Consider the following 47,841-nt stretch of genomic DNA (forward strand, 5'->3'; position numbering starts at 1 on the left):
TCAATTCCATTGAAGCATTACCATTCGCAGTGATAGCGGCTGTTAACGGTTTTGCGTTAGGCGGCGGATGTGAACTGGCTTTGGCCTGTGACATCATTCTGGCCAGTGAAAAAGCAAAATTTGGATTACCGGAAGTAACTCTTGGATTATTACCCTGCTTTGGAGGAACACAGCGTTTACCGAGAGCCATTGGATTGTACAAAGCAAGAGAAATGGTATTCTCCGGTGAATTTTACTCAGCAGAAGCCTGTAAGGAATTTGGGTTTGTCAACCGAGTGATTGCCCCTGAAGAATTATTGAATGAAACCTTGAAATTAGCTCAAACAATAGCTTCAAGAGGTCCTGTAGCCGTAGCAAAAGCAAAGCAGTCGCTGACCACAGGTGTTGAACTACATATTACCGATGGCTTACAACAGGAAGCTGTTTTATTCGGGGAATTATTTGATACGAAAGATCACAACGAAGGTATCGGCGCCTTTATAGAAAAAAGAAACCCTGATTTTAAAGGAGAATAAAAGAACAAATAGTTCCTAAAGATATATTTGATTTTTAGGAGGCTGGCATATTCTTATGACCGGTCTCCTTTTTTACTTCCATAAAATATTTGCTGTACAATCAAATTGTCCTAATTTTGTTCTTCCTATTCAAATTCAATGAAAAATTTTAATCTTATTATCGCAAGCTGTTTTCTTGTTTCGGTTTTATCGTGTACAACAGCAGCTCCGGCTGCAAAGACTTCCACGCAAGAAACTCCTTATCAAAACCTTGGACGTGACGGAAAAATATACGCCGCATTTTATCAGCAAAGGGCCGCAGAATATGAAGCATTGTGTCTTCAGGCATACAATATTGCCACGCTTCGTCTGGATGAAGCTTTATCGCAGAAATCTGACAAACCTTTAGCCATCGTTTCTGATATTGATGAAACGTTTTTAGATAATTCCTATTACGCTGTAGAACGCTCTAAGATGGGAAAAAATTACGATCAAAAAACATGGGAAGAATGGACTGCAAAGGGGATTGCAACTCCACTTACAGGTTCTCAAAAGTTCTATCAGTATGCCGCAAGCAAAGGGATTCAGGTGTTCTATGTGACCAACCGTGTTGAGCAGGAACGTGAAGGAACTATGAAAAATTTAAAGAAATACAATTTCCCTGTTCAAAGTGATGCCAACCTTATTTTAAGATCAAAGGAAAGCAGTAAAGAAACCCGCAGAAAAGATATTGCTAAAAATTATAATATCGTTTTACTGTTGGGTGATAATCTTGCCGACTTCTCAGATCTGTTTGATAAAAATCAGAGACAGAGCGTTCTTCAGCTGTGAAAAATTCCGCAGATGATTTTGGAAAGAAATTCATTATCATTCCGAATGTAGGTTATGGAGACTGGGAATCTTCATTTTATAACTACAAATACGATTACACGGATCAGCAGAAAAACTCAATGATGTATGATGCGGTGAAATCTAATCCTTAAACAAAATCTAAACTGTAGATATAAGCTCAGAAAACCTCACAATATTGTTGTGAGGTTTTTTGATATGTTTTCATAAAATAGAAATACAAAAAATGATGAAAGTTGTTTGGAGACTAATCAATTGATTCTTTTCTCCAAAATTCCGTCAAAATATTTATGCGACTCCTTTTATTTTTGTTCCGTTCTTAGCCGCTTCTATTTTCTTATTATTTCTAAGCTCACGTTTCATTTTACGGTAATCCCAAGGAGCCATAGCATTACTATCCTGCCATAAACCAACTTTTTTACTTTTGGCATTTTCCTGAATTTTACCCAAAGAAGCATCTTTTGAATAAGAAAAATACCACCATCCCATTCCAGCTTTGATAACCTCTTTGGAAAGGTATTTTCCATCATCATAATACACTTTCGCAATAGATCTTCCATAGCGGTCTGTAGTGGTTTCAACAAAACTAACTGTTTTCCCAAATACCTGAGCAGAAGTGAATTGTTTTGCATTTTTCCCAAATGCCTGCCCACTCTCCGGGCAGTCAACTTCGGCCAGTCTGATCTTTTTTTGTTGATTACCTCTTAACAGTAAAGTAATGGTGTCTCCGTCTGAAATTTTAATCACTTTTCCGGTAGTCTGAGAGAATAGAAATACGGGGAAAAGTACGTACAGCAGCATTAATCGTTTCATGGGGCAAATATAGGGATTAGTGGGACTTGTTTAATTAAAAAACCTCGCGTTTTGCGAGGTTTTTTTTATGTCAAATTGAGCTATTTGCTTTTTTTCACCTCAAAGTTGGGAGACTTTGTGGAGTGGGCATTTCAATCCTACCAGTGAAATGGTATAGGTACAAATGTATTTTCAAAAATATCTAGTGGTAAAGTTTTATCTACATTTAACTGTGTATGACCTTTCTTACAAATACAAAGCTTTATTAGTTCCCCATTATGATTATATCCGTTTAAAATTAATGTCTGGACAGCATCTGTATCTAAGATTCTAACAAATTCTTTAAATTTTTCAACTCTATCTGAAAGTTTCAGAAAGCTTAGATTGATATCAACAAATGATGTATGTATTTCAGTTACTATTTGAAAAAAATGTTGCCCAATGTTATAAGTTGTAAAATCTTTAAATTGCTCATCGGATATTATAAAGTCTGTTTCCAAGCAATCCAAATAAACTATCCTGTCAGCTGATAAATAGTTTTGGGTGTATAATTTGGCATCTAGCGAGATATTTATATTATTTCTTCTAAAAGCTCTTTTCCATTCATCTATTTTTACTAGAATATTTTCATCTGAATATTCCCATAAAAAAGAATAAACCTTCTGATTGGGGAAAAAGTCAGCCATTTGAATACCCTCTCTTTGACTGTAAAATAACCAAAAACTATCGTAATTAAGTAATTCATAATTAAAAAATTTCGACAGATAATAATTATTGGAATCTATATAGGATGTCATAAAAATTAATGTTGTTTTCCTGTTTTATTTGTAGAGCGAGGCATTTGTCCTTTAAAAGTATAATGGGCTCCTTTCTTATTATGATAATGAGGAGGTTCGTATACTGGTTTAGGTTTTTTGTCCATAAAAAGATGTCCATCCTTATATAAAGAAACTTCACCTACCTCTTTATTATTTCTAAATATTTTTTCTTTATATAACTGAAATTGCTTTGAATTTTGCTCTTCTTTAGACAATTTTTCTACTGCAGTCTGATATGTTTGCGAGTACGTACACCAACATCAATCGTTTCATAGAGCAAATATAGGAATTAGTGGGGTCTTGTTTAATTAAAAAACCTCGCATTTTGCGAGGTTTTTTAATATTGAATTAAGTTATTTGATTTTTTTTGCCTCAAAGTTGGTAGACTTTGCGGAGTGGGACTATCTAGATTAATATAAATTTGAAATATCAAAAGGAAACTCTATACTTATGATATCTGAACTCCCTGCTTTACTAAAAACAATATCTAATCCAACAAATAATGAATCAATATTCAATAAAAAAACATTATTGTTTTTATTGTTCTTTTTAAAGATCATATTTATAACATTCCAATCAATTTTAGTAAGACTTTTTTTCTCTATTATATTTCCAATTTGTTTAAAAGATTCGTCATCTATTTTTACACAATAATATGTTTTCAATCCATCAATAAAATTTTTATGAATACAATTGAATATATATATATTATTTTCAAATGAAACAATTGATGTTATAATGTCATCATACCAATCAATTACTTGCAATTTAGTAATTATCATTTTTATTTTGTTTAAAAATTTGTTCCAATGGAACAGGTTTAAATATTTCATTAATTTGTTCTGTTACTTTAGAAGTGACAGGCTTTGGTAATACCACTGTATGATGTTTAGGATTTTTTCCTGTTTGAACAACCTTAAAAAATGATTCAACAGTCGATTTAGGTGCACTTTTATGTTGTAAATCAGAGCCCTTAATTTTATCCTTCAACATTGTTGAAATTCCATGAGGAAAACCAGCTTCCTCAGCAGCTTTTGCTTGTTTAGCTAGTGATTCCGTAGTTTCTGCTTCCTGGCCAAATCTCACCAAACTTTTACCTGTAGAAGCTGAGCTCCCTGCTGTTTCTTGAGCAAGACCTCCTTTTACTCCAAATTTAGATGCAGCAAGACCTATTGTAACATCTAACAGGTCTCCAGCTATTGATTTAGATTGAGCTTTTGGTATTTCATAATATCCAAAAAAACCATCCCCTTGATACCTTTGATCTTTCCCAGCTATACGACTTGCTAAATTTAAAACTCCTGCTCTTGCATCTCCAATAAAACTCCAAGTATAGCTCTGGATAGCAAACCCCATTTCCAATTCATCCAATCCATTTTGTTGATAGCCTGTCGTTTGCTTACCATCTGGATCAATATATTTAATAGGATTTTGATAAGTATAAATATATGGATTTAAATTTCCCCAGAAATAGGCTCCTCCATTATGTTGTCCATCGCCGTAAAACTGAGTTTCTGTTACAGGATTGTAAACAGCCAACGGATCCACCCCATACCAAATACTCGCTCTCGGATTATAATATCTCGCTCCATAATAATACAGCCCTGTTTCTCTGTCAAGTTCTTTTGCATTGAACTTATATGGGTTATCATATACTCCTGTTCGTTGCTCCAGCATCGTCTCCCCGAATGGTAAATTTAAGAAAAACTGAGTGCTCTGAGCACTGGAATTGGTAACAAATGTTGCTGTTCCTAAGTGATCATTATGTAAATAATATAATCCTAACTGGCTGGTTGGCCCATTTAAAGCATTCAATTCTGCTGAGGAAATATCTCCTACGCCTGCTTTTTCAAGGTATGTTTTGAAGTCAACAGAAGGGTCAGGTTCTCTCATTGTTGTTCCCTGATCCGATGTTCTGAGATTTAATGGAACAAAAATATTGCTTCCATCCATCACCCTGCTTGCAAAACGGGTTGATCCTTCAAAATAATGTTTGGTATACTGCCCGTTTAAGGATACCGTTACATATGGGTTAGGATACAAGGTATAATCAGTTAAGCTTAAGCTTCCCGGATCTACTAATTCTCCGTTCTGATACAGCTGAGAACTTCCATGAAGATTGTACTTTATTGTTCTTTCTCCTTTATCATCATACGCATAATACTGATATACACCAGAGTCGTCACTATAAAATGCTTTCAAACGATCCTGCTCATCCCAGAACATCTGCTTGGCACCAAATTCATCGATATGTTTAATGGTGTTCCCATTATAATCATACTCGAAGAATTGTTGGTTTCCACTTACATTACCATCAATGATTGCCTCTACTTTATGTGTTTCCGGAATATACTTATAATTATTAGAGTAGGTATTCAATGGTTCAGGCTGCTGATCAATATGATGAACCTGCTCTTTCAATACAATTCCCCCACTTTCGTTATATTTTACTCTCTTAAGATCGAAATGAGAATTACTTTGTGCATACGGAGAAGTATTGGGTGTTGTAGGAGTTCCTCCTTTATCATTAAGCCCCATATCACTTTCTGTACCAATCAATCTATTTAAGGTATCATATCCATATTTGAAAGCATAGGTACCTCCCATTTGATTCGGAGTCACCCCTACATCATTGGCAAGACGGACAATATTTCCTCTCTTATCATACTCATAACTGTTGGATAAGAATTGAGCAGTAGGATTTAATAAACCAAAATGACTTAACCTTCTGTTGGTATCAATATATGAATAGTTGGTTTTAGTTCCGTTTCCATAATCTACATTTGTTCTCTGTTCATAATAGTCATATTTGATATTCTGAATATAATTATAACTACCATTGGTTATTTTCTTCAAATTTCCACCAAGATCATAGCTGTAAGTAAGCTGCTCTCCATCAGGATATGTCAGTTTTTTAAGACGATTCCAGCTGTCATAGACATAATCCGTTTTGAACTCCATGGTTGGAATATTGTACCCGAATATTCTGCGAGTTTCTGATATTACCTCTCCTAATTTACCATAGTTATAAGTAGTATATCCTGTACCATCTGTTTTCGTGATGATTCTTCCGGAATTATTTCCTGAATTAGCAGGCATATAATCGTAATGAACATTATTAGGATTTACTGAACCACTCGGAAGGTTAGGAAGTTCAATATCAGTAAGTCTGTTCTTATCATATTTATAATGGATCTGATGCGTCTGTATAGAAGGATCATTCATAAGGTTCGGAGTTCCAAACCAAGTCAGATGTCCTGCAGGATCATATACATAGGTGGTAAGTCCTTTATCAGGATGCAACATTTCTGTTCTTCTTCCGGCAAGATTATATTTATAAGTAGTATTAATACCTTGTGGATCAATCACTTTAACAAGCTCACCCACCTTACTATATTCAAACTTTGTAGACAGAGGATCATTATCCAGATAATTTATTTTCTCAACAATCTGTCCCTCCGCATTGGTGAAAGTCTCTATTTTGGTATGATCCAGTTCTTCAATACTTTTAAACAGATTTCCTTCTATTTCATAGCGAATTGATTTTTCAACATTATCTTCATATTTAACATTTGTAATTCTGTCAGAATGGTCATAGGTATTAGCCAGCATATATTGGCTGAGATTCAGATTCAAATTATTATCCTGAAGATCACCTTCCTGAGGCTGGTATTGATATACCTGCCTTCCCAATACATCAAATACGGGTCTTCCTGAAATAGATCTTCGTTCTATTCCATTAATATCAACATCCTTTTTCACCTGGATTAGTCTTCCCATGAAATCTGAATAGGAATCTGTGTTAATCAGGTTACCTGGATGATCTGCATCATAATGGGATGTCTTTGCACGAAATATTTTAATACTCTGATTGGAATTTGGAATCCCATAATGATCAAAATAATAGGTGTGAACTATCGTTGAATTTCCGATAAGACTGTAAGGATCATTTGCAGCAAGCATTCTTCCATAATCATCATATGCGTAATCAATTGAATTCCCTGTAATATCCGTACTTTTTATTAAAACATCTAAATAAGGATTATACAGTCCGAAGGAAATATATCCGAAGGCATCAGTAGTTCTCGCAACATACTTCCCTGTTTCCCCATCATATTCATAGGATATTGAATATCTGTTTGAGGTTTCATCAGGTGGATATGTAACCGTTTTTACATTTCCTGATGCTTCATAGGTATAATCTGTTTCAATATTCTGGGAACCATCAAATACAATATACTTTCCTATATCTCCGGTATTTGCATTAATATTTTGTGTACTTCTCTGTCTTAAAAGTGTAGAACCTGTTCCGTCATATACACTAATTTGCTTTGGTACCCCTATAATATTGTTATTTAGCTGTCCCCAATACTGTATGACTGATTTATACGAATTAGTAGGGCTGGTATAGGTATAATTTGAAACCAATCCGGTATTATAATCATACTCCATTTTTTCCGTAGTCTCTATTTGCCCGCCATTTTCAAATCTCGTATTGATCTTTTTATCCAGCAGAACCGTAGCCATTCTTCTTCCTTCTGTTCCTCCGGTATCAAAACTTTCCGTTAAGTAATTAGGATCTATTTTGGTTACATTATCTTTAAATCTATACAAACGATAGTTATAAATTACTTTAGAAATTAGCTCATCATTCCCCGTAAGTATATTACTTTCCTTAATTAATCCATTTAAGAAATAGCTTGTATTATAATACGTATCCACTTTTTTACGGTACGTACTTCCGGCAGCACTCAATTGCTCGCTGGTTACTTTTTCAAATCCAAAATTGTCTCTTTCTCTTCTGTCGTATTTAGATTTTTCAAATGTATATTTCGTTACAATATCTTTTGTTGCATCTGACTGCGTATAGTTGGTACTGAATACATCAGGGTTCAAAATTCTTACTTCATCTACCACTAGTTTAGCATGAGGATCCTGATAATTCGGCTGTGTAAATTTATAATTTACTGCATACTGTCCTTTTGTTACAGCATGAGTAACTGTTTTAAGTTTATTTGTTTTCCCAATTAATGAATAGTTAACAATGAAACCATCGTTTGTATCTACTACCAGATCCGGGAAACCATCTCCGTTCATATCTCTGAAAGTCTTCTTGGTTTCAGAAACATTGATTCCTAAATTTGCTGTCGCTCCAGCACCGGCTTTTATAAAAATAACCAGAATTGCAGGCGGAATAATTGGAATAGGTCCAAAATTCAGCATCAGATTTCCACCAAAAGATACATAACCATTGTAAGAACCTGTTTCTTCAGTAAAATCAACCTTTCCTGTTGACTTAAGCAATGGAACTGCAGTATCAAATTTGTTCCCCAGATTGTAACGCACTTTGGCAGACTGATTACTATTATCTACATCAATGATATCAACCAATCCGTCACCATTAATATCCTCATATACTATCTCTGCTGTTCCTTTAGATCCTGATCCTCCGGCACTGGCACTTATACCAAATCCAAAGCTGCTTAAAGCACTCAAATTAGCAAAAGATCCAAGACCTCCTCCTATTGAAAAGTTAATACCTCCTATTGGACGGGAACGATAAGAAGCCATATTCTGATAGAACATTGGTTCTGATAAGCTCTTTCCAAGATTTAACATTACCGTATTAAAATCAATAATTCTATCCGGTAATCCATCTCCATTAACATCCGTCCAAAATGCTCTTCCGGTATCATATGAATTAAAATATTCACTAGCTCCCGCTCCGGCTGTTACTCCAACTGACCAAGGCATTGAATTATTAGCATGAGAATCATTTCCATTTGAACCATTTACTTTAATTCTTCCGCTGGCAGAAAAGACATTAAATGAAAATCCTAAAGAATTTACTTTTAAATAGCTGTAAGAATTGGTTGGGAAATCACCAGTCGCCACCAGCTTGATGTCGTCTAAGCTTCCTACAGAGTTTGTATACTGGATAGATTCCGGATATACCATATCAGGATAGCCGTCTCCGTTCAGATCTGCAAACGTCTGTGTTTCAATACTACCATTTTTAAGAGGTAGGGTTTCTGAATTCCCGGCACTTACTGTCCCAACACTTAGACCGCTGGTTGTATTATTCGATCGGCTGCTCTGTTTCTTACTGATTGCCTTCATTGTAGAATCCAATGAAAGAGTTCCGTTCACAAGCGTAGTCGGTAAAATTGACGGTGGGTTCGGAATAGGATTCGAAAAATAATTTATTTCTTCATGATCCCTGAAAGAAGTAGCCGTTGAAAATTGTTGTCTACCTCCTGTGCCTATCCACTTATCAATTCTAACCATTGGCTGAGGGCGAGGTTTAATAATCCATTCTGAAAACGGTTTCATAGGATAGACATACTGAGATACCATATTATTTCCGGCATTAGGATTACCATTTAATGCCACACAATCTGTTAAAGCCTGCCCCGTTAGCCCTTGGCAAGTTGAATTACCGCTTGTTGCCACACAATCTGTAAGCGCTTGACCGGTCAATCCCTGACAAGCAGAGTACGTATTCTGCAAAGCAACATCCCCCGTAAATGTTTCAGCTTCAATAGGCGTTCCATAGCTATAATCTACGAAATTGTTTGGTTTATATAAAAATTGACCCCAGTTATTATAAATGGCTGATTTCATATTGTACATTGCTGTATTTACTGAAGTTGGCCACACGGTCGTCAACAAACTGGTGGTATCATAATAAACATTAAAAGGTTTTCCTTGAAAATACTCTGAGTATTTATTAAATAAGGCATATTCAGCACCTGTCTGACAATAAACCTGTACCCTAAATCCTAAATCAAAGGTAGGCTGCGTTAAGCTCCCTGTATAAATTGTTACTGGATCTATTCCCGGAACAGCCTGTCCTGTAAACATGTTCTCTTCCACCAAGGTTGGAGTAGCACCCTGTGTCGCTGTAATGGTAACTTTTCTCTTGGCAAGAACATGATTTTCCTTTTTGATTACATAATAAAAACTTCCTGTTCCCAAGGTAGTAGCATTCGCTATATCCTTATTAATCTGAACCCCAAATTCATGAATTCCGGTAACCGGAGGATTTGTTGGCGTTAATCTAATGTCAAGCTTTTCCTTAAGTTTAGTAACTGCAAATGAAGGATATTGAGCTTCAGGCTTAAAACTCATACTGATATTTCCATTTGTAGATGTAGTTGCATTATACCCTACAGAAATGGAATTCTTCCAGTTGTTAGTAAGGAAATTTGTATATGAATCTGATTCTACAATAAACTTCAAATAAACCGGTTCGTTTGCACTTACAGATATTGATCCAATATATTCCTGTGTACTGAATGGTGTGTCGCTTTGAATATAATTCTCGGAATGCAAAACAGTTACGGCACCGGTAATTGTATTTTCCTTGATCACCTTAAAGGTAAAATCATCCGTAGAAGAAGGAAAATCAATACTGGAAACAACAATGTTTGCCATTCCATCAGCATCCAAATATATCGGTGCTATTAGATTATTCAGGAAAAAGTTGTTTCCATAATTTCCATTATTCAATCGAAACTGATCCTGCTCCATGTTTCTTCCTCTCAATGCCAGCCCGGTAGCAGGATCAATATAAGTAACCGTTGGATTAGAGTCTATTTGCAGATTGTCTTCCGAATTCTTGTGAAGCCTTATATATACCTTATCTCCACTTTTCACAAATAATCTATTTGCATTATTAATGGCACCATGTACATTATATTGGGTATTTCCTGCAGGTACATTAATAATCTGAGAATAATAATCATTATATCTGGAAATCGTGAAAGACTGTGACAGATTATTAGGATTAAGCTGCGTTAAAAAGACCCTTGCATGATAGAAATTATTAGGCTGGGTACCTCCAACTACATAATCAGGGTTTGCTATCTCTACAGAATAGTATGCCTTATCCGTTGGTTTTAACACAGTGACAGGGTTTAAAGGATCTATACCACTTATACTCACATTATCATTAATAGTAATGTATCCGTCCTGAGAAGCAATCCATACTTTTACCACATCAGCAATAGGAGTTGGAGGGTATTCAGGCTCCACAATAGGTGGAACTTTAGGTCCCGGAGGAGGAATAAGAGGAGGAGCTATAGGCTTGACCTTAACCACCATATTTTCTGTATACTCTGAATGCTGGGTCATCTCAGGGCTTCCTCCTTGATTATATTTATTAAACCAAACCTTTCCATCATTTACGATATCTACTAACCCATCAGAATTTGCATCAATCAGAAAGGTGGAAGTAGTTCCTTTTGAAGTGGATGTGATGGAAGACTTGCTATATACAATTGCTCCCATATCCCACCCTGAACTATTGGTTTTTGTCTCTGTAAAAGAAAAATTACTGTTATAATTCAGAATCGGTTTAGCCGGTAAGAATGATAATTTACCATATATATCTAATTTTCCTTCGCTGTACGTAAGACCAGAAGATGTTCTATAGATCATATCCTGTATGCCATCTCCATTAAAGTCTATGAGCTGCTGTACATTCTTAGCCTCAGCTGTTGAATATCCAAAAGGAAAACCGAACATAAGGTGGCCATATGCATCATTAGAAGAATAGAAAAAATTTAATCCTGCTGCAGCTCTGAAATTAAGACCGCTTTCAGTAGAAACATTCCCATTAATTTTTGAAGGCTTCAGCATATCTCCAATAATGCTGCCATAAGGGCTGCTCACTCCATTGCTAACCTGAATCGTATTATCAGGACCAAAAATCTGATTGTTTTCTACTTCATTGTAATATTCAAAACTATAATCATCAACTATTGGAAGAGGATCAGGATATTTAATATTATATCCTTGAATATATAATCTTCTTAATCTTGTTTTTGAGAACTGTCCCTCTTCATATTCAGATTTGTAACTACGGATTTTTTGGGTCTTATAACTGACATCAATACTATTCAAAAGATAAGGTTCTACCCTTTTTACTCCTTGCTTGGCATTAATATTAATATCCTTCCTGCTTACACTATTTTCAGTAACAAAATTGACACTATAATCCTGATTTTTACCATAAGTTATTTTTTGAATATGAAAATAAGTTCCTCCATTAGCATTATTACCTGACCCGATATTAACATTCGTATTATTCTGATACGTAAAAAGCATTCTATTGCCATGGGCATCCTCTATCATTCTCAACCCCCAATGAACAATCTGGCCTTCACTATTTTTTATCACAGAATTATCACTTCCACCATAATAGCTTTTAGTACCATTGGTAGAGGTAACCGTCCATGAATAAGTACCCATACTATTTCCCTCCCTTTCTATAAGGGTAAAATCATGATTCTTTCTAAGATAAAACTGCTTTTTTCCTGTTGCATTTCTCGGTTGTCTTGCAGTTGTAATATCCGTAGAGGTTTCACTTACATTATTATGTCTGTGAGGCAGGTAGCCGCCAGGATAAACAAGCATTTCGCCATCCAAGGTGTAAAGTTCAGTTTCTTCTCCTCCAAACATAGGGGTTCCCCATCTGGTATCTACTGTAATTGCAGATAATCCCTGAAGATCCCATCCTTCACCCATCCATCCATTACCAGCGCCACTGTTGTAGCCTATCGCTAAAGAAGGCTGCAATCCTCCCAAACCAGCAGGAACCTTGATAGGATAATTCATATTAGCATCTCCTTTTTGGCTTGCTGTAGGAGCATTCATCAGCTGCATTGCAGCCATCGGATCTGCAGATTTCAGTCCACTGATACTTGTTGGTGAGAAAGCTGTCGTTTGCGGAGATTCCGGAGCGGAAATAATTCCATTGATGTAATCATGATCTCCATCTCCTTCTACCGTTACTGTTTTACTCTTCTCATCAATAACTGATTTATCTGCAACCCATTGTTTTTTAGCATAATCAAAATGGAAAATCTTAATATCTTTAGGAGAAAACAGCCCCAACCTTTTAACATCATAAGGAATGGTAATTTTTGCTTTTTTCTCCAGCTTTCCTGATACAACGGAAAATCTGTAAGCAGCATTATTCAGAGTCACATTTTTAAGTCCCTGAGATACCGCAGGAATATCTTTCTCTCTTAATTTTAAAACTTCTATATACGCTGATTCTGATGTCCCTTTTTCCATAGAAACATTCATATTTTCATAGCTTATACTGAATTCTTTATCTTTTGAGATTTCAATTCCTTTCGGTTTTGCATAATAATGGTCAACTACCTTAAAAGATTTTGTAGAAACCGGAATTTTATAGGTATTGGTTATTCCTCCTGTAATAACAGAAAATAACCCATTTGCTTTATCTTTTTCGGAAAGCTTGATTACTTTTTCAAATTCCCCTTTTTTTACAGTAACTACTTCGTTGTTAACAATAATATCAGACAATGAGCTGAAATTTCCTTTTACATACAACTGATCTCCTGAAAGTAAAGAACTTACAAGCAGATTATTCTCTGATTTTTTATTTTTGTCAAAAACGACCCGCAGGTTTTTCACTTTATATTTTACCCCCGAAGCCGGTGAAGTAAATAATATAGAATTGGAACCTGTCTTAATAAGTCCCGAATTAATAGCCTCTTTCTGATGACTCCATTTTGCACTAGGAACAATAATTCCTCCTCCTATTGCAATGTTATGATTGATAGACCTGGATACAGATTCATGAGAGGCTAAACCAAACAAATCATATTCCAGATAAGCCACTGTATTTTCTTCCACTATAGGAATATCCACTGTGAAAAAATTATCAGAAACTACATCTTCTTCCTGGTCTGTGAAAGTACCAATTGTTCCTTCTTTTTCTTTTGATGGATAAAAATTACTGATGCCATTCACAACATCATTATTAAATTCAGAAGAATCTTCCCTTCCCTTTTCTGTATTGACTAATACAGAAGGATATTCTCCTAAAAGAGTTTTTGTGGACGATTTTTCTGAGGATGTAATTAGATTAGAAGAATCTTCTTTTACACTCTGACCTGGTAAATCAACTCTTTCAGCAGTCCATTTACTCATCAGTTCTTTCTTAAATTTCCGTACCTTCTGCCTGTCTTCTTTGGTAAAGCTTGCACAAACAAACATACACGCAAAGAAACATATAAGCAGAAATGATTTCTTGGTAACAGGAAATTGATCCGCACGTATTTTCATGATATAGTTTTAATCAACGATTAATTTGAAAGTTTTTATTATTTTTTTATTTTGAGTAAGATTAATGATATACGCACTCTGAACATCCAGAGTATTCATATAGTGATTAGACTTACGATCAATATTCTCCATTTTCAAAAGCCTTCCGGTTCCATCATAAATAGAGATCACCAAATCCTCCATCGGTGGGAATGTAACCGTAAAAGTTTGTCCTTTTTTAACCGGATTTGGATAAAGATTAATTTTTGTCAGATTTAATGATAGTTCATTATTATTTGCTAATAATTCTGTCCCTGAGTTTTGGTTTTGGCCTACTCCTCCTATTTTCCTATCTTTTAAAGGACTTATGGCAAATGTAAAATGAGCGGTATCACCATTATCAAACTCATTCAGAAAATCGACTTTATTAAAAATGATATATTTCTCAACTTCGGCTCCTTGAATTTTTTGAGTACTTCCATCTGGCTTTTTCAAAAACATCCAATAGGCAATTGGTAAAGAGCCTGGATTCATCGTTTCTTTCAAAACCCTTAGGGTGTAATCGGTTTTTGAAACTTTATTCCCAATAAAATTGATTTCCCAGTTTTTTTGCAAAACATCGAATTGACCGTCATTTTTCAATGCTAATTCTTTATTATCATCAGACCAGATAACAAACTGGTTGTTATCAAAAATTGCCTGATTTTCTACATTTGTTCTTTCAATAGTGTTTTTCCCAATTGTTAAAAACAGATCAGCCTGATTAGAAGACTGTTTCTGATATAACTCATTCCCGTCATCTCTGCCCAATCCTGTTGGCTTATGCTTAAATTCTTTATGTTTTTCCGGATCCCAGATTATTTTTCCATCACTATTGTAGTACTTCCCTTTTTCCAATGAAATTCCGTACTTAATTGAAAGATAGGAATGAATTTTATTAAGATCTAAAGATTTTGCCTTTCTGGGTAGAAATACCATCTCATAAAGGTTTTGATCTTCAAATTTGATTTTTAAACTATCAGATTTTCCTTGAGTTGGATCTACTGTTGCAAGAAATGAAAAAATACTAGGTCCTTTTCTTATTTCTACATTTTTTCAGTCGTAGCCTTATAGTTATTACTTCCCAAGGATATTTTTTTTCAACATTTTCCCAAATCAATTCATCTTCTTTAGATCGATGAACAACTGTAAGAGTATGACTTTTATTTTTACTGTATTTGATATACTTTTTAAAAATTTTATCCTTAATTCCGCAATGAAAATTGAGCAGTTTTTCATCTTTACACTTTGCTGCTTCACGGAAAGTAGGAGTCGCTTTTTCCCATAGCTGGGCATCAGATCCCACCAATTGAGAATAAGCAGAGACTGAACACGATAAACAAATTATCATGAATGCTCTAGAATACAAAATTTTATGCATGATAGATAGTTTTACTAAATAGCCAGTTAGCACAGCTAACTAAAGTTTATTTTAAATAAAATGAACCGAATAATAAGAATCTATTAGAATTTAAGAATGCTATAATAAGAATAGATAGTAGTGATTGATTTTTTCATGGTATTATCAGGTAATAGTTTTTTGCAAATTTAAAAAACAAATAGAAACGACAAGCTTTTATTTAACAATTTTTCACAAAAAAGGCCGAAAGACTATCAGTATTTTCATTTCGAACAAAAAAGTAATCCAATCATATCTTTATTACCCTTTATCAGTGATAGAAATTGAATGGGTAAGCTATTAATCTCAAATCCTAAAAAAGATAAAAAAAAATGATTTTTTTAATCACGTTAAGTCCATGGTTATTAATTAGGTAAAGGCAATAAAAAAAATTTCACGAAAAATTAATTAAAAATTATCCTTCATTTTATTTTTTTATTTGAAAAAGTATTGTACCTTTGCAACCGCAAAAACGAAGTAAATATCGTTACTGATGACACCCTCGGGGCGTAGCGTAGTCCGGTCATCGCGCCTGGTTTGGGACCAGGAGGTCGCAGGTTCGAATCCTGCCGCCCCGACTGTTTTAATAGTTTTCTCAAAACTATTTAATGGGTGCGTAGCTCAGCTGGATAGAGCATCTGCCTTCTAAGCAGACGGTCAAAGGTTCGAATCCTTTCGCGCTCACTTATTATAATCAAGTCTTTACAGCAATGTAGAGACTTTTTTGTTTTTACTTAGGTCAGTATTTTAGTAAATAGGAAGTAAAAAAGGCTGCCTTTTTAAGACAGCCTTACTAAATAATAAAGCAATGTATTATCTCTTAATAAACTTATAGCTTTTTTTATCTATCATTAATAAATAACTACCACTAACTAAAGAGGAAACATTAATTTTACTTTCTTTAAGCTGTCCTTGCAACATTACTTTTCCCGCAATATCATAGATTATGTAAGCCTCATTATCTTTTGAATTTGTTACATTGATTTCCTTATCTGCCGGGTTAGGATAAAGACCAATACCAGTACCTTTTGTATCTCTATCTGCAATTACAGAAGAAATTTTGGATACGTTTGCATTAATATTTAAAGTATAGCAAGTAGAGCTATTAGCTCCATTATATCCGATAACCCTAGCATAGTATGTACCTGCTGATACGTTTGTTAAAGATACACTTTCAACTGCTGTAACTCCTTCAGATTTGCCAAGGAGACCTCCATTGGCATTATAAACATAAAGATCATAATCTACACCAATCGGGCCATTTAATTTTGCAACCAGATTTCCATTACCAACAGTAAACTTATAAAAATCTTTATCTGTTCCAGATCCTATGGCTGCAGAAATTGTTTCATTAGCATTGATAGCTGCAGCGGTAGATAACGTTTCATTAGCCTCATATGCTTTAACACATGATGGAGTCTCAGGAGTAACTACCCCAGAATCTGCCTTTCCTGTTACAATCAATGTATAATTTTGTGAGCCCCCTACTAAAGCTCCTTTATGGCTTATCTCTATAACATATTCTCCAGCTGGTACAACACCCAGATCTACTCTTTCAAAATTATCGTTATTATTTTCCGCTTTGGCATTCGTAGACCGAGAGGTAAGTACCCATGGTCTGTAAATGGTATTATCGCTTTTACGAGTCACTTTAAGATCCAAATTATTCACCAGTCTTTTTACAGCATTATTATTGAGTTGGTTTGATGTCTGAATCGCCCCGGCTCTATCATACCATGATATGGAAACAGTTAAAGGATTAATACCGTCAGACTGTACTGTAAGCGACTCTGTTGCATTATTATTCAATGTTTTGTTATCAATAATAGAATTCTTACCTTTTCCATTAATGACCTCCACCATTTTCTTTGCATTTAATAATCCCCATCCAAACATTGCATCAGGCCCTACTACTCCCGCATCGTCAGCTGTATGCAATGCTAATCCTTTGAGCTCAGCTCCCAACATATATCTTTCCTGAACATTATTATGATGTTGCTGTACTAAAGACAAAGTACCAGTCACATTAGGTGATGCCATTGATGTACCTGTCATAATTCCATAGGTATTATTACTAGCAACATTTCCATTAAACGCAACCGGAGATGTTAATTCAGTTCCATTACCTGTAATATCTGGCTTAATCCTTAAATCATCTGTAGGTCCCTGACTGCTTGAACTGTTAATAGCTACGTTTATTAAATTGCCATTTACATCAATATTAGCATCTTCCGCATTAGCAACGACTAAAACATTTTTAGATGTGGCTGATGCTGTTAATTTATCATAAAGGTCTGTTGCTCCTCCCATAGGGCTTTCATTGAGAACTCTCAAAACTCCAGCAGCATCTCTATATCTATTAAGTCCATCATTCCCTGATGCCTTTACAGCTAGGTAAGAAGGGGCATTAAACAAAATAGTATCCCAGTCACTTGACTCATTTATATAGGCTCCAAAATACCAATCTGATACTAATTCAGATCTCAATCCATAAGAGTGATTCGACAATAAAAGTCCTCCGGTAGCTGCATCTGTCATTTCAGCTGCATCAGAATTCCAATCATAAGATTCAATCTGAGATGAAGAAGCCATTCCTTTAGCAGCTGCTCTTACTCCAGCTGCACCAATAGTTCCCGCAACATGGGTTGCATGATTACTATTAAGAACCGCATTAAATGTTCCATTATCTTTTCTTGTAACTCTATTTCCAAATTCAACATGAGTATTGCGCACTGCTCCTCCATCCCAAACTCCAACTATCATATTTTCACCATTAAGATTTAATCCTAAAGAACCTCCTGTGTTAAGGTGGTTTGCTCTTGTAGATTTTGCTGCATCAACATTTTTAGTTGAATAATAAATAGGTGTACCATTCTCATCAACTCTTATTAGCTCTGAAATAGAGCCATCTTTTTCTTCAATGGCAAGAGGAATGTTATTTTTTCTTGCATATGCAACTGCCTCTACCTTATTCTGTTTAGATTTTTCAAAAAAATTGTTAGATAAGTTTTGTAATGTTTTTTGATCGTACTTTTTTGTTATTTCTCTTCTTTCAGTTTCTGTTTGTGCAAAGAAACAAGCTGAAGCAGAAAAAGTAAATAATGCACTAAAAAGGATTCTTTTTTTCATTTTTAAAATTTTAATGATTAATTATATATAAATACAGCGCTGTTCAAAATTTTTTTCATTTATATTTCTTCCATAAGAACTCATATTCAATATTTTAAAATTCTTAAAAAAATAATATCTTAATCAACAAATCCATACACCAAATATTATTGTACTTGCCGATTCAATACGGTTTAAAGAGAAAATCTTCGTCTAAACATATAACTACATTCTTATAACTATCTCTTATGATTTCTCCATTTATAAATTAAATTCACAAATAAAAAAAATAAAATAACAAATCATTATAAACCATAAAGACGGTAATAATTTTATCAAATTATCACTATAACAGCAAAATAAAAACAAATAAAAATGAATACATAACAAAATAATAACTATTTAATAAAAATCACATTTTAAGATATAATTAATCAAATTATATTAATTTTTAAACCAATAAATCACAAAAAAGAGAATTTAATACTATATAGTACCTCTTAAAAAAACAAAAAACTGGTTAAGAATTTTAAATATATTCCCCATTTGGTTTTTTTTTATAACGTTTCTCTACATTCTACTGAAATATTATTAAAAAAACTTACTAGTCTTTAAAAATGAATACATAATTACAAAACCTTATAAAACAAAAAAGAGGCTGTTTCAAAAGTGAAACAGCCTCTTAATATATTCGGAATATATTATTTCAATTTGTAAGAACTTCCGTTCCAAAGATAGGTTTTGGAAGAGTTTTTTTTCTTTTCTCTGTCTTTTTCATCTACTTCCATATCTTCCACTTTCAGGATAAATGTGTTGGGAATTCCTCCTTTATCATTTGGAAAAACGTATTCTTCACTGTGATAGTATGCACCGGCATCTCCTACGTTTGTTAACTGTGGAAGTGTAACCAGTTTTTTATCTTTAAAAAGAATATACTGATCATAGCTTGCAATTCCACAAGCTTCTCCGGAAACCATTGCTTTTAAAGTAAACTCAACATTTTGAAGTTTGTGACCACTTTCAATATTGAAAGATGCGGAGTTCAACTCTTCTCCTCTTCCTGTGTCGAAATACACCTCATCAATAAGCGTATTTCCTTCCATTACTTTTATTCCCGCAATGTTTTGTTTTTCGATCTCATTGAATTCCTTATTCTTTCTGTCAATGGTTTTGGAAAGTCCAAAAAGGAAATCATACCCATTTTTGTTTCTGTAGCCTACACAAAGATTGCCTCCCCAGATATACCCTTCCTGTGTATTTTCTCCCTTCTGATAAGAGATTTTATACCAGTTGGCATTTCTTTCTCCCAATTTCAGGACTATATTTTCTTTTTTAAGAATCATAACCTGCTGATTGGTCTGCAGCGAATCTACAATCTGAGCATTCACTCCGGGATCCAGTCTCACACGAGTCCAGTCTGTAAAAATCTTCTGGGTTTTATTTTCCTCAAAACCAAAGACACCATCTGCATATACTTCATTTTCCTGCGCTGTAAAAAACTGCAGCATTAGTAAAAATAAAGCTGTCCATAAAGTTTTCATAGTTATATTTTGTTTTTTGTGTGTTATTTTTCAAGCAGAAGACTTACCCATTCTTCACGCTGTAACTGTTTTTTCAGTTCAAGCCTACTTTCTTTACATACTTCCAGAATATCATCCACGTCAAAGAAACATAGTCCTGAAAGCAATAGTTTTCCTCCTTCATTCAATACTGAAACATAAGTCGGGATATCTGAAATCAAAATATTCCTATTGATATTGGCCAAAATAATATCAAAATTTTCTTTTCCTAAGTTTTCAGCAGTTCCCTGTTCAATATCCAGCTCTACACTGTTTCTTACGGCATTTTCTTTTGAATTTTCTACTGACCATTCGTCAATATCGATGGCTTTTGTATCTCCTGCTCCCTGCTGTTTTGCATAAATAGCCAGTACGGAAGTTCCGCATCCCATATCCAATACTTTTTTACCATTGAAATCAATATCCATCATTTGCTGAATCATCAGATGGGTAGTGGGGTGATGCCCTGTTCCGAAAGACATTTTAGGCTGAATAATAATTTCGTGCATTCCCGGTACAGATTCATGGAATTCTGCTCTGATCAATACTTTATCATCAATATTGATGGGAGAGAAATTCTTTTCCCATTCTTCATTCCAGTTGATGTTCGGCATTTCTTCGAAAGAGTATTCTATTTTTACATTTTCGTTTTCAAAGATTGGAAGTGCTTTCAACTGATCTTCGTGAAACAAATCTGTCTGTATATATCCTAAAATCCCGTCAATTTCTTCTGTAAAGCTGTCAAAACCTATTTCTATAAGCTCTGCCATTAATATCTCGTTCCAAGGTTGCAATGGAGAAATCTTGAAATTGAATTCTAAATAATTTTGCATGTGAATAATTTGCTGCAAAAATACTAATGTTATTACGGTTAAAAAATGATGGGGGAATTTTTGGCTGAAACCGGGGAGTTTTTTGTGTTTTTTTGAATGGATGCTATGGAAAAGTTTATTTGTGATTTTTTCCCACATATTGCACGGATATCACAGATGATTGCGTATATTATATTCAATAGGGATGGGCTTTAGCCAAAACTTATTATAAAAGACCTGGAAATAAATTCTCAAATTATTTTTATTATGTAGATTTTTTTGAAATGCAAAAGATTGTAAATTTTGGCTAAAGCCCAAATGGAAGCGTAAAAATAAAGCGGGCTTCCTTCGTCTACGCTCTGGATTACTGCCCGCTCCTACTGAATTTCATTCTCCAAGGAAGTTCAACGTTTCTTTGCTGAAAGCTTTAAACTTTAAACCGAGAACCTTAAACTCTAAACCTTGAACTTTAAATTTTAAACCCCTATTATGGATTCGTAGAGAAAATAGAACCGTTTGCAATTAATGCTCTTCTGTTCATTTTCAGGATATCTCTTACCCATTCTGCGAAGTCTTCCGGCTGTAATACTTTGTCAGGGTTTCCGTCTGTAAGTCCTCCCTGGATGCTCATATCGGAAGCAATAGTACTAGGTGTTAAAGTGATGACACGGATATTTTGTTTTCTCCATTCAGCCATCATAGATTGAGAAAGAGATACTACAGCTGCTTTTGAAGCGGCATATGCGGACATATTCGGGCCACCTTTAAGACCTGCAGTGGATGCTACGTTGACGATATCTCCTTCCCCTTTAGCTTTCATGAATGGATGAGCTGCTTTTGCAGCATAATATACTCCGAATAAATTGGTTTTAATCACCTGCTCCCAAGTTTCAGAAGGCATTTCTTCGATGCTTCCAAAGTCTCCGATTCCTGCATTGTTGATCAGAATATCAATTCCTCCCAATTGTTCTGCTAAAGATTCAATTCCAGCTTTTACCTGAATTTCATTGTCTACAGAAAAAACTGCGTAAGCTGAGTTTACTCCTAATTTTTTGATTTCTTCAACCGTCATTTTAAGGTTTTCCTCGTTTCTTCCTGTAATGGCAACGTTTACTCCTTCATTGGCTAAAGCTAATGCTACGGCTTTCCCTAATCCTCTTCCACCACCTGTTACGATGGCATTTTTTCCGTTTATATTCATAGTAATGATACTTTTCTTACTACAAAGTTACGAAAGAACATTTTTATGAGCGGGTGAAAACACAGATTTAACTTATATTTTATACAACCACAAAAGTCACAAAAGATGATTACTATTGAGAATATTTAAAAATTGTAATCATGCTGCATAAAAGTTTCACATAAGTTAAAAACGAAGATTTTTATAAAACTTAAATGCGCTTCTTACACCCAAAGTTATAGCGTAAAAAACTTTTGTGACTTTTATGGTTAATCCAAACCTCAACAAAAAATTAAAACCGGCTCATAAGAACCGGTTTCAAAATCTAAAAAAGGTATAGTAAAAAAATAAAATGCTTAAGGAATCTGAATGGCATTCTGAACTTCAAATTCTTCTGAAGCTGAGAATTCATTGCCATACATGTCAACAGCTTTCACCTCAACTTTATGTTTTCCTAATGCTAATTTTTTCGGAAAATCTGCTTCCCAGATATGTTTTGACATTTCAGGGTTGGAAGGTCTTCTTCCCGGAAGAATTTTCTCAGTGGAGTCCCATTTGAAAACGGAAAGGGCAAAATTCGGGTCTATGGTTTCGTCGTATTCCATTTCTTCCCATTTTCCACCGTCTATTCTGTATTCTACTTTGTCTTTTTTGCTTCCCATGAAGAAATTTGCCAGTACTTTTGCTGAGGTTCTTGAGGAGGGAATTACTTTCGGTACATATAATTTGATCTGATACTCTTCAGGTTTTCCAGCTGTTCTGTATTTCACTTTATACTGATTGTCTGTAAAGCTTATGAAAGAATAACCTTTTGCCGTTCCATCTCTCATGGTTGAGGTAGGAAGTCCTGCATTATCAGGAGTACCGGAATACCAGTCACCGCAAGTTGTTCCTACGTTATATTCGTGTAATTCTTTAACTCCGTTCCACCCTGCTTTTTTGCCGTAGAAAATCTGCTGCTGAATATGGGTATGAGCTGATAAAAGCAATACATTCTGGAAAGGATTTAAGAAATCAAATAATTTCTGACGGTCTGCATTTCTGAAATTGTCTTCATTTTTATGTTCTAATGGGATATGGAACGATATTACGATCAGTTTATTTTTATCCACCAGTTTCAAATCATTTTCTATGAACTGAAGCTGGTCTTCGCGGAAACCTCCCCAATATCCTTTCCCATCTCTCGGGTCGGGATAAAGAATATCGTCCAGAATGATGAAGTGTACATTTCCATAATTGAAAGAGTAATTGGCCGGACCAAAATTGGATTCAAATGTTTCATCGGAAAGCCTGTCTTCTTTTGCATCATAGTTCATGTCATGATTTCCCATTACGTTGTACCAAGGCAATCCAACTTCTTTCATAACATCTGCATAAGGTTTCTGAAGACTTAAATTATCTCCTACCAAATCTCCCAAGCTAATTCCCAACACTGCGTTTTTCTTGGTGTTTTTCACTTCGTTTACTATTCCTCTCTTGAAGTAATCCAGTTCTTTTTCTGTGTAAGGCTGCGGATCTCCGAAAACAAGGATATCAAAGTTTTTATCTTCTTTTTGTGGGTAAAGCGGGAAGTTCAGTTCTTTGGGAAGATCACCTGTGGGAGCTACTCCTTTGTATTTAAAATCTGCCGGAGAACCTTTTGGCTTGTGATGGTAGTAGAATTGTGGAAGATTGTTTGCGTTTAAAGCCGTTTGATAACCTGACGGTTTGATGATAAAAATCGTCTGATCTTCCTGAACCGGCAGGCTGTACCTTCCGTTTTTATCAGTAAGAACTACCTGAACACCGTTGGAAACAGCTACTCCTTCTACTGCTTTTTCACGGTTTTCTTTCTTTTGATTTTTGTTGCTGTCTTCATAAACATATCCTGAAACAGAGGTTTGTGAGAATGCCATTGCTGAAACGAACATACAAGGCATTAAAAGTTTTATATTGATACTCATCATTTTTAAATTTTTAAATTATTTTAATCTTTAAATTCCAAATTATTTATTCCACCACATTTTTACGTTGATGTTATCTCCACCCATAGATTGTACGGCTGCGTTATAATTATCAGCATTCATCACTTTTGTTGTGGTAGGATACATAAATCTCACAGGCATCTGTCCTCCGTTCTGAAGTCCTCCGTTATTAGGCAGTACCGGCAGTTTTGTACGTCTGAATTCATACCACTGCTGATGATCTACAAAAAACAGAGAAATGTATTTTTGAAGCATAATTTTTTCAAGAGAACCGTCATAAGCCACTTTCGTATTGCTGAAATAATTGGCCGGAACCGTTGCTCCCCATTGTTCAATGATAGATTTCACCCCTGTTTCGTAATAAACCTGTTGATTTCCTGGTATGATTCCTCTGTTGACCAATTCTGCCAGAATAAACTGAACTTCAGAATAGGTCATGATTAATATCTTTAAAGGTGCTTTAGCAAGGTTCTGATTAAAGTTGGAAGGCTGATAGTTGAAAGCCGTTCCCAAAGCATATCCTGAAGGAGCTCCTTTATATCCCAAATCTTCTCCTGTGGTGGCTTTCGCTTTCGTAAAAAACATACTCATCCTTGGATCGTTATTGTCTTTCATGGCATTGACAAAGAATTCTCCTGCGGCTCTGTACGCTGTAAAATCCTGTGGACGGGCAATTGGCGGCAAGTATGGAGATACTCCCGAAAGTGGTAATACGGCACTGTCTGCATTATTCTGAAAAATGGGATATTGAGCCGGATTGTTGACAATCTCCTGAATTCTTTCATATACATTTACTTCTCCGTTTCTGCTTAGAATTCTGGTCAGTAATCTTAGTGAAAGTGAATTACAGAATTTTTTCCATCCTAAAATTCCTGTCTGACTATTGGTATTGGCATTGTAAAACAAATCTGTTTCCGTTAATGCCTGATTGGTGTTGAATAGTGAATTGGCGGTTTTCAGGTCATTTAAAAGCTGAATGTAAATATCTTTCTGCTTATCATATTTCGGTTTCAAAATATTGTCTTCAATCTTCACTGCTTCAGATAAAGGAACGTCTCCAAATGCATCAGTAAGGTTGGAGGCAATCCATGCATTTAAGACTAATGATATGGCCAGATAGTTATTATTCTGTTCTTTTGTGGCATATTTTCTAAGGTCACTTACCTGTTTAAGCCATTTATAGGAAGTATTCCAGTAGCCGTTACCGCTTTTTTCGTCCATATAATATCTGCTGTAGGTATTTCCTTCACTCGGAAAGTCTAAAGCGATCTGCATAATATCGAAAGTAAAGTCATCTGATCTGTTGTATCCGTAACTTCCCATTTCATATTGTATGGGGGCAAGAAGGCTTCCTACCGACGGATCTTTGATCTTGCTGGTATCTGTATTGATTTCCTCGAAAGTTCTGTCGCAGGACTGAAGCATAAACACCGAAGCAGTCAATGTAAGATGTATGATTATTTTTTCATTTTTAAAGATTTTAGAATTTAAGATTTAACTGAAAACCGACTGTTCTTGCTGTAGGCAGCTGTCCCATTTCCACTCCAGGAGTGATGGTGGCATTATCCAGCGTGGCTACTTCAGGATCAAACATTGGGAACTTCGTCCACATCCACAGATTCTTCCCGAAAATGGCAATCGTAAGATCATCAAGCCCTAAAGATTGTATGGTTTCTTTCGGGAAAGAATAGGCAATTCTGGCATCTCTCAGCTTAATAAAGTCTGTACTGAAACTGTTTGTTTCTACGTTGGCTCTTCTGTAATAATCTCCATAATAGGATGAAGCGGTTACTCCTTTTGTATTCGGGCTGTAAGATCCGTCAGGGTTTTGAATAACGCCATCTCCTACAATCATTCCGCCAGGATTATCTCTTCCCGGAAGGGTAGATTTCAGCTTGCCTTGTTCAGACATTTTGTGATGCGACTGCGAGTAAGCAATACCACCGTATTGACCATCAAAAGAGAAGCTTATTGTAAAGTTTTTAATTCTGAAATCATTCTGAAGACCTGCTCTCCATTTCGGGAAGGCATTTCCTACTTTTTCAATATCTGCCGGTCTGGCAGGAAGTCCGTTGTCTCCGTAAATTACTTTTCCGTCTGGTGCTCTTAATAATTTAAATCCATACATATCTCCCAGCGAACCTCCTACTTCCATTTTATAAAAGACAACATCTCCTACGTTGGAAACAATTCCGTCAAATCCTTAAGGTAATGTCATCACTCTGTTTTCGTTAGTAGACCAGTTTCCACCTACTTTCCAGGAGAAGTTTTTACCTTTTACTGCCAGGATATCAGCTGAAAGTTCAAAACCTCTGTTTCGTATTTTTCCTGCATTGATTATCCTTTTGAATATCCACTTTCGGTAGGTAACGATACAGGGATAATCTGGTTTTCACTGACATTCTGATAAGCGGTAAGATTAAGATTCAATCTGTTTTTGAAAAGACTGAAATCCATTCCGGCTTCAATATTGGTATTTTTTTCAGGTTTAAGGGAAGGATTATTAAAAGTGGTAGGTGCTATTACGCTTCCTGTAATATTGCTTCCAGTATAATAGTTATCCAGAAGATAAGGATCGCTGTCTATTCCTACTTTTGCCCATGAACCTCTCAATTTCCATAAATTCAGATTATTACTTTTGAGATTAAATAGATCTGAAAGAATGAAACTGGTACTCACCGAAGGATAAAAGAAAGATCTATTCTGTTTTGGAAGTGTAGAGCTCCAGTCGTTTCTTCCGGTAATATCTACAAATACCTTATTGTCATATCCAAGGGTAAGTAATCCGTAAACGCTGTCTACATGCTTATCTCTTGGTGCCGGATATTTCACCGGAATGTTAAGAGCGTTGGTAAGACTGTATTCACCAGCGGTTTTTAATCCTATTGCCTGAAAATCGATCATCAGATATTCATTGTAACGGATACTTCCTCCTGCTGATGCGGAAATACTGAGTTTATTCCAATCTGCTTTGTAAGAGAATAAAAGGTCATTGTTGTACTCCTGATTTTTGATGAATTGCTCTCTATAGAATCCTTTCAGATAGTTAGCAGAACTCCACGGTCTTTTGGTGGTTCTTTTTTCGTTAAGAATTTCAATTCCTGACCTCAGCATTAAGCTGAAATTTTTATTAAACTGATAATCTGCCGTGATATTTCCTGTGATGGTTTTCTTTCTTACTCCATTCAGCATTTCGTAAGCGATCAGATAAGGGTTATCGATATAGGAACTGAACGGATGGATCTGATCAACTTGTTCCTGTCCGGGTTTCCAAATAGGTCTATACCATTCAAGATCAACATTTGGATTTTGAAAAATCATGAAATAAGAGATCGACTGGTTGTTGTATCCCGTCGCAGGAAGATTGTCACTGGTAGTAGTGTTATAAGCAAATTTGGTTGAGATTTTTAATTTTTTAGTCAGCTGGTGGGCAAATGACAAGGCAAAATTGAACCTGTCAAAGCCTGTATTGGGCATCATCCACTCATTATTAAGATAAGTAAGTGAAGATCTGAAGCTGGTTTTCTCGTTGGAACTTTCTACGGAAATACTGTTGGAATAGGTAGAACCTGTTCTCCAGAAACCTTTGATATTATCTTCGTAAGGTCTCCACAACTGTCTGTCTTTACTTTGTCCTTGTACATTAGGATCATATTGGAAGTAATGCTGTCCGGCAAATTTAGGTCCGAAAGCACTACTTGTACCACCCGTACTCGGTCCGTCTGCGGAAAGACCGTAAGAGTAATAAAAATCTCCGGCAGTATTTTTTGCCTGTGTTCCCTGTCCGTATTCATATTGCCAGTCCGGCCATTTCAATACAGAATCAAAACTGGAGGAAGAATTAAAAGTAACTCTCAGTTTCCCGTTCTTTGTTTTACCTGATTTTGTGGTGATCATTAAAGCACCATTGGCGGCACGAGAACCATATAATGCGGCTGCAGAAGCTCCTTTTAAAACGGTTACAGATTCAATGTCATCCGGATTGATGCTGTTCAGTCCGTTTCCTAGATCAATAGGAACATCCCCTCCGGAACCTGCTCCGTAAGCTGCTGTACCGGAACCTGTGGTAGAATTTCCTAATGGAACGCCGTCTACAACAATCAGGGCATAGTTGTGATCCATCATGATGGATTTTTCTCCTCTCAAAGTAATTCTGGAAGTTCCAAGCGGTCCTGCTCCGGCAGTCTGAATTTTAAGACCTGCCACTTTCCCTTCCATGGATTGTGCCCAGTTGTTATTTTGGGTTTCCTCAAATGTTTTGGCATCTACTTTTTCTGCTACATACCCCAAAGCCCTGTCGTGCCTCTTGATTCCCAAAGCAGTAACTACTACTTCATCAATTCCTTTAATGGTGTCTTTTTTAACTTTTTGCTGAGCTGCCAGATTGACGCTGACGAATCCTAACATCGACAAAACCAACAGTTTCTGTGTCTCTTTACGCATTTCCTTTTTGTTTGCGCAAAATTAGACTGACATTACAAGGATCACCTTAACACAGTTTTAACGTTTCTTAAAAATTTATTAAACGGTATATTAATCTACCCTTAATAACATTATGTAAATAATTGATTAATAAAAACTTGAGTAATTAAGTATTATTAATACCCTTTCACAGTCGTATTTATGTATCTTATTGTCTTGTCCTGAGATAATACCACACAAAACACATATTCAATTGATTAACAGCAATATAATTAATTTCAAAATTCAAATATTTTTTGATATCTGAGATAATTATTGACTAAACTCTTTAAAAAATGAAAAGTCTGCCTCTTTTTAAGGGGCAGACTTTGTAAATTGTTTATTATTGGAAGGTGTTGTAAACCACCCCGTCAAAAATTCTTTGAATTTTTGCCACCCCTCCGGAAGAGGGGAATATTTCGTCCTTCGGTTGTACTCGTTGTGAAGGATATTCAATTGTTATTTATTCTTTAACTGATCAGGAATATTGGTGGTTACGAAACCGATTCCCTGCTTTTTTAATTCGTCGTATACGGCAACGTCATTTACTGTCCAGGCATTGGTGATTAATCCTAGTGCTTTTGCTTCAGCAATCCAGGTAGGATTTTTCTGGAAAACGCTGTAATGGTAGTCCATTCCGTCTAATCCTTCTTTTTTGATCTGTTCAGGAGAAAGTTCACCGTTCAGATACTGCACTTTAAAGGCAGGTGCTAGTTTTTTGATTTCTTTACAGATATTAAGGCTGAAAGAAATAAATTCACTTTGAGATTCCAGCTTCATATCCTTGATCATTTTGATCGTTTTTTGAGTGATCTCATTTTCAATTTCCGGAGTTTTGGCAGGTTTTATTTCAACGATCAGTTTCAGAGATTTGTCTTTTTTTCCTTGTTTCAAATAGTCTTTTAAAGTAGGAAAGTTTTCTCCGTTGGATAATTTCAGTGCTTCCAGTTCTTTGAAGGTAGCTTCAGAAATTTCCATTTTACCGTGATGCTCATCATGGTTGATCACCAATACACCATCTTTTGTCATTCTCACATCAAATTCGGATCCGTAAACTTTTAATTTCTGCGCATTCTCCAATGACTGAAGTGAATTCTCCGTTGTAGCAGGCTGAGCCTGGAAATATCCTCTATGGGCAATAATCTGGGTTTGTGCTTTCATCATAACTGTACTTAAAACTGCTAACCCTAAGATAAAATTTTTCATAATATAATTTAGATAATTAAAAAAGAAGTATGAAACTTCTGATAAAGGTAGTTATTAAAAAGGGGAAACCGCAAAGACATAAAAGATTTTTAGGCTAAAACTAAGGTTTCAATAAACATCAGCCGTTTCAATTTCTTTTATGTCTTCCGTGGTTTTAAAACAAATATTTAGAAGGAATACTTAGCTCCGATCTGGATCTGATATGGATTTCCGGATAGAGGAACCAAACCACCTCCACTTACGTTTTTGGTGTATTCGTACTGCATCGTATCCTTGTTAAACTTGGTTACTTTATACAGAGAAGTATTTCCGTATGATTTATTTACACCCCATTCTTTGTTAAGAAGGTTGGCTACGTTGAAGATATCTACAGAAAGTTCAAAAGCTCCTACTTTGTCAAATTTTATTTTCTTCGCTACACGAACATCCCAAACTCCGTAGAAACCATTTTTACCTCCGTTACGTTCTGCAATTTTGCCATTGTATTCGTTGATATAGTCTTTCAGAGCCTGTCCTACTTGAGGATCATCCAAAATGGCTTTGGTAAGATTAGGGAAGATAAACGCAAGGTCGTTGGAGTCTACGAAATCTCCATTGATATTTCCTCCGGTTGTAGCAGAGAAACGGGTTCCTCCAATTCCTGAATATCTGATTCCTAGGGTAAATCCTGCAATGGTAGGTGAGTTCCCATAGATCACCACTTTATTACGGAACTGGTTGTCTGAATAAGTCATTCTTAAATCTCTCGGATCGCTTTGAATCATAGTAGACAATGTTGCTGAGTTGGCTACGTTTCCGTTATAAGAAGTATTGTCTTTGATATCAGACCATGTGTAACTTGCTGTGATTTCTCCATCTTTCCAGTAACGGTAACTTGTATCTATTACGAATGAAAACTGGTTTACTTTACCATCGCTTACCAATTCAAGTACTCTACCAAAGTTTTTATTGATTCTTCCAGCTTTCCAGTCGAAACTTACACTATTATTCGCGTTATTGGTAATGGCAGTTGTAGGAATGAATACGCCTCTTCCCCCTTCATTAGCTAAGGTGAAGAAAGGGTTTGCCACCATGTTTCTATCGTAGTAATAGTAATTATTTCTACCTAGAGCCATATATCCTGCAATTCCTGCTCTGAACCTTTCATTGAAGAAATGGGTATAAGAGATATTCGCTTTATAAACGATTGGGATTTTTGCATCTTTCCCTGTATAGTTAATGGTTGGAATCTGAAACTGAGAAAGCGACGGAACAGAGCTATAATCATTTCTATAACTATTGAAATCCGGGAACGGAACATCTTTAGCAGTTACATCCACTGTAGCAAGGTGTTTTCCATCGAATACAAGATTGTTGATGATCATATAGTTGTTGATATCGGAAGAGAAAATTCCGGCACCGAACTTAAGGAAGTCTTTATTTCCTTCATTGATGTTCCAATCAAACTGGAATCTTGGCTGGATTACAAATGATTTTATTTTATTATCCGTTCTGATTCCCATTTCATCAAACAGTTTCTGGTTGAATTCTGCTTTCGGGTAACCACCATAGTCTAATCTTAAACCAGCCATTAAATCAAGACCTTTTGCGATTTTCGTCTGAAACTGTCCGTACACCCCGATATTCCAGATATTGGATCTTACAGACGGATCTTCCATCAAAGGAACTTCTCTGTAAAACCTGTAAGGAGTCATCGCATCAAAGTTGCTCATTCCCTGGAAATGGAATCTTCCGTTCACTTCGCTTCCATATACCGATTTTGCTGTTGTATACATTAAATCTGCTCCGAAAGTATATTTTACCTTATCTGTATTGTAGTATAAGTTATCTACCACCTGAAATACATTATTTCTGAAGCTTTCCTGAGCAAAACGATGTCCCCCGATCTGAATATTGGTAGATCCGGCACTTGAAGCTACTCCTTCCACAATAGCTCTAGGAACAGGTTTTCCTAATTGATTGTTCTGATAACTATCCTGGAAAGTATAAAGATACTGAGCCTTTAATTCATTCGTTAAATTAGGTCTCAGGTTGGATCTTAAAGTCAATAATAAACTGTTGTCAAGGTTTTTGTCGTTTCCGTAAGACTCGAAGAAGTTGATATTGGTATTATCGCCCAATCCATTTTTATTAAGATCATAGGTGAAGTTATTTCTTAGCGTTAATAAGTTTTTTTCGTTGATCTGCCAGTCTAAACGTAAGAACGCAGCGTCTGAGTTTCTTACTTTATCAAACGTTCCGAATTGCGGGCTGCTTCCAACCCCATATTTTGCTCTTGCAATATCCAGAAACTGATTAAGCGTCTGCGTGGTAGTACTGAATCTCTTCTCATCATCCGGAGATTTGATATCAGCAATAGCCAATGGTCTTGAATCCAGCTGATGATCCCATGCTACGAAGAAGTGTAATTTATTTTTAATAATCGGTCCTCCCAATGAAAATCCGAACTGGGATGTAGAGAAATCATTATCTCTTTTGTTTCCTCTGATGTCATATGGGCTGGAAAGCCAGTTGGTTCTTAAATATTCCCAGGCACTTCCGGAAAATTTATTGGTTCCCGATTTGGTAACAGCACTTACGGTTCCACCACCACTTCTTCCCAACGTCACATCATATTGGTTGGTGGTAATTTTAAATTCACGTACAGCTTCAATAGAAATGGAGAATGGGGCACCGCTTCGGCTTGTAGTAGCTCCTGCAGAAGTTGGATTTTTGGCGGTCATCCCGTCAATCGTAAAATTGGTAGAAGATCCTAACTGTCCGGAAAGATTTCCTCCTTTTCCGCTTAAGGGTGATAATTCTGCAAGATTCGCAAAGTTTCGTCCGTTTACCGGAAGCATGCTGATATTTTTAGCAGAAATGGCCGTAGCTGCTCCCAGGTTTCCGATCTTGTTTTTAAGATTTCCGGTAATCTTCACTTCTTCAATAAGTTTCTCATTACCGAGATCCATATTTACAGTTACCTGATCACCAAAATTGACATTGTAACCTTCTTTTTTATCATCGTTCACAATGACTGTGTAAGGCCCTCCAAGAGGAATTTCTTTAAAAATATACTCTCCTTTTGAGTTGGTTTCCGTTTCCGTTCTGAATCCTGTAGACTCATTCACGATCGTTACTTTCACTTTTTCCTGAGCCGTACTTCCCGGTCCGGTAACTTTTCCTACAATAGAAGCCTGCGTGGTCTGTGCATACGCCATAGTTCCAAGCCCTAAAAACAATAATCCCAGTACAATCTTTACTTTTTTCATTTCTTCCGAAGATCTTTATGATTAATTTTTTGATGTTCGTCCATAAACCTTTTTGATTTTCATAATGATAGATCATGATGAGGTTTATTTCAATTAGATGTGCAAAGGTATTTTGACTTTAATGGCAGGGTGTTTAAGAAAGTTTTAACATTTTTTTAATTAAATCAGAACGATATGTTAAATTATTTTAAACACGTGTTTTATTTCCTGTAAAATCAGTTGATTAAGGCATATTACGTATTCTTAATTTTCCTGTACTATTTTATTCTGTTATTTTTTAAATGCAATTACTTTAGTTATTTTTGCTCAAAAGATATAAACCCAATGTCTGAAAACATTCAACAAAAGATAGAACAGCTCCGCAAAGAGCTTCACCAGCATAACGAAAATTATTACTTACTGGATACTCCCACTATTTCGGATTTTGAATTCGATATGCTTCTGGAAGAACTACAGAATCTGGAAGCCCAATATCCCGAATTCTATGATGAAAATTCTCCTACCGTTCGTGTAGGTGGTGGCGTTACCAAGGTTTTCCCTACGATTCAGCATAAATTCAGAATGTATTCATTGGACAATTCCTATGATTTTGACGATCTGGAAGACTGGGAAAAAAGAATCATCAAAACGATTCAAGATCCTGTAGAATTTGTTGCTGAACTGAAGTATGATGGTGCTTCTATTTCTATTCTTTATGAAAACGGAAAACTGTCGCAGGCTGTGACCCGTGGTGATGGTTTTCAGGGAGATGAAATTACCCCGAATGTACGAACCATTTCAGATATTCCTTTGACTTTAAAGGGTGATTTCCCGACTCATTTTTTCATGCGTGGAGAGATTTATCTGACCCGAAAGAACTTTGACAAAATCAATAAGCTGCGTGAGGAAGAAGGCCTAGATCCGTTCATGAATCCGAGAAATACTGCCAGCGGAAGTCTGAAAATGCAGGACAGTGCTGAGGTAAGAAAGCGTGGACTTTCTTCTGTACTGTATCAGTTTATCTCCGAGGATATTCCAGCAGAAACACATTGGGAATTGCTTCAGAAAGCTCAGGGCTGGGGATTCAAAACATCACAGCAGGCCAAATTATGTAAAACGATGGCTGAAGTACAGGAATTTATCACGTTTTGGGATACAGAACGTCATAATCTGCCTTTTGAAATTGATGGAATCGTTTTAAAGGTGAACTCACTACAACAGCAGAGACAGCTTGGATATACAGCTAAGTCCCCACGTTGGGCAATGGCTTATAAATTTAAAGCGGAAAAAGTAGAGACAGAACTTCAAAGTGTGTCTTATCAGGTAGGAAGAACAGGTGCAATCACTCCTGTTGCCAACCTTAAACCCGTTTTACTGGCCGGAACAATCGTAAAAAGAGCTTCTCTCCATAATGAGGATATCATCAAGAAACTGGATCTTCATGAAAATGATTTTGTATACGTAGAAAAAGGAGGTGAAATTATTCCGAAAATTGTAGGGGTAAACACGGATAAAAGAACGGAAGAGAGCAAAGAAATAGAATACATCAAACATTGCCCTGAATGTGGTACCGAACTGGTAAAAATTGAAGATCAGGCGATTCATTTCTGTCCGAACGAACTTCACTGTCCTCCACAGGTAGTAGGAAGAATGATTCACTATGTTTCCAGAAAAGCGTTGAATATCGATAATCTTGGAAGTGAAACCATAGAACAGCTCTACAGAGAAAAACTGATTGAAAATCCTGCTGATTTCTATGTTTTAACGAAAGAACAGCTTCTTCCACTGGAAAGAATGGCTGAAAAATCTGCTCAGAATATCATAACAGGAATTGAAAAGTCTAAAGAAATTCCTTTTGAAAAAGTCTTATATGGAATCGGGATCAAACATGTAGGAGAAACGGTTGCTAAGAAACTGGTAAAAAACTTTCCAACGATTGAAGAATTGAAAGCGGCTACTGCAGAAGAACTTTGCCAGGTAGAAGATATCGGGGCTAAAATTGCGGTAAGTATCGTGGAATTCTTCCAGAATTCTGAAAATCTATTGATGATTGAGCGTTTAAAATCTTATGGTGTACAGCTTGAAAAAGGAGAAAGCACGAATGAAGTTTTATCTAACGTTCTAGAAGGGAAAACATTCCTTTTCACCGGAAAATTATCTTTATTTACGAGAGAAGCTGCTGAGGAAATGGTAGAAAAGCATGGCGGGAAAAATATTTCTGCGGTTTCAAAAAACCTCAACTATCTTGTGGTAGGTGAAAAAGCAGGAAGCAAGCTGAAAAAAGCTCAGGATATCGGAACAATTGAAATCCTGGATGAGCAACAGTTTTTGGATTTGATTGATAAACAATAAAAAATCATTTAATCATTAAACAAAAAAGACTGTGAAATTTATCACAGTCTTTTATTTTAGCCATTCTTCAATATCCTGGTGGCCTGATCTTCTGTAAGGTATGCTTTATTCTTATATTCTTCCCTTCCTTCAGCAACTCTTTCTTTTTGCTCAGTAGTAAGAATATATTCATTCTGATCCAATTCAAAATCCAGAATCTTTTGAATTTCTTCGATAATTCTGGCTTCTTTTAATTGGGTTATCCTGTTAATTAAATCAATTTTTAAATCTGATGTGTTCATCTTATGTGATTTAAGATCAAATTTAGAAAAAATTATTTACTTGAAAACAATAATAGTATATGGAGTATTTTGTCCTGCTTTGGACAAGATCAGCCTGATATGTTCCTTATTCCTGAAGTAATCTGTGTAAGGCTCTTTGGTGATAATCTTCCCTTTCTCTGTTTCTTTGTATCCTGCAGCCAATATCAACTTAAGATATTGATCGTATTCTTTTTTGTCCTTAAACTCAAATTCAATTCTATCTTCTGATTTTTCTTCTTTGTATTCAAACTTTCCGATTTTCGAGCTATAGTCCGGAGCTTCATATTCGGTTAAAAGGAAGCTTAAACCTTCTGTTCTGTCATAAAATTTGAACTGAAGCTGTTTCATTTCCTTTTTAAACTCATCCATGGTAAGCTTGTTGAATCCTTTAAGCTGTTCTACTGTGAAGGTCTGTGCAGAGACCTGAATATTTAGTACAACTGAGAATAATAAGAGTCCTAAAATTTTTCTCATTTCTATTTTTATCACAAATATAAAGAATAGGATGATAATTTTTAATTGAGAAAGTTCTAATATTTTCTTGCTAAAAGAAGTGAATAGACCTTATAGGTTTTAAAAACCTATAAGGTGTTTGAATACATTATTTAATCCTTATGAAACTTGCCAATCTGAAATACTACTATTCTTTAATCAAAGCTTTACGAAACAGTAAGATTTCATCTTTGTTTAATCCTTCCAAAGAAATTGTACGTTTTGTATTGGGCATCCAGTCAGGATAAAGGATCAATTCCACATAATTATCATGTATACGAAACTCTCTCAGAACTTCCGGATTTATTGTATTTCTGCGATCTGATCCAAATCTCAGATTAATACATTTACCGGGAACAATATAAAAATCTTTAGGAAACAAAAAAATAGAATTCTGATTCATGAAAATTTCAAAACTACACCATCGAAATCTTTTACTATTGCTAAGACCTCCTTTAGTTACTGAAACAATGGTACCATGGATCTTTTAAAACTACAGCATCCGGATGTTGATATTTTTCAATAATTTTATTTTTCTGGGTATAAAAGAAAATTCTTGAAATGATAAAAAATGCTACACCTGCCAATGGCAAATAGAAAAAAGGGTCCATGAATTTAAAAGAATAGAATTGTACGTTTTTAAATAAGAAAATCAGATATTTTCTGAGTCAAAGATATAACAATAATCCTTATGAAACCGGCAGTCTGAAGTAAAATGTACTTCCATTATTCAGGGAACTTTTCACTCCTATTTCTCCGTGTTGCTTTTCAATGAAGTTTTTTGAAATGGCCAAGCCTAAGCCCGTCCCGTTTTGATGTTCCCCGGGAACCTGAAAATAGCGATCAAAGATCTGGCGGTGGTATTTTTCATCAATTCCACTTCCGGTATCAATAATACTGAACTGAATAAATGAATTGAGTTTTTCTACCACAATGTTAATATTTTCATCCTGAAACGAATGTTTTACAGCGTTGGTCAGGAAATTATTCATTACCCAGACTGTTTTGTCAAAATCTGCAGTCACAACATCACTATCTTCCAGAAGGTATTCTGTGCTGATGGAAATATTTTTCTGTTCGGCCAATTTCTCAACATTTTTTACAGCTGTCTGTACAATTTCTTTAGGGGAACATTTATCTACAGTCAACCTGATATTTCCGGATTCTACCTGAGAAAGATTAAGCAATTCTCCCGTAATATCTAATAAGCGCTGTCCGTCTTCATTGATGCTTTTTAATAATTCCTGCTGCTGTTCATTCAGTTCTCCGAATTTTTGGTTTCCCAAAAGCTGAACGCCCATTTTGATCGCTGAAATTGGGGTTTTCAATTCATGGGAAATGGTTGCAATGAAATTGGTTTTGGCAAAATCAAGTTCTTTAAAAGGGGTAATATTTCTCAATAAAATTACCTTTCCGATATATTTCTTTTCTTTCTCGCCTGTTTTTACAATATTGATGGGAATAATATCCTGTTCAAAATAGTTTTCCTTATTATCACGAACAATCTTGATAGGATCTTTTACCGGATGGTCTATATTTTTCAGCAGTTCGCGCATCAAATCATTGTTGATCGCTACTTCATGAGCCGTTTTTCCGATAATTTCTTCTTTATGGAGATTCGTAATTTTCAAAGCTTCATCATTAATCATATAGATAAAATGATTCTCATCCAGACCAATCACCGCATCATGCATATTGTTGACCAATGTTTCGATACGTTTTTTATCCATCAATTGCTTAGAAAGCGTACTGCTTTCGTACTCCTGAAGTTTTTCCGCCATACTGTTGAATGAATCTGCCAAGCTGTTGAACTCTTCACTTCCTTTGAAATGAACTCTTTCATTATAATTTTTATCAGCAATCTGTTTGATACTGAAAGTAAGCTGATTGATAGGTTCTGCAATAGTTTGTGGCAGATTGAAAAGTAATATAAAAGCGATCAGAAAACATACTGTTCCTAAACTTACAATCCAAAAAGTAGCATTTTCTGCTGTAATAATCGCGATATCACTCTTGCGTTCTATCCCTTTCATATTCAAAGACATGATCTTTGCCAGATCCTCCCGGATGAGTTTTTCTTTATGGATGTCCGGAGCGTTCAGATAGCTGTTGAAATGCAGATTCAGATTCTGAGTGGCTTCTTTTTCTCCAAATTCTGTAAGGTTCTTTTCCTGTAGTTTGTTATTCTTCTGAAAATCTGCTACCGCAACGGTGCTGTCTGTACTGATATTATCCAGTGCAAGAAGCATATTTTTGGAAAACTCCAGACTGTTATAATTCGCTGTAAGAATCTTTTCAGTGTCAGATTTTAATTTGTTGATGTATACAGAACCTATCACTGAAAGCAGAACGATCAGCAGAAATAAAAGGCCAACGCCTAAGGTAAGTTTCGTTTTAAGTTTCATTACTTTTAAGATAAAATAATAATATCTATCTGTCTTTCATTCAGCCTGTTCATGAGGGTATAGATCCAGCTGTATCCCAACATTCGCTGCCAGAAACTCGCATGGGGTTTCCCAATGCAGACCGTAGTGATATTATGAGCAATCACATATTCCAGAATCCCGTTATGAACACTGCTTTCTTTGATCCGGACTACTTTAGCCCCCAATTCCTGTGCTAAATTAAAATTATTAATTAAATACCGCTGTTTATCCAGAGCAATTTTTTCAGGATTTTCAGAAGGTTTCTGAATGTACAAAACAGTCCACGGACTGTTATAATAGCTGGCTAATCTAGCCGTTTTACGAATAATTGTTTTGGCGATCTTCTCATTGCTGCTGATGCAAGCCAGGAATTTTATCGGTTTAAAGTTTTCGGTTTTAATTTCTGTTTCCACCTTTCTTTCCACGTGGGTGGCCACTTCTTTTAAAGCCAGTTCACGAAGCTGAAGAATATGTCCGCTTTGGAAGAAATTGCTCAGTGCGGTCTGAATTTTTTCTTTTTTATAAATTTTCCCTTCTTTTAAACGGGTCAATAATTCATCAGCAGTAAGGTCAATGTTTACCACTTCATCTGCCAGAGCCAGAATCTTATCCGGAACGCGCTCTGCCACTTCCACTCCCGTGATTTTTTTTACCTCCTCATTCAGGCTTTCGATGTGTTGGATATTCATTGCACTGATCACGTTGATTCCGTTATCAAGGATTTCCAGCACATCCTGCCATCTTTTTTTATTTTTGGAACCTTCTACATTGGTATGGGCCAGTTCATCTACAAGAACTACCTCAGGATGTTCGTTGATGATGGCCTGAAGATCCATTTCTTCAAGATTCTTTCCTTTATAGAAGACTGATTTTCTTTCAATTTCCGGAAGACCTTCTACAAGGGCTACTGTTTCTTCTCTTCCATGAGTTTCTATATAGCCAATTTTTACATCAATGCCATTTCGCAAAAGGGAATGCGCTTCCTGAAGCATACGGAAGGTTTTTCCTACGCCTGCACTCATCCCGATATAAATTTTGAATTTTCCTTTACGGGATTTTTGAATCAGTTCTAAAAAATCTTTTGCTGATGACATTGATTTTATTCTTTTTAATTTTACTTTAAACACTTTTAGCTGTGGTTAAACTGCTTACTAAAACCAGGCGGAAAGACTTGTTGTAATAAAGAAATTTCCTTTTTTAAATTCATCATTCTTTGCAAAAATGGCGTCTTTAGCTGTAAATCCTCTTGCCTCTGTTCGGAAACCACATTTTTAAAAATTGCATAATCTACATTGAGAGAATATCCGAAAGTCTGAAAGCCATTAGGAGTTCCGGTATTGATAATCACTCCGTTTTTATCATTGTAATACTCCAATCTCCCTGCCAGTGCCCATTTGTTGTCTAATTGATATTTCATAAGAACATTCGGGCTGTACCAGATATTATACTGCTCACTTCCTTTTGATTTCTGCTCTGCTCCGATATCAAATCCCAATACCGCAGAAAACTGTTCCGTCAGCTGAAAGCTTCCATATAAATCATGAAAATAACGCATTTTTTTATCTTCTTTTGCTTTGTCATTCCCAATAAATGAGCTGCTGTTCAGAGTAATTTTATCATTGGGTTTATACGTCACCTGATGCCCGAAGGATATACTTTGATTTCCTTCTGCTTTAGCAATTCTTTGCCATCCATTCAGTACTAATCCGCTTAAAAACCATTTCCCATTATCTGAAGTGTAAGAAATTTTGGCTCCTGTTTCAAAATAGGGAGAATTTTCTGCTGCAAAACTTCGGGTAAGGTTGATGTTATCCTTTCCTATAGCACTTTCCCAACCAATATGAGAAGGCATAATCCCTGCATCAATCCATAGGTTTTTATTTTTTGATATTCTGATCCCAATATTAGCTTCATTTACATAGCGTAAAGCATTTTGTTCAGCAGCCATATTATCCTGGGCATAAGTTCCGGCCATTAAAGCGACATTGGCACGGAGATTTTCACTCTGGTAATTGGCTTTTACCAATCCCAGATTAAGATTCATTTCATTGTGTCTGTTATATGAGTATAAAAAATTCTGACGCATATGGTTGCCCGGCTCATTAAAATCATAGGTATAAAAGAGTTCTGCATAAGCGGAAAATGTCACTTTATTTCCTGTTTTCAATGAATCTGATGATTGGGCTTTTGAGAAAAACATTCCCAATACGGCTCCTATAACTAAATATTTTTTCACGTTATTTTTATATTATTTAAGAGTATAAGAAGAATTTAGCTATTAAGAAAAGGTAAGGATTTACCAGCGAATTATAAATGAGAAATATTTTGAAATCGTAGATTTTTTTAATGTAGCTCCTTCAATCATCTTAATGGCTTCAATTCTTCTTTTTATCATTGTATGAATTGAATTATTTTAACTGATCCAAAGCAATATTAAGCTTCAGAACATTTACTTTTGAGGGTCCGAAAAGTCCTAAAAACGGCTTTTCAGTTTGGTTATTAATTAAGCTTTTGATTTGCTCCTCTGAGATATTTCTCACTTTTGAAATTCTCTTTGCCTGGTACAAAGCTCCTTCTTCAGAAATATCCGGATCCAGCCCGCTTCCGCTTGCTGTGACCAATTCTACAGGTACTTTGGTATTTCCCATTTCAGGATTATCCATTTTCAAAGTGTCAATTCTTTTCTGTACGATTTCCAGATATTCTTTGTTGCTTGGACCTTTGTTGCTCCCACCACTTCCAGCTGCATTATAATTGACAGAGGAAGGACGGCCATGAAAGTATTTTTCAGATTTAAACTCCTGCCCGATATTGGCATACAACTTCTGACCTTTATTGTAGACAATTTCTCCGTTTCCTTTGTTAGGAAGTATTTTAGAACCTGCGTATACCACTGCCAGATAAATACCTGTAACGACCAACATTACAAGAGTTAATCTGAATGCTGAAACAATATGATTTTTCATTTTTTTAATTTTAATAGAATAAACTGATTACCATATCTATGATTTTGATTCCAATAAACGGAACGATTACTCCACCTAAGCCATAGATCAAAAGGTTTCTTCTTAATAATGCACTTGCACCAATCGGTTTGTAAGCCACACCTTTCAATGCCAGAGGAATCAGAAACGGAATGATGACCGCATTGAAAATAACTGCTGATAATATGGCTGTTTCAGGGCTGTGAAGGTTCATGATATTCAGCTTCTGAAGAGAAGGAATAAAAGTGATAAACAATGCCGGAATAATAGCAAAATATTTCGCCACGTCATTCGCAATACTGAAAGTCGTCAATGTTCCTCTTGTCATCAGCAATTGCTTTCCGATTTCCACAATCTCTATCAGTTTAGTCGGGTCATTATCAAGGTCTACCATGTTTCCGGCTTCTTTGGCTGCCTGCGTTCCGCTGTTCATTGCGACCCCTACATCAGCTTGTGCCAGTGCCGGAGCATCGTTGGTACCGTCTCCCATCATGGCTACCAGTTTACCTTCCTGTTGTTCCTTTTTGATGTAATTCATCTTGTCTTCAGGCTTAGCTTCGGCAATAAAGTCATCTACTCCGGCTTTTTCTGCAATGAATTTTGCGGTCAAAGGGTTGTCTCCGGTTACCATTACCGTTTTCACCCCCATCTTTCTCAGTCTCTGGAAACGTTCCTGAATTCCAGTTTTAATGATGTCCTGAAGTTCAATAACGCCCCATACTTTTTCATTAACGGCAACTACCAAAGGTGTTCCTCCGTTTTCAGAAATTTTGGTTACCGCATCCTGGGTTTCCTGTGGGAAGATATTTCCGGCTTTTTCAGTCAGTTTTTTTATCGTATCATAAGCTCCTTTACGGATTCTTGTTTCATCAAAATCAATTCCTGAAGTTCTGGTTTCCGCAGTAAAATCAATATAAGTAGGATTAGCTACCAATAAATCTTCAGGTTTCAAAGCACTCAGTTCGATGATGGATTTTCCTTCCGGTGTTTCATCCGCTACAGAGCTTAACGCTGATGCTTTAATAAATTCTTCAAGCTGAATTCCATTGGCAGGGTGAAATTGTGTTGCCTTACGGTTTCCAATGGTAATTGTTCCTGTTTTATCAAGCAGCAAAACATCAATATCTCCTGCTGTTTCCACTGCTTTTCCGCTTTTGGTAATCACATTTGCTCTTAATGCTCTGTCCATCCCCGCAATCCCGATTGCAGAAAGCAGCCCCCCGATGGTTGTCGGAATAAGACAAACGAAAAGAGATATAAATGCCGCTATGGTAATCGGAGTCTGCGCGTAGTCTGCAAAAGGCTTTAAAGTGAGGGTAACAATAATAAATGTAAGCGTGAATCCTGCTAAAAGTATAGTTAATGCGATTTCGTTGGGTGTTTTCTGTCTTGATGCTCCTTCTACAAGGGCAATCATTTTATCTAGAAAGGATTCTCCGGGTTTTGTAGTTACTTTTACTTTAATTCTGTCTGAAAGTACTTTTGTCCCTCCGGTTACAGAACTTTTATCACCTCCGGCTTCACGAATCACCGGAGCACTTTCTCCGGTAATAGCAGACTCATCAATGGTAGCAAGACCTTCAATAATCTCCCCATCCATCGGAATCTGATCTCCGGCTTCACAAAGGAAAATATCGCCTAAAGTCATTTCAGCAGACATTTTCAGTCTTGTTTCTACCTGAAATCCCGGTTTATTATCTAGCACTAATTTGGCCGGCGTCTCTTCCCTTGTTTTTCTAAGGGTGTCTGCCTGTGCTTTTCCTCTTGCCTCTGCAATAGCTTCTGCAAAATTGGCAAACAGAACGGTGAAAAATAAAATAATAAATACTAAAAAGTTATAGGAAAAGCTTCCCTGTGATTGATCACCAGTAAGACTGAACATGCTTACGATAAACATGACAATGGTTCCGATCTCCACCAGGAACATTACTGGATTTTTAAACATAATTTTCGGATTTAGTTTTACGAAGGACTGTTTAATTGCTTCGTTGACCAAATCTCTTTGAAATAATGTTTGTGACTGATTTTTCATTTTTTTGAAAGAGTTTATATCATTGTAAATCAATAGTAACCATCAAGGTCTGCGAAATGATAAGGATTGAGATGGATAATATAAGTGAACGTTTCAGTAAGTGTCAGACTAGCTTCCTCACACTTTTCAGCTCCCTTAATGGTTGAATATTGATTCTAATTTTTAATGTTCACATTTATTTAGAGAAATACTCAATCTGCTCTGCGATAGGCCCTAAAGTCAGTGCAGGGAAGAAAGACAGTGCTGCAATCAGTAGAATTACCGCCAGAGTCATAAATCCGAAAGTAGCTGTATCTGTTTTCAGCGTTCCTGAACTTTCAGGGATATATTTTTTCTGAGCTAATAAGCCTGCGATCGCTACCGGTCCTATAATCGGGATGAATCTTGAGAGTAACAGTACAATTCCTGTTGAGATATTCCACCAAGGGGTATTATCTCCAAGTCCTTCGAATCCGGAACCGTTATTTGCTGCAGAAGAAGTAAACTCGTAGAGCATTTCACTGAAACCATGGAAACCTGGGTTGTTCAATGTCTTTGCTCCAAATTCTGGTAGATAAGCTGTTAAAGCTGTTCCTGCAAGAATTAAGAAAGGATGGAATAAAGCCACAATCATAGCGATCTTCATTTCTTTGGCTTCAATCTTTTTACCCATAAATTCCGGGGTTCGTCCTACCATCAATCCACTTATGAATACTGCCAGAATGATAAAGATGAAATAGTTCAGAATTCCGACTCCACAGCCTCCGTAGAAGCAGTTGATCATCATGGCAAGCAATTCATTCATCCCCGAAAGAGGCATTGTACTGTCATGCATGGCATTTACAGAACCTGTAGAAATCACCGTTGTGGCAATACTCCAATATCCTGATGCAGCGCTTCCAAAGCGGATTTCCTTTCCTTCCATTGCTCCCAGACTGCTATCTGTTCCCATTTGAGTAATCAGAGGATTTCCACCCGTTTCATTCACAACATTCGGAATAGTAAGAGCGAGAAAACCAACTGTCATTACCGTAAAGATAACCCATGACAACTTTCTTTTATTCAGATAAAAACCCAGTGCAAATACCAATGCAAACGGAATGATCATCTGAGTGATCATCTCTGTCATATTGGTCATATAATTAGGATTTTCAAGAGGATGTGCTGAATTCGCTCCGAAAAAGCCACCACCATTAGTACCCAAATGTTTGATTGCAACAAATGCAGATACCGAACCTCTAGAAACATCAGCCTTCTGGCCTTCCAGTGTTATGATGTGATCTTTTCCTTCGAAAGTCATTGGACTTCCGTTGATAGATAGAATTAAAGCAACAATTACGCTTATAGGAACCAGAATTCTGATCACCGATTTGGTAAAAAAGTCATAAAAATTACCAAGTTCAGTACTGGTTTTTTCTTTAAAAGCTTTGAAAAGAACAGCCATAGCCGCCATTCCCGTTGCAGCTGTTACAAACTGTAAAAACATCAGATAAAGCTGGCTCAGATAGCTTACTCCTGTTTCTCCTGAATAGTGCTGCAAATTACAGTTGACTAAGAAGGAAATGGTTGTATTAAAAGCCAGATCGGGTGACATATTCGGATTCCCATCAGGATTTAAAGGAAGCCAGGCCTGATTCAAAAGAAGAAGAAAACCAATGATGAACCAAACCAGATTAATCGCCAGCATGGCATACATGTTTTGTTTCCAATTCATCTGGCGGGTAGGATTAATTCCCGCTATTTTATAAATTAACTTTTCAATGGGTTCAAACACCGGATCCAGAAAAGTTTTTTGGTATCCGTAGACATTAGCTATATATTTCCCTAAAAATATTCCGATAACTAATGTAATAGCAAACATTGCTATAATGCCTAAAATTTCTGTATTCATGACCAATTAAAATTTCTCGGGTTTAATTAAAACATAACAGATATACACAAAGGCAAGTATTGAGAGGAAAAATAAACTCCACATAATTTATATTCTATCAAAAAATTCAACTGATTTATATAAAAGCCAAAATAGTACTGCAAAAAGCAGCATTAAACTTACAAGCATCATATCTTGATCATTAAGGTTAAAAGAGTCAATAATACATACGATACAATCAGCAGACTAAAAGTAGAATGCTCCCGTTTTTTAAACGTTTTTCTTGAAATTGTCATTTTTAAATATTTTATTCAGGTACTATATGCCAAAAGAAAGTCCATTTAAAAAAATAAACAATTAAAAAACTGATTTACAACAAGTTAAATCCAATTACTAATTGTTATAAAACGAGAAAAGCCTATCAAAATGATAGGCTCATTATTAAAATGATAAAGGGTTTATTTTAATCCATATTCTTCCAGTTTACGGTACAGCGTGGCAATACCAATCTCAAGTAAGCGGGCTGCTTCTGCTTTATTTCCTTTTGTATACTGTAAGACTTTTTGGATATGTATTTTTTCCAGTGAGCGCATGCTTAAAGAATCACTTTCCGGAACTGTTTTTTCAGAATAATGAGGAAGACTTTCCGCATCAAGGACATTGTTATCCATTAAAATCAAACTTCGCTCTACTGCATTTCTCAGCTCACGGATATTTCCTTTCCAGTCATTTTTCTCTAAAACTTTATAATAATCCGGATCAACCTGTACAGCTGACAAGTGAAGTTTATGTGAAAAAATATCTATAAAGTGTTTCGCAATTGCTTTCAAATCTTCTTTTCGATCTCGTAAAGCAGGAAGAGTGATCTCAAATACATTTAGTCTGAAGTAAAGATCTTCTCTGAAATGACCTTGTTTTATTTCTTCCACAAGATCCCTGTTGGTAGCCGCAATTAATCTGAAATCAGATCTTGAGACCTTTGTTTCCCCCATTTTGATAAACTCCCTCGTTTCCAAAACTCTCAGGAGCTTTGCCTGAAGTTCAATCGGCATCTCACCAATTTCATCCAGAAACAGAGTACCTCCGTTAGCTTCTTCAATCAATCCTTTTTTATCTTTCAGAGCACCCGTAAAAGCGCCTTGTTTATGACCAAAAAGTTCGCTCTCCAGAATCTCTTTACTGAATGCAGAACAATTGATGGCCACAAAGCTGCTTTTATTTCTGTCACTTCCTTCATGAATAGCACTTGCAAAGACTTCTTTTCCTGTTCCTGTCTCACCGGTAAGAAGAACAGCTGCATCAGTTAAAGCTACTTTCTCAGCAAGCTTTTTAGCCTGCAAAATTAAAGGTGATTTACCAATAATCTGATCAAAACCTTTCGTTACAGTCTGGAGAACAATTCTTGATTTGTTATCTTTTACCTTATCCAGAGCTTTATATACCAACGGAATTATTTTCTCATTATCATCTCCTTTCACAAGATAATCATAAGCCCCATTCTTCATGGCCTGCACAGCATCTGTAATATTCCCGAATGCCGTCATCAGGATAATCTCCAGCTGTGGATATTTGGTTTTAATTGACTTCACCAAATCTACTCCAAAAGCATCAGGAAGACGGACATCGCTCAAAACAACATCAAATTCATATTGCTCCAGCATCGTCATTGCTGAACGTGCTGTAGAAGCTTCTTTTACATTAAAATTTTCTTGGGAGAGGATCATTCCTAAGAGTTTAAGGAGTTTGATCTCATCATCGATGATCAGAATATTTCCTGACATTATAATTATTTTTGGAAAACTAGTACAAACTTATTGAATTTATTCGAGTAAAATAGAGTTACGGAAGGAAATAGTTTTTGAAAAGCTGATGGTGATTGATAGTCCTAGTTATGAGTTTATAGTTTCGGGGGTTAGAAATACAGATCTATTGAGAGCTTTAAAATCCTTATCCCTACAGAATGGATAATATTATAGCAATAGTCCCCTGTTTCCAATGTGTCATTCCGCAGGAATCCAGATCTATTTATGAGAGTTTTAGAGGATGCAAAATGACAGAATAATGTATAAGGTTTTTAGCTCCTGGTATTAGCAGTATCATGCTGAGCTAAGTCGAAGCATTTTAGGCGATGAATAACCTTTCTCCTATGTAATTGTATGGAAGAATTTTGTTTAGACTCCTATGGAGTGACAATATTGTGGGGTAGAGGATAAGAATAGATGATGGAGGATGGGTTTGTTTTGTCTCTTTTTGTTTTGTTTGGTATAGGTACAAAACAAAAAAATCCTTTATCTGATGATAAAGGATTTTTTAAAATAAAATAAAAACTGGCGGCGGCCTACTCTCCCGCTTTCGCAGTACCATCGGCGCTGGTGGGCTTAACTTCTGTGTTCGGAATGGGAACAGGTGAG

At 36.0% G+C, this 47,841-nt stretch carries 30 protein-coding genes, 2 tRNA genes, 1 rRNA gene and 2 pseudogenes (1 of these 35 cut by a window edge); 6 read left to right on the top strand and 29 right to left on the bottom strand.

The genetic code is table 11. From position 1 onward, the window contains the following. Together BOQ62_RS22025 and BOQ62_RS22030 are read left to right on the top strand one after the other, a co-directional pair. A protein-coding gene (locus BOQ62_RS22025) for an enoyl-CoA hydratase/isomerase family protein (protein WP_129042452.1) crosses the window boundary here: on the top strand, positions 1 to 515 show its 3' portion. Its footprint begins 268 nt before the window's first position; only the last 515 of its 783 coding nucleotides appear in the window; its start codon lies beyond the left edge, outside the window; its stop codon occupies positions 513 to 515. A 138-nt stretch (positions 516 to 653) separates the two neighbouring features. Continuing rightward, positions 654 to 1,477, top strand: a pseudogene (locus BOQ62_RS22030) (5'-nucleotidase, lipoprotein e(P4) family). Between the two features lie 154 nt (positions 1,478 to 1,631). Here the strand turns inward: BOQ62_RS22030 and BOQ62_RS22035 are convergent. The 7 genes from BOQ62_RS22035 to BOQ62_RS22065 all read right to left on the bottom strand — a co-directional run bounded on the left by BOQ62_RS22035 (position 1,632) and on the right by BOQ62_RS22065 (position 15,455). After that, complete coding sequence (locus BOQ62_RS22035; protein WP_129042453.1) at positions 1,632 to 2,156, bottom strand: thermonuclease family protein; 525 nt, start codon at positions 2,154 to 2,156, stop codon at positions 1,632 to 1,634. Positions 2,157 to 2,293: 137 nt separating this feature from the next. Next, positions 2,294 to 2,932, bottom strand: a complete 639-nt coding sequence (locus tag BOQ62_RS22040) for a hypothetical protein (protein WP_129042454.1) — start codon at positions 2,930 to 2,932, stop codon at positions 2,294 to 2,296. 5 nt (positions 2,933 to 2,937) lie between these two features. Then, positions 2,938 to 3,168, bottom strand: coding sequence for a hypothetical protein (locus tag BOQ62_RS22045; protein ID WP_129042455.1), 231 nt, complete (start codon positions 3,166 to 3,168; stop codon positions 2,938 to 2,940). Between the two features lie 195 nt (positions 3,169 to 3,363). Continuing rightward, the gene (locus tag BOQ62_RS22050) at positions 3,364 to 3,735 is read right to left on the bottom strand and encodes a hypothetical protein (protein ID WP_129042456.1); all 372 of its coding nucleotides are present in this window, start codon (positions 3,733 to 3,735) and stop codon (positions 3,364 to 3,366) included. Next, positions 3,722 to 14,056 (bottom strand): SpvB/TcaC N-terminal domain-containing protein, encoded by a 10,335-nt coding sequence (locus BOQ62_RS22055; protein ID WP_129042457.1) that lies wholly within the window; start codon positions 14,054 to 14,056, stop codon positions 3,722 to 3,724. Before BOQ62_RS22055 ends, BOQ62_RS22050 begins: the two co-directional genes overlap by 14 nt. A 9-nt stretch (positions 14,057 to 14,065) precedes the next feature. Then, on the bottom strand, positions 14,066 to 15,013 hold the full coding sequence (locus BOQ62_RS22060; RefSeq protein WP_129042458.1) for a T9SS type A sorting domain-containing protein: 948 nt from the start codon (positions 15,011 to 15,013) through the stop codon (positions 14,066 to 14,068). Positions 15,014 to 15,101: 88 nt separating this feature from the next. Next, a complete protein-coding gene (locus BOQ62_RS22065) occupies positions 15,102 to 15,455 on the bottom strand; it encodes a hypothetical protein (protein ID WP_129042459.1) in 354 nt (117 codons plus the stop codon). Between the two features lie 521 nt (positions 15,456 to 15,976). On the opposite strand from BOQ62_RS22065, the gene BOQ62_RS22070 reads away from it, so the two are divergent. Further along, positions 15,977 to 16,051, top strand: a tRNA-Pro gene (locus tag BOQ62_RS22070). A 32-nt stretch (positions 16,052 to 16,083) separates the two neighbouring features. Continuing rightward, positions 16,084 to 16,157: transfer RNA gene (locus tag BOQ62_RS22075), tRNA-Arg, on the top strand. A gap of 129 nt (positions 16,158 to 16,286) precedes the next feature. Here the strand turns inward: BOQ62_RS22075 and BOQ62_RS22080 are convergent. The 10 genes from BOQ62_RS22080 to BOQ62_RS22120 all read right to left on the bottom strand — a co-directional run bounded on the left by BOQ62_RS22080 (position 16,287) and on the right by BOQ62_RS22120 (position 33,014). Further along, the gene (locus BOQ62_RS22080; protein ID WP_129042460.1) at positions 16,287 to 18,602 is read right to left on the bottom strand and encodes a S8 family serine peptidase; all 2,316 of its coding nucleotides are present in this window, start codon (positions 18,600 to 18,602) and stop codon (positions 16,287 to 16,289) included. Positions 18,603 to 19,282: 680 nt separating this feature from the next. After that, positions 19,283 to 20,122, bottom strand: a complete 840-nt coding sequence (locus tag BOQ62_RS22085; protein ID WP_129042461.1) for an SH3 domain-containing protein — start codon at positions 20,120 to 20,122, stop codon at positions 19,283 to 19,285. 23 nt (positions 20,123 to 20,145) lie between these two features. Then, positions 20,146 to 20,973 carry a 50S ribosomal protein L11 methyltransferase gene (gene prmA, locus BOQ62_RS22090; RefSeq protein ID WP_129042462.1) on the bottom strand — a complete coding sequence of 276 codons (828 nt, stop codon included), beginning with the start codon at positions 20,971 to 20,973 and terminating at the stop codon, positions 20,146 to 20,148. A 466-nt stretch (positions 20,974 to 21,439) separates the two neighbouring features. Further along, complete coding sequence (locus BOQ62_RS22095) at positions 21,440 to 22,153, bottom strand: 3-ketoacyl-ACP reductase (protein ID WP_077415804.1); 714 nt, start codon at positions 22,151 to 22,153, stop codon at positions 21,440 to 21,442. A gap of 335 nt (positions 22,154 to 22,488) precedes the next feature. Then, positions 22,489 to 24,051: a calcineurin-like phosphoesterase C-terminal domain-containing protein gene (locus BOQ62_RS22100; protein ID WP_129042474.1), complete on the bottom strand. Its 1,563-nt coding sequence runs from the start codon at positions 24,049 to 24,051 to the stop codon at positions 22,489 to 22,491. A gap of 66 nt (positions 24,052 to 24,117) precedes the next feature. Further along, positions 24,118 to 25,521, bottom strand: coding sequence for a SusD/RagB family nutrient-binding outer membrane lipoprotein (locus tag BOQ62_RS22105; RefSeq protein ID WP_164976824.1), 1,404 nt, complete (start codon positions 25,519 to 25,521; stop codon positions 24,118 to 24,120). Between the two features lie 55 nt (positions 25,522 to 25,576). Next, a complete protein-coding gene (locus BOQ62_RS23745) occupies positions 25,577 to 26,251 on the bottom strand; it encodes a hypothetical protein (RefSeq protein WP_228414464.1) in 675 nt (224 codons plus the stop codon). 182 nt (positions 26,252 to 26,433) lie between these two features. Further along, positions 26,434 to 28,539, bottom strand: coding sequence for a SusC/RagA family TonB-linked outer membrane protein (locus BOQ62_RS22110; protein ID WP_228414465.1), 2,106 nt, complete (start codon positions 28,537 to 28,539; stop codon positions 26,434 to 26,436). Positions 28,540 to 29,016: 477 nt separating this feature from the next. Next, complete coding sequence (locus BOQ62_RS22115; RefSeq protein WP_129042464.1) at positions 29,017 to 29,763, bottom strand: glycerophosphodiester phosphodiesterase family protein; 747 nt, start codon at positions 29,761 to 29,763, stop codon at positions 29,017 to 29,019. Positions 29,764 to 29,930: 167 nt separating this feature from the next. Further along, positions 29,931 to 33,014: a TonB-dependent receptor gene (locus BOQ62_RS22120; RefSeq protein WP_129042465.1), complete on the bottom strand. Its 3,084-nt coding sequence runs from the start codon at positions 33,012 to 33,014 to the stop codon at positions 29,931 to 29,933. A 324-nt stretch (positions 33,015 to 33,338) separates the two neighbouring features. On the opposite strand from BOQ62_RS22120, the gene ligA reads away from it, so the two are divergent. Then, positions 33,339 to 35,345, top strand: coding sequence for an NAD-dependent DNA ligase LigA (gene ligA / locus BOQ62_RS22125; protein WP_129042466.1), 2,007 nt, complete (start codon positions 33,339 to 33,341; stop codon positions 35,343 to 35,345). Between the two features lie 56 nt (positions 35,346 to 35,401). Here ligA and BOQ62_RS22130 read toward each other — a convergent pair whose 3' ends face one another. Both BOQ62_RS22130 and BOQ62_RS22135 read right to left on the bottom strand, forming a co-directional pair. Next, positions 35,402 to 35,626 (bottom strand): hypothetical protein, encoded by a 225-nt coding sequence (locus BOQ62_RS22130; protein WP_228414466.1) that lies wholly within the window; start codon positions 35,624 to 35,626, stop codon positions 35,402 to 35,404. 36 nt (positions 35,627 to 35,662) lie between these two features. After that, a complete protein-coding gene (locus BOQ62_RS22135) occupies positions 35,663 to 36,121 on the bottom strand; it encodes a hypothetical protein (protein WP_129042467.1) in 459 nt (152 codons plus the stop codon). A 140-nt stretch (positions 36,122 to 36,261) separates the two neighbouring features. Here BOQ62_RS22135 and BOQ62_RS24010 point away from each other — a divergent pair, with 140 nt between their 5' ends. After that, positions 36,262 to 36,387: a hypothetical protein gene (locus BOQ62_RS24010; RefSeq protein WP_262708377.1), complete on the top strand. Its 126-nt coding sequence runs from the start codon at positions 36,262 to 36,264 to the stop codon at positions 36,385 to 36,387. Positions 36,388 to 36,594: 207 nt separating this feature from the next. On the opposite strand, the gene BOQ62_RS22685 is transcribed toward BOQ62_RS24010, so the two are convergent. The 10 genes and pseudogenes from BOQ62_RS22685 to rrf all read right to left on the bottom strand — a co-directional run. Continuing rightward, positions 36,595 to 36,750: a hypothetical protein gene (locus tag BOQ62_RS22685; RefSeq protein ID WP_164976825.1), complete on the bottom strand. Its 156-nt coding sequence runs from the start codon at positions 36,748 to 36,750 to the stop codon at positions 36,595 to 36,597. Between the two features lie 78 nt (positions 36,751 to 36,828). Continuing rightward, positions 36,829 to 38,544 carry an ATP-binding protein gene (locus BOQ62_RS22140; protein WP_129042468.1) on the bottom strand — a complete coding sequence of 572 codons (1,716 nt, stop codon included), beginning with the start codon at positions 38,542 to 38,544 and terminating at the stop codon, positions 36,829 to 36,831. A 5-nt stretch (positions 38,545 to 38,549) separates the two neighbouring features. Continuing rightward, positions 38,550 to 39,659, bottom strand: a complete 1,110-nt coding sequence (locus BOQ62_RS22145) for a sensor protein KdpD (protein ID WP_129042469.1) — start codon at positions 39,657 to 39,659, stop codon at positions 38,550 to 38,552. A gap of 57 nt (positions 39,660 to 39,716) precedes the next feature. Next, positions 39,717 to 40,765, bottom strand: a pseudogene (locus BOQ62_RS22150) (porin). A 208-nt stretch (positions 40,766 to 40,973) separates the two neighbouring features. Continuing rightward, positions 40,974 to 41,531 carry a potassium-transporting ATPase subunit KdpC gene (gene kdpC / locus BOQ62_RS22155; protein WP_129042470.1) on the bottom strand — a complete coding sequence of 186 codons (558 nt, stop codon included), beginning with the start codon at positions 41,529 to 41,531 and terminating at the stop codon, positions 40,974 to 40,976. 10 nt (positions 41,532 to 41,541) lie between these two features. Continuing rightward, positions 41,542 to 43,581, bottom strand: coding sequence for a potassium-transporting ATPase subunit KdpB (gene kdpB, locus BOQ62_RS22160; protein ID WP_129042471.1), 2,040 nt, complete (start codon positions 43,579 to 43,581; stop codon positions 41,542 to 41,544). A gap of 175 nt (positions 43,582 to 43,756) precedes the next feature. After that, the gene (gene kdpA / locus BOQ62_RS22165) at positions 43,757 to 45,451 is read right to left on the bottom strand and encodes a potassium-transporting ATPase subunit KdpA (protein WP_129042472.1); all 1,695 of its coding nucleotides are present in this window, start codon (positions 45,449 to 45,451) and stop codon (positions 43,757 to 43,759) included. A 6-nt stretch (positions 45,452 to 45,457) separates the two neighbouring features. Continuing rightward, positions 45,458 to 45,535 carry a potassium-transporting ATPase subunit F gene (locus BOQ62_RS24355; RefSeq protein ID WP_077415921.1) on the bottom strand — a complete coding sequence of 26 codons (78 nt, stop codon included), beginning with the start codon at positions 45,533 to 45,535 and terminating at the stop codon, positions 45,458 to 45,460. Between the two features lie 353 nt (positions 45,536 to 45,888). After that, positions 45,889 to 47,211, bottom strand: coding sequence for a sigma-54-dependent transcriptional regulator (locus BOQ62_RS22175; RefSeq protein ID WP_129042473.1), 1,323 nt, complete (start codon positions 47,209 to 47,211; stop codon positions 45,889 to 45,891). Positions 47,212 to 47,755: 544 nt separating this feature from the next. Continuing rightward, positions 47,756 to 47,841 (bottom strand): 5S ribosomal RNA (gene rrf / locus BOQ62_RS22180); the annotation flags it as partial.

The organism is Chryseobacterium sp. CH21, from assembly GCF_004119445.1.
GTDB lineage: Bacteria > Bacteroidota > Bacteroidia > Flavobacteriales > Weeksellaceae > Chryseobacterium.

Coding starts and splice junctions, on each gene's coding strand:
- BOQ62_RS22060 (WP_129042458.1), bottom strand. CDS start 15,013: ATGGTATTTCTACCCAGAAAGGCAAAATCTTTAGATCTTAATAAAATT.
- BOQ62_RS23745 (WP_228414464.1), bottom strand. CDS start 26,251: ATGGAAGTAGGAGGTTCGCTGGGAGATATGTATGGATTTAAATTATTA.
- BOQ62_RS22035 (WP_129042453.1), bottom strand. CDS start 2,156: ATGAAACGATTAATGCTGCTGTACGTACTTTTCCCCGTATTTCTATTC.
- BOQ62_RS24010 (WP_262708377.1), top strand. CDS start 36,262: ATGAAACTTGCCAATCTGAAATACTACTATTCTTTAATCAAAGCTTTA.
- kdpA (WP_129042472.1), bottom strand. CDS start 45,451: ATGAATACAGAAATTTTAGGCATTATAGCAATGTTTGCTATTACATTA.
- BOQ62_RS22105 (WP_164976824.1), bottom strand. CDS start 25,521: ATGCTTCAGTCCTGCGACAGAACTTTCGAGGAAATCAATACAGATACC.
- kdpB (WP_129042471.1), bottom strand. CDS start 43,581: ATGAAAAATCAGTCACAAACATTATTTCAAAGAGATTTGGTCAACGAA.
- BOQ62_RS22685 (WP_164976825.1), bottom strand. CDS start 36,750: ATGGACCCTTTTTTCTATTTGCCATTGGCAGGTGTAGCATTTTTTATC.
- BOQ62_RS22135 (WP_129042467.1), bottom strand. CDS start 36,121: ATGAGAAAAATTTTAGGACTCTTATTATTCTCAGTTGTACTAAATATT.
- prmA (WP_129042462.1), bottom strand. CDS start 20,973: ATGCAAAATTATTTAGAATTCAATTTCAAGATTTCTCCATTGCAACCT.
- kdpC (WP_129042470.1), bottom strand. CDS start 41,531: ATGAAAAATCATATTGTTTCAGCATTCAGATTAACTCTTGTAATGTTG.
- BOQ62_RS22040 (WP_129042454.1), bottom strand. CDS start 2,932: ATGACATCCTATATAGATTCCAATAATTATTATCTGTCGAAATTTTTT.
- ligA (WP_129042466.1), top strand. CDS start 33,339: ATGTCTGAAAACATTCAACAAAAGATAGAACAGCTCCGCAAAGAGCTT.
- BOQ62_RS22085 (WP_129042461.1), bottom strand. CDS start 20,122: ATGAAAACTTTATGGACAGCTTTATTTTTACTAATGCTGCAGTTTTTT.
- BOQ62_RS22145 (WP_129042469.1), bottom strand. CDS start 39,659: ATGTCATCAGCAAAAGATTTTTTAGAACTGATTCAAAAATCCCGTAAA.
- BOQ62_RS22115 (WP_129042464.1), bottom strand. CDS start 29,763: ATGAAAAATTTTATCTTAGGGTTAGCAGTTTTAAGTACAGTTATGATG.
- BOQ62_RS22175 (WP_129042473.1), bottom strand. CDS start 47,211: ATGTCAGGAAATATTCTGATCATCGATGATGAGATCAAACTCCTTAAA.
- BOQ62_RS22095 (WP_077415804.1), bottom strand. CDS start 22,153: ATGAATATAAACGGAAAAAATGCCATCGTAACAGGTGGTGGAAGAGGA.
- BOQ62_RS22120 (WP_129042465.1), bottom strand. CDS start 33,014: ATGAAAAAAGTAAAGATTGTACTGGGATTATTGTTTTTAGGGCTTGGA.
- BOQ62_RS22100 (WP_129042474.1), bottom strand. CDS start 24,051: ATGCCTTGTATGTTCGTTTCAGCAATGGCATTCTCACAAACCTCTGTT.
- BOQ62_RS22065 (WP_129042459.1), bottom strand. CDS start 15,455: ATGCATAAAATTTTGTATTCTAGAGCATTCATGATAATTTGTTTATCG.
- BOQ62_RS22130 (WP_228414466.1), bottom strand. CDS start 35,626: ATGAACACATCAGATTTAAAAATTGATTTAATTAACAGGATAACCCAA.
- BOQ62_RS22050 (WP_129042456.1), bottom strand. CDS start 3,735: ATGATAATTACTAAATTGCAAGTAATTGATTGGTATGATGACATTATA.
- BOQ62_RS22080 (WP_129042460.1), bottom strand. CDS start 18,602: ATGAAAAAAAGAATCCTTTTTAGTGCATTATTTACTTTTTCTGCTTCA.
- BOQ62_RS22110 (WP_228414465.1), bottom strand. CDS start 28,539: ATGCGTAAAGAGACACAGAAACTGTTGGTTTTGTCGATGTTAGGATTC.
- BOQ62_RS22140 (WP_129042468.1), bottom strand. CDS start 38,544: ATGAAACTTAAAACGAAACTTACCTTAGGCGTTGGCCTTTTATTTCTG.
- BOQ62_RS22055 (WP_129042457.1), bottom strand. CDS start 14,056: ATGAAAATACGTGCGGATCAATTTCCTGTTACCAAGAAATCATTTCTG.
- BOQ62_RS24355 (WP_077415921.1), bottom strand. CDS start 45,535: ATGTGGAGTTTATTTTTCCTCTCAATACTTGCCTTTGTGTATATCTGT.